This is a genomic window from Cutibacterium nasicola (genome assembly GCF_051303185.1).
GTDB lineage: Bacteria > Actinomycetota > Actinomycetes > Propionibacteriales > Propionibacteriaceae > Cutibacterium.
This window is the reverse complement of the sequence record NZ_JBPPGE010000003.1, coordinates 115,344-171,717: the sequence shown is the minus strand read 5'-3', so window position 1 is coordinate 171,717 and position 56,374 is coordinate 115,344. Positions and strand designations below refer to the sequence as shown.

Below are 56,374 nucleotides of genomic sequence, written 5' to 3'. Positions count from 1 at the left end.
CCCGAGACCATGGGCGACGGCGACATGCTTGCCGACGCTGGTCTGGGCGAGTTCGACATGGAGGCCTTCGCCGAGACTGATGAGGACTCCGACGAGATCGTGGCCGACATCGCTGCCCGGGTTCACTTCGGACCGCAGTTTGAGCGGGCCGCCAACACGTCGGTGCGCTGACCCGTGGTCGGCCCGATGCCGGGTTGGCGCGGGGCCATGGCCCGGGCCCTTGACGTGGCGCGCTGCGCGGCACAGTGGGGTGACGTCCCCATCGGCGCGATGATTCTCGGTCCTGATGGCAAGGTCCTCTCCGAGGCCGGTAACGAGCGCGAACTCACCGGTGACCCGACCGCCCATGCTGAGGTGCTCGCCATCCGACGTGCGGCCGAGGCCCGAGGCGGTTGGCGTCTTGACGACTGCACCCTCGTCGTCACCTTGGAACCGTGCACCATGTGCGCCGGAACGATCCTCGCGGCGAGGATCCCGAGGGTGGTCTTCGGGGCCTTCGATCCCAAGGCCGGGGCCGTCAGTTCCCTCTTCGACGTGATGCGCGATCCGCGGCTACCGCACCGGCCCGAAGTGGTCTCCGACGTCATGGCCGGGGAGTCGTCCGCCTTGTTGCGCGAGTTCTTCGGCAGCCATCGGGCCTGTACCGTGGACGGGTGACCAACACGCCAACGGAATCGACGCCGTCGGAATCCGGGGAGCGGACGCCGCCCGGAAAAGCCACGGCAACCGAGGAGAAACGGGTGCGCTTTCCGCGCGCTCACGCCTACATCCAGCGCCATGAGTTTCTCGCCTCGGTGACGAAGGTCATGAGTGGTACCGGCCTGGCCCAGTTGATTGCTGCCCTGGCCACCCTTTACGTCACCCACCACATCGACCCGTCCGACTGGGGAATTTACGGCGCCATCATGGCCGTCTCCCAGTTCGTCATCCCCGCCGCAGCCCTGCGTTACGAAATGGCCATCGTGCTGCCGCGGGACAACTCGGAGGCCAAGCGGGTGCTTCGGTTGGCGACGCGGATCAACGCCATCGTCTCGACGTTGGCGATGCTGTCGATGATCCCCCTGGGCGGGTACCTCAGTGGGCTGCTCGGCAAGCCGCAGGCCCGGTGGTGGCTGTTGGCGGTCGGCCCGATCGTCTTCGCCTACACCCAGGTCAACGTCGTCAACTACTGGGCGAATCGACGCAAACAGTTCGGCATCATCGGTACCAACGCGCTGTGGTGCCAGTCGACGACGGCAGTCGGACGTATCACCTCGTGTGCCGTCAATGCGGCCGCTTTCGGCCAAGTCGTCGCGACCTTCTTGGGCAAGTGCTTGGCCCTCAACAATTTTCGACGCCGCTTGGGCCCAGACTTGCGCAGCATCAAGGAATCCGACATGCCGATGCGTGCAGTGATGCGCAAGTATCGACAGTTACCGCTGTTGACGGCTCCGAACGCCATCGTCGACGCCATCCGGCAGCAGGGCGTCAACATGATCATCATGGTGAAGTTCTCGACGGCTGGTTACGGACGATTCAACATAGCCTGGACGCTGATGCAGATGCCGGCCTCGGTCATCAACCAGGCGTTGTCCCAGGTGTTCTTCCAGAAGCTGTCAGTCTCCGACGCCGGGAAGTTCTACCAGACCGTCAAGAAATCGGTGGTGAGGTCGTTCCTCATCGGCATCGTGCCTTTCGGATTGCTCTATGTGCTCATCCCGCCGGTGCTGCCGTGGTTGTTGGGCGCGAAGTTCCAGCAGTCGGCCGACATTGCGGTGGCTCTGGTGCCGTGGCTGTACGTCAACTTCGTCACGTCGCCGATCTCGAACATGTTCATCGTGACCCGCAACAACGGGATCGCCCTGGCCTTCGCGATCATCTACGCGGTTGTGCCGCTGACCTTTCTGAACCTCAGCGACCTTTCGATGGTCGGGACAATTTACCGCATGTCCTTCATCATGGCTGGGTTGTTGGTGTTCTACATCGGGCTGGCGCTCGTGGTCGCCAGGAGATTCGACAAGAAGAACATGAAGGTGGACCCGGCGGTCGAGACGGCCGAGGAGGCTGAGGTCAACAGTGAGGACGAGGACAGCCGCCCCTGACGCGCTCTGACATCTGATCGTCGTATCACCGCCATTCGAGTTTTGGCCAGAGGTGATGGATTCGTTATCCTTGTCCACGGTGACGTGTCTGAGCGGCCGAAAGTGCCCGCCTCGAAAGCGGGTGTAGCGAGAGCTACCGAGGGTTCAAATCCCTCCGTCACCGCCGAGAAGGTCCCGGGAACTGAGGAGTTCCCGGGACCTTGTGTCTGGTGGTGGGTTGGGGCACAGCCCGAAACACAGAGTGGTGTCCAGATCCACGACGGACGTCGTCCAGCTGGGATAATTACCTCGTGCAACCCTCTGACCTCGCCCTGTTCATCGGCGCCGTCGTCGTGTTGCTGGCCGCCTTCGCGGCCCGGATCGGCTCCCGTCTGGGATTGCCTGCTCTGTTGCTGTTCCTCTTGGTCGGCATGCTGCTCGGCCCCATCGGGTTCGGCATTGACTTCAACGACTTAGGCGCCGCACACGCCATCGGTTTCGCCGCCCTCGTGCTCATCCTTGCCGACGGCGGATTATCGACCAACTGGAAAGACATTCGACCGGCCCTGGGCCCTGCGGCCTTGTTGGCGACCGTCGGAGTCGGCGTTTCCGTCGGCGCCATGACTGTGCTGGGCCACTACGCGCTCGGCCTGCACTGGAGCGCCGCAGCCCTCCTCGGTGCGGTCACCGCCCCGACTGACTCTGCTGCGGTGTTCTCCGTGCTCCGCGATGCCTCCTTGCCTGACCGACTCAGATCGGTGCTCGAGGCTGAGTCCGGCCTCAACGACGCCCCGACCGTCCTCGTCGTCATCGCGCTGACCGGGGTCGCGACTGGGGAGTCGACGGCTGGTGTACTCCCCCTTCTTGGATCCATTGCCCTTGAGCTCACCGGTGGCATCTGCGCCGGTCTGGTCGTCGGCTGGGTGGCCGTCAGGATTGGGCGACGCATCAACCTGCCATCCGGAAACCTTTACGCCATCGCCGCGATGGCATGGGCCGTGACCGCCTACGGTGTCGGCGTGTGGATTGGCGTATCCGGATTCGCCGCGGTCTACGTCGCCTCCGTCATGATCGGCAATGGCGACCTGCCCTATCAGCACACCACCCGATCCTTCTCCGAGGGTATCGGCTGGATCTGCCAGATCGGCTTGTTCGTCATGCTCGGTCTGCTGGCCAACCCCGACCGTCTCACCTGGGCCTCCGTTGGCTCCGGTGTTGCTGCCGGCCTGTTGTTGACCTTCGTTGCCCGCCCCCTGGCAGTCCTTGCCTGTACGACATGGTTCGGGTTCCGTCGCAACGAGCGGTTCTTCCTGTCCTGGGCTGGCCTGCGCGGAGCCGTGCCGATCATTTTGGCGACGGTCCCAATGGCGTCCCACATGGAGCGTGCGGACAAGTTCTTCGACGTCATCCTGGTGCTCGTCGTCGTGTTCACCTGTATCCAGGGCCCGACCCTGCCGGGCGCGGCGAAGCTCCTCGGCGTCGTCGATCCACAGATGGCCAAGGACGTGACGATCGAGGTTGCGCCCCTCGACGAGATCGCTGCCGACCTCCTGCAGGCTGACGTTCCCGAGGGATCGAGACTGTCCGGGGTGACGGTCCGCGAGCTGCGGCTGCCGCGTAACTGCGTCGTCTCGCTCATCATCCGCGGCGACCGGTCCTTTGCTCCGCGCGCGGAGACCAAGCTCGAGCACGGTGATGAGCTGCTCATCGTCGTCCCCCAGGGGCAGCGACGGTACGTCGTCGAGAGGCTGACCGAGATTGGCCGGGGAGGCCGGTTGGCGCGCTGGCACGGGTTACGCATTCAGGCCGAATAACCACGCGGACGGCGTCGCTGGACAAGCTGACCAGAACCCACTGAGAAGGCCACGGATGCACATGGATCCGTGGCCTTGACAGGGTTGATGGTCAGGACTACTTTTCCCCCGGCGTCGCCAGCATCGATGGGGTCGGTGACGGTGACGGCAGGCACACTGGTCCACCAACCTTCACGAACTTCGGTGCATTCGTCTTGAAGTTCGGGTTGCGATCGCCGAGCACCACTTCAACCTCATGGTCGACGCGTTTGGGATCCGATTTCAGTACTGCTCCTGGGAAGTAGCCGGCAACCAACTTCACCTCGGGATCTTGGGCGTCGTGGCCGATGACCGTCACCTTCTTGACCGTGGGCTCACGGTTGGCCACCGAGTCAATGACGAACCCGACGTTGGCAAGCTGCTTCGACACGCTGCTCGCCAGCCCGCGGGTGTGGCCGGAATTGTACACCGAGACCGTGACGTCCTTCGTCGTCAATGTGCCCTTGACGTCCTGATTGACGCAGGGGGTGATCGGTGGCGGAGGGACGGGCGCGCTGACGGCCTTCCATCCAGCGCGGATGGCCACCGCGATGAGGACGACGAGGGCCAGCAGGGTGATCGGGGTGCCTGCCATCCTCAGATAGTGGCGACGTTCATCAGGAGTCATGACGGGGCATCAGTCTAGTTCGAGGACACGGGCATGGAGGGTTTGACGCTGCTGAAGGGCAGCACGAAGCGCGCGGTGCAGGCCGTCCTCAAGGTAGAGATCGCCGTGCCAGGCCACGACGTGGGCGAAGAGGTCCCCGTAGAAGGTGGAGTCGTCTTCGAGAAGGTTGGCCAGGTCAAGGTTGCTCTTCGTCGTGACGAGCTGATCCAGGCGCACCTGCACGGGTGCCAGTTGGGACCACTGCTTCTGCGTGTACCCGTGGTGAGGGTATGGGCGGGAGTCACCGACACGTTTGAAGATCACATGACGATCCTACAAGCTTCTCGACGGCGATCCCGGCAGACGTGCCCGGGGCATGTGACAAGCTGAGATGAAAGGGCATGTGGCTGCATGTCTGTGACATCGCCCTGGCTGAAGACTATGGAAGGACGGCAATGACTGGTTTCGACTTCGACAGCCCCACTGTCGAGTGGTTGCGTTCACGCGGCACGGCCAGGTGGGAAGACGTCGCTGAGGGGGTCATCCCGCTGTGGGTGGCCGAGATGGACTTCCGGGTTGCCCCACCCATTCAGCAGGCCATTGAGGACATGGTTGCCAAGCACGCCTACGGATATCCGCGTGACAACGGACTGCGGCACTCCTGGGCGGCATGGACCAAGAAGGCTCAGGGCCTGACGATCGATCCGCTCAAGGTGCGCTACCTGCGCAATGTCCTCTGTGGAGTCCAGCTGGCCATCCGTACCTACAGCGCTCCCGGAAGCCCCGTGATCGTCCCCTCCCCGGCATACATGCCGTTCTGGAAGCTGCCGGGGCTGGAAGGACGCGAGATCATCTCGGTGCCGATGGTCGACTCCGACCTGGGCTGGACCCTCGACCTTGACGGCATTGACGCGGCCTTCGCCAAGGGTGCCGGGTCGATCATCCTCTGCCAGCCCTACAACCCGCTGGGTCGCGTCTTCACCGCGGAGGAACTGCGCGGCCTGGCCGAGGTCGTCGAGCGTCGCCACGGGTTCGTCATCTCCGACGAGATTCATGGCCCCCTCGTCCCGGCCTGCGAGAAGCGTAAGGCCTCGGTGCCCTACGCCAGCGTCAGCGAGGGGGCGGCCGCTCACTCGGTGCTGGTGTCCTCGGCGTCGAAGTCGTTCAACATCCCCGGCCTCATGACGGCTTTCATCTCGTTCTTCACCGATGAGCAGGCCACGCTGTGGGATCAGAGGGTCGATCCGCTCGACGCCGAAGGGGCCACCACGGTCGGCATGGCTGCCAACAAGGCTGCCTTTGACTCCGGTCAGGAATGGTTGGACGCTGCCAACTGCTACATCCATGACAACGCGGTGTGGCTGTCGGAAACCTTGGCCGATCAGCTGCCGGGAGTGTCCTACCGGGTTCCTGAAGGCACCTACCTGGGCTGGCTCGACTTCTCCGCCTACGAGCTGCCGGCCTCGCCAGGGGAGTGGTTGTTGCGTCACGCCCGTGTCCGTCTCAATGACGGTCCGACCTTCGGACCCGGGGGCGAGGGGCACGCACGTATCAATGTCGCCACCCCGCGTTATCTGCTCGCAGAGGCCGTCGACCGGATGGTGACCGCGATCAACGATCGTTGACGTTCGACTGATGATCGTCAGATCATTGGCCTGGTGAGTCCTGATCCGCAAGTGAAGGGATGCCAACCCGATCCGGGCACGTACTCACTTCGAGACGCGCCCGGACGCATTGCACCAGTTGGCGCCTGCACTGTGAAAGGGTGACATGAAGAGTGCGTGTATGCGCGTACGTTCCAGCCCCTAGCGAGAGGTCGATACATGGACATCAGCGCCATGGATCCCAAGGACATCCCCGGACTGTTCGACGCCGAGGTCGTCGGGCCCGATGGTGAGAATGTCGGGACGATCCAGCAGATCTTTGCCGACGAGGTCACCGGTGCCGTGACCTTCGTGACCGTGCTTTCGGAGGGCCACGAGCACTTCATTCCGGTACGCGGCGCCGATTACTCCACGAGCCACGTCAGCGTGCCGTTCACCCGTGACATCATCGAGACCGCTCCTGAGGCGTCCGAGGAGGACGACCTCTCGCGTGACCGGGAGGCCGAGGTCTACGGCCACTACGGCATGGAGCCCGCTCGTCGCTCCGGTCTGGAGGTCGATGACAACGACATCGTCATTGCCCAGCCAGAACGTGGTGCCATCAGCGAGCCTGACATCGTTGATGCCGACGAGGAGGAGACCGTCGAGACCCAGCCCGTCGACGATGACGAGGTCAGCCAGGACACCACCGTCACTCCGGGCATCGTTCCGGCGGCTCCCCGTGACGAGGACTCCCCGGTTGCTGAGGGTGGCGAGGAGGACGACGAGAACCGTCCCGAGGTGCTCAGCGACGATCACTCCGATGACGAGATTCTCCCAGCCTCCGAGCCCGGCCCCGCTATGGGTCTGCCGGCTGGTGCCAAGCTGCGCCGCTACGTCGTCACTGATCTGGTGACGGTGCAGATCCCGGTGCGCCGCGAGGTGGTGTGTTGGGAGGATGCCGAGGGCAATGTCCATGAACTCGACAAGGTCGAGGCCCCGGAGGACGCCAAGAAGGCCGGGGTTCCCGGACAGGCCACCTGGTGGTTCAACGACGGTCCGGAGGCTCCAGTCGGCTGATTCCTGGGTCAGAGGTCCTTGGCCTGAGAAGTCGTGAACATGACGTCAGCCCCCGATCCGCAATGGATCGGGGGCTGACGCTGTACGAGGACGCCACATCCTCGACGTCTGGTGAACTCAGGAGACCTTCTCGTAGGTGACGTCGGCAACGCCAGCGCTGGGCGACGAGATCTGGTTGAAGGCAGCCGGAGTCAGGTCGAGGCAGCGACCGGAGACGTAGGGTCCACGGTCATTGATGCGCACGACGACGGAGCGTCCGTTCGTCTTGTTGGTCACCTTGAGGCGGGTGCCGAAGGAGTAGGTCTTGGAGGCGGCTGTCATGGCCGAGGAGCTGAAGGATTCGCCGGAGGCGGTCTGCGAATCGGTGTAGAAGGAGGCCCCGCAGCTTCCTGCGACGCCACTGGTGGAGACGTCGGCGGCGCTACGGCTCGAGTGCTCGGAGGAACGGGAGGTGCGCGCGGACTCCTCGGAGTGACGCTGCGTCGACTTCGGGGCGGTGGCGTCCTTCTGAGCTGCCTTCTCGGCTTCTGCGGCGCGCTTGTAGCTGGCCTTCGAGCGCAGCAGGCTCATGGTGACGGCGTCGGTGACTCCGGTCTGCTTGAGGGCGTTGGCCTTCTGGAACACCTTGACGGCGTTGGTGGTGGAGGGCCCGTACGGCAGTCCGACCCACGTGCTCGGGAAGTAGCTGAGGGTTGAAAGGTCGCGCTGAACAGCCTTGGTGCGGGCATTGTGGTCGCCGCGCTGGGCGAAGATGCCGACCGGGCGGGTGACCTTGGTGATGTAACGGGTGGCGACCCAGGAGGTCTTGCCGCGGTAATTGACGGGGGTCCAGCCCTGGACGTCCTTGCCAACGATGAGGAGACGGTCACCGGGGTGGACGAGACCGTGCCGCTTGTACTCGGTGCCGCGTCCGGAACGAACGTTGAGGTGGACGCGGGACTGCGCGAACTGGGTGGTGTACGGGGTGGCGCGCTTGGCCTGCTTGGCCGGCGCTTTCTTGGTCTGCTGGGTGGGAGCCTTCTCGGCATGGGCTCCAGGGGTGCCGGTGGGGGCGGCGTGAGCCTCCTCGGCGATGGTGCCCATGACGGCGAGTCCCGCCGCAGCGGTCAGAGCGACGGTGCGCTTGAGAGTCGTCCCGGCGGTGGTCGAGGTGTTGGTCATGTGATGTTCCTTCCGAGCGTTGCCGCAGGTTCAGAGGCTCGTTGAACTGTACGTGTTCCTGAGAGATTCTCAAAATCCGCTCAGTATAGGTGGACGGGTGTCACCTCGGGACGTGCCGTATGTGTACCCCAAACCTGCGGGACAAGCTGCGACGATAGTTGTGGTGGATGGGGGATAGTGTGGAAAGGCTGAGAAAATACTGAGGGTTCTGGATCTGGCAAGCCTCGCGCCGCTGAGGAAGCGACACAGGAGAGCTCGTGGACGTGACGAATCCATCGTCACACATACAACTTGGTGTCGAGAGTGTGGGGCTGGACGAGGAGCGGCGGAGTCGACTCGGTCGGTGTCGGGGCCTCGTAGGCTTAATGCCATGACGTGGAACCGCAACATTCCTGGCCTGCTGACCGACGACATTCGCCTCAGGGTTCCGTTGGACCACAACAACCCCGAGGACCTGCGCACCATCGAGATCTATGCGCGTCTGGTCGCCGCTGTTGACGGCACCGACAAGCCGTACCTGGTCTTTCTGCAAGGTGGCCCGGGGTGTGAGTCGCCGCGTCCCACCCTGCGCGACCCTGGATTTCCTGGTTGGCTGGCCCGTGCGTTGCAGGACTACCAGCTCGTGCTGCTCGACCAGCGCGGTACCGGGCTGTCCTCCCCGGTGAGTGAGCCGGTGGGGGATGCTGCCAGTCAGGCCGAGTACCTCACCCATCTGCGCGCAGACGAGATCGTCGAGGACTGCGAGGACGTTCGCCGCCACCTCGGCATCCAACAGTGGGCGGCCCTGGGGCAGTCCTTCGGCGGGTTCACCCTGCTGAGGTACCTGTCCACCTACCCGGATTCCTTGTCGGCGGGATATTTCACGGGTGGCCTGTCGGCGGTCGGACGTTCTGCCGACGAGGTCTACACAGCCTGTTACGACCAGCTGCGCACCAAGTCGCTGGAGTATTACAAGCGGTTCCCGGAGGACCGGGAGCGGTTCGCGGAGCTCATGGCGCTGGCCGAGAAGGCCGAGATCACCACCCCGAACGGTGACGTCGTGACGCCGTCGCGGTTGCGGTCGCTGGGGCATCTGTTGGGTGCCTCGGGTGGGGCCGAGAAGCTGCACTATCTGTTGGAATACCCGTACACCTCGCGGTCCTTCCGCCATGATCTGGCCGGGCTGCTGCCCTTTGACGGACGCAATCCGTTGTATGCTGTCATCCACGAGTCGTCCTATGCCGACGGTGTGGTCACCGGATGGTCGGCGGCGCGGATGCTGCCCGACGAGTTCACGGAGGATCCGACGCTGCTGACGGGAGAGCACGTCATGCCGGAGTGGTTTGACACCGACCAGGAGCTGCGGCCGTGGAACGAGGTTGCCAATCTCATTGCGAACCATCCGTGGCCGAAGCTGTATGACGCTGACGCCCTCCGGGCTGCCGGGGTGCCCTGTGCGGCGGCGGTGTACCACGATGATGCCTATGTGCCGCGCGAGTTCTCCTTGGAGACGGCGGCCCTGCTTCCACAGATGCATGCCTGGGTGACGACCGAGTACGAGCACAATGGGTCGAATGCCTCTGGTGGTGCGGTGCTTGACCGTCTCATCAAGCTTGCCAGGGGAGAGCTCGTCAGGTGAGGTTGCGGGGCGTGCGAGGTCCACGGGACGTCCTCACCTTCCCGATACCGTTGACTTCATGACTGGCCACTTCGCAGGGGACTCCCGCACGAACCGGGAGCGGATGCTCGCCGGGGATCTCTACATCGCCGACGATCCGGATAACTCCCGCATCGCCGACCGCGGAGCCAGGCTGGCCGACGCCTACCACCGGGCCTTCCTCAACGATCCGGGCAGTGCCAGCCCCCTGTTGGCCGAACTCCTCGGCGAACTCGGTGAGGATGCCGTCATCAAGCCGCCGCTGTACGTCGACTACGGTGAGAACATCCATGTCGGCGCGCGCAGCTTCGCCAACTACAACCTGACAGCCCTCGACGTCGCCGAGATTCGCATCGGCACCGACTGCCAGATCGGTCCGAACGTCCAGTTGCTGACCCCTACCCACCCGATCGACCCGGATCTGCGTCGGGACCGCCTGGAGGCGGCCAGGCCCATCACGATCGGCAACAATGTCTGGCTTGGCGGAGGCACGATCGTCTGCCCCGGTGTCACCATCGGTGAGGACAGCGTCATCGGAGCCGGAGCGGTCGTCACCAAGGACATCCCGGCCGGATCCATCGCCGTCGGCAATCCGGCGCGCGTCATCGGATCGGTCTATGACAGGAAAGGCGAATGACCATGAACGACATCCCGGATCTCCCGGTCAACTGGTGCGATCCTGACTCCGTCGGTGCCGAGCTCCCGGAGACCGACGACGTCGAGGCCGACCCGCAATCCGTGCAGATCCCGCCAGCTGAGTCCTTTGAGGTGTTGCGCCGGGCCAGCGAAGAGGAGCTGCGAGCCCAGGAGCGCGGTGAACAGATCGACCCACTCGAATCCGGACGAGCCGCGATCGCCATCGCCCTCACCCCGCTCTGTCAGCTCGAGGGCGCGATCATGCTCGGCGTGAGCCTGCTGGACGCCGTGCTCAAGCGGGTCGAGCAGGTTGACGATGCCGCTGTCGAGGTGTACCTGCCCGACTGGCTCTTCGACCACGAGGGGCTCACCTCCGACGAGGTCCCCGGCCTGCTGGTTGAGCGGGTTCGTCGTGACATGGCCGACCCCGTCGTCGTCTCCACCATGGGGGAGGAGGCCGTTGAGCAGCTGCGCAGTGGCCTGTCGGCGATCCTGGCGGCTCAGCAGCAGGATGCCGCCGAGTTTTCCCGGTACGTCAACCCGGACGTCGACCCCGAGTGGATCATTGATGGTTGTCAGGAGATCTGCGTCGCCCTGGCCGCCCACGCCGCGACCATCGGCTGGCAGCGTCCCGAGGTTGACGTCTCCAACGTCTTCGCCACCCTCGACATGGCTGACGGTCCCGATCGCGTTCGTACCTTGCTGAGGCAAGCTCGCCAATGATCGGTGACTGATCGGGCCGTGAAGTTCTTGAGAGCTCTTGACGATCATCACCCAGAACATCGGCGATCGGCACCGGGAGGTTACCGGGTGCGACCAGGGTGCCGATCTCGTCGTTCACGACGGCCTGGCTGAGACGTTGATAATCCAGTGACTGTCAAGGTAGTCGTCCGATCCCGGGACTTGAAAAGGACAGTCGTTACTGCGAGAGGTTCCCTTCACTGCAATGGGTGTACACCTGTCGGAATGAAGGCTGCCCGATCGTTTCGGATCCGTGAGGTGTCGCCGTAGCTCGCCCAGAACGTGCTGGGGCTCGGGATCGCTGCAGCACTCGTCTGCGGCGAAGATGTGGTCGGTTTCGTCAGTGATGTGACAGCCGTCGCGGAAGAATGAACGGCACCACAACCACTCAGCGCTGACAGAGCGACAAGTGCTGCGGGAACAACGCGCAACGAGAGATCCGGATGATGCATGACCTTCTTCTCCTCGGATTCGTCACGTGGTGACACGTGGTGGCGTTGCGTCGAGAATCGTGTCGAGACCACGGAGCTCCACGTTCATCGGTGCATGTGGATACCCGGGATCTGCTCGTCGTCCTCGCCATTACCACTCTGTTCCTGTTCGGTATCGTTTGTGGCGGAGATGTCACAGACTTCGTACCACCCTCATCGCCGAATGGAGAACGATCATGGCTCCGAAGAATTTCCTGAATAATCTCCTGTGGCGGCTTGTCATGCTCAAGAAAGAGAATCGGGAGCGCATGGACACGTTGCGACGATACGTCGACCTCGCCGTCGAGAAGATGACGTTCGAGGAGAACGGTGACCACGAGTATGACGTGGTCATGGCGCAACAACTTCTTGTCTGTGCTGAATACTGTCATTTTGTCCTACCCAAGGACGATTTCGAGCTTTTCCAGATCCGTATGGGAATTCCCATGAACGGAGTTCTCATACACCTGGTACAGGACGATAAGGGGATTCATGTTTGCTGCCGTGACGACAGCAATTCTGAGGTAGTTTTGAACCTCTCGCCTCTCGATAGGGAGGGTGTGGCAATGGCGGCCATTCTCTTTGAGGTGGAGAGAATCTTGCGTGAGGAGGCTCAGGTGAGTAGGGATGATGTCCAGTGAGGGCCCCAAGACTCACCCCCGCGTAGGCGGGGAAGACGAGATAGGCCCCAATAGTCCCAAACTGGATCGCGCCTCACCCCCGCGTAGGCGGGGAAGACGAAGAGGTGCTGGCCGGGCGGGTAGTCATGGCCTGGAACGCCCCCCTTGATCGGGGACGTATCGAAGCCGAGTATGCGCACGCCCAGCTGGCCGCTCCGGCATTGCCGTGGTGCTGCCTGATACGTGTAGAGGCGTCTGTGCTGGGGTGCCGGTGGCGGCATGATGATAGGTGTGCGGCGAAGAGGAGACACGCCATGACTGATTTAATGCTGCTGCTGTTGCCTACAGATGGGCTGCCATCCCCCCACCCCGAGGCTCCCCCTGGCGTGGACCATGTTGCGACACTGCCTTATGTGGCCGCCTTCGCGGTGCTTGCCGTAGGTCTGGTGGTGGCTGTCGTGGGCGGTCTGGGAGCGGTTGCTGTGAGCTTGCTCAGGTGAGGTAGGCGAGGATGAAGCCGACGATGATGGTGACGACGGCGGGGAAAAGCCAGACAAGGGGATTCTTCTGTTCCATGCCGTAGTCGTCGTGGTTTTTGCGCCAGTAACAGAAGCAGATTGCGACTATCAGCACCCAGGCTATCCCGCCGCCGATGATGAGTTTTGAGATGGCAGAGATGAGGATGGTCACGGGGGTCCGGCCCCGGGGGTGTGTGCTGGGCCGGCCGACAGGTTCAGCACACGGGGCATGTTATGAGGCGAAGGTCTGGCGTTTTGGGCGGCCTGTTTTGGGATGGCGTGTTCGGGCCCACTGTTCGGCTGCGGCTTTGGGAAACAGGAGGCCCTGTGCGGTTTCGATGACAAGTGCGGGGAAGCCAGCGGTGCCGTCGCGCTGGGGGATACGCTGACGCGACAGTCCTGCGGCTTCAGCGATTTCGGTGTATCCGACGACGGGCGGGAACAGTGGCCGGTCGAGGTCTGTGAATAATTCGTCTTCCGGGCGGGTTTCAACGCCGGTGACGGTGACATTGCCGCACGCGTCGATGACGGCTGTGTGGGCAGTCTCGATGGCGTGGACCGACGAGTCAGCCTCGACGAACACCGACAGTGATCCGGTGTGTTCATCCTGCTGGCTCAGCGAGGCGACCGGGGATAAATGATCGAGGGCTTCCAGTGCGTCGAGCATCATGTCTTCGCTGACTGTGCGAAGTGATAACCGAACCTGCCACATCATGTTCTCCTTTCGTGTCGATATATCTCAGGGAGGGGGTCAAGGGGGGCTGGGGTTCCAGCCCCCTGTTGGACTGTTAGACGGTGAATCCCGAGCGCCTCAGTTCAGAAAGCATGTTGGCCCATGCTCTGCGATCTGATGGGGTCTTGTGGATCATGACCGCTGATCGTGACGTATCCGGCGGGTAGATCATCCATCCTTTGCGCCGGGTCTCAATGCAGGGGCACCTTGCTCAGATTCCAGTTGCTTGAACAGTTTCTTGAGCGACTTTTGGTACTCGTTTCCCACGTCCTCACCTCCTCTGTTGAGGTGTGTAACCACCACAACACAAAACCCTTCCCCGTGACAATGGTTTGGTAGTTGTGGGTCCCTTCGTCGCCGGTGTCATGATCGCCTTGCCTGGGGGCGCCTCGGGCTAGATGGTGAGGGCCTGCCGCGCACTTGTCCTCTGCTGTATCTGTCCTACGCCGGCTCCACGAGACCGGGGGACACGTGTGATTGACCACGCTCTGACCTGGAACCTGGCACAGTGATTGAGGTGGAAGAGCAAGAGGCCCCTTGCTCGTTGGGGGCTGTCGTGAAACGTCTTTTAGGGATGCGGTCTACTGCACGCACTGCGCTTGTGGCTATCTCTGTGCTGGGGACAATTCCCGTTGTAGCTGCACCGCCGGCTTCAGCCTCAGCCCCGGTGCCTTGGTGCAACGGCAAATCTCAAAACACTGTGGTGAAGAACTATTACAGAGGAAACTCGTCGCGAACGTTGCGCTGCGGTACGAGTAGGTGGGGGTTTCATCACATCACCCATTGGTGGAGTAGTTCGTTTGACGCGCGAGTCGCTCTGACTATTTCTCGGGGCGAAAGCGTGAAGGACCTGCGGCAGGACGGTGGAATTCAGATCTTCGCACTGTTCGACAGCCGGTGTAAAGAGAAGTTTCGCGTTATCTACAACGGCGGTCCGCTGCATGGGACGGGCGTTAGACCCCAGGGAGTTATTACGGCTTACGCGGTTTCTGGGAACGTTGCGACGATGTCTGCTCCAAGCCTTATGAAAGCTTCATATCGCACTAATTGCCCCGTGAACCAGAATATCTAACTTATGGATCTATCGGTAGTTTTAACGGATCTCAACACTTTGCTTGAAGCGCTGACCAGTTTCGATGGGCTTGTGATTGTGCGGACGCTGGAGTGGCCCAACACCGAGACGCTCAAGATTCAGTATGAGACGCTGCGGAGTAAACGTTTAGAGACACTCTGTCTAAGTCTCCCTGAAGCTCGCGGAAGTGTGGACGCGATGCGCAGCTATCTGCCGACAATTGCGGCAAGTGTGATCGAATATCGCGACTTGGGTAATTCGGCATTCCACGGTCAACTGCTGTACTTGGTGAAAGGAGGGTGACGCACGTCGAAGTGAACGCACGATTTCGAAAGTGAATTCGTGACTAATTAACAGTGTACTTATCCCCCGGTAACCCGAAACCTGCATACAGTTTCAACTAACAGGTAGAGCGATCGATCGGCGGGCGACATGGCGGCATTCGTTGAAAACTCCATTATCGTTGAGGCATCTCTTCCGTTCGTGTGGAGGGTGGCGAACGACGTCGAACGCTGGCCGCAACTGTTCACCGAGTACGAATCAGTCGAGGTACTTGAGCGGGATGCCGTCGGGGTTACCTTTCGACTGACGACCGTCCCGAACGAGTCTGGCGAGCGCTACTCATGGGTGTCGCGGCGAGAGAGTCCGACATAGCCTCGAACTCGGTCAGAGCCCGCCGAATCAGCGAGGATGGCCCCTTTGATCAGATGGTGTTGCTGTGGCGCTATGAATCCTTGGATTTTGACCGCACGATCATGACGTGGCGCCAAGACTTTGTTGTGAGTCCCGAGGCTCCGTTCAGCGAACTGGATGCAGTGGCCTTCCTGAATCAGGGGACTCGTGAGCAGATGCGAAGCGTGGCGCAAGGTATCGAACAGCTGCGTCGCGAGCCCATCAACTGGGACCAAGGACACAAGTCGCCTGTCTTTGGCGACTGCCTGACCATGCTCATTACCCCACCCAGCCGGGGCAGTTCCACCTCCGCGAGTGGTCTGCTGAGGCTGGATCCGGGACAGGGCATCCCGCGGCACAAGCACGACTTCTCCGAAGAGCACCTGCTGGTGACGTCGGGAACAGCGACCATCACGTTGGGTGAGGAGAGTTTCGAGGTGGGGGAGGGCGCGGGCGTGCTCGTGCCCAGGGGAGTTGCGCACGCAGTGATGGCGACTGATGAGACGTGCCACTTGGCCTTGTTCATGGCGCCGTTGGCGCCTCGCCCAGATCTCGGTCACGAGGTTCTTTGAGATGGTCAGGCTACTGGGTGTCGAGGTGGCCGTGATTGACCTCAGTCAGTCGGTGCCAGCTGCTGAGAACGACCCGGGGTTCCGCGGACGAGAGAACTGGCTCCCGGAGAAGGGGCCCGAGCAACTAGAGAAGAACTACTTCAACAGTCCGCTGGTTCCGGAAGAGGTGAGGCTCCGGGGACGCGAGTCCCCTTGGAGCATCTCGCGAGATGCCTTTCCCGATGGGCGTTTCCTGACTAATGAGTGGTTCACCATCAGCACCCACTTTGGGACCCACGTGGACGCTCCCTTTCACTACGGCTCGGCGAACGGCACTCAAGTCGCCGACCTTCCGCTGGAAGGCCTGATGGGACCAGCGGTTGTGTTGCGGCCCCGCGCGGACGATGATCGCATCACGGCGGGGGCTATGGCGGCTGCCGTGTGTTCTCATGGCGACGGCCTGCCACGGATCGCGCTCATCGAGACCGATCCGCGACATGCGCCAGATGAAGGCCCCGGGTACTTCACCGAGCATGCTGGCCTCACCCGAGGCGCGCTCCAGGTCCTACTCGACGCAGGTGTCGAAGTCATCGGGACAGATGGTGCCAGCCTCGACCGGCCCAGCGCCGTGATGATTCGTGAGTTTCTTGCCACCGGAGATCGCTCCGTCATGTGGCCCTGCCACTTGGCCGGACGTGAACATCCCTTCCAACAGGTTGAGCGCTTGGCCAATCTCGACCAGCTGCCCTCGGGGCAGCCCTTCACTTTTCTGGCGCTTCCGATCAAGTTGAACGCGTCGGGCGCCGTCTGGTGCAGGGCAGTCGCGCTCGTCTCTCAAGGCGTTTTGGGGACGGCGACACCATGACCACCGGCTTGCTGATCTCCCTGAACCGGGCGCGGCGGCCGAGTCCCGTTGTGCCAGTTGGCGTCGGTTACCTGCAGCAGGCATTGGAAGAAAACGGCCATCCCACTCAGCTGTTGGACTTGTGCTTCGTTGAAGACGGTTTGATCACGGATCGCGTCCTGGAAGCTGCCCGCTCGCGCCAGCCGCAGCTGATTGGAATATCGATACGAAACGTCGACAATGAGACCCTGCTTCGATATAACTCGATGCTTGACCTCGCTCGGCACGTGGCCGACACACTGCGGTGCGAGTGCCCCAACGCGGTAATCGTCCTAGGAGGCGCAGCCTTCTCCCTCCTTTCGCAAGAGTTCATGAACTCTGTAAGCAGCGCCGATCTTGGCATCACAGGCGAAGGAGAGCAGAGCATCGTCGACATAGCCGAGATGCTAGAGGCCGGGAAGACACGAGAACAGGTCATCGCCGGCACGATCGTGAGCCAGGGGCGAAGGCACTTCGAGGGGCGCGCCGCGGCAGCACACGTGCCAACCTGTTTCTCTCCTGACCCGCAGTATTTCGCTCGCCGCGAGATTCACCCAGGCTACGGCGTTCAAACCAAGCGCGGCTGCCCCCTGCACTGTGTGTACTGCGGCGTGCCTGATGTCGAGGGGAATCGCTTTCGGCTGCGGGATCCGCGAGCAGTGGTGGACGAGATCGCACTCATCCACGATCGCCTTGGCGTGGACAGGATCTTCTTTACCGACAGCGTGTTCAACATTCCCCGGACTCACGCGATGAGCATCTGTCGAGAGCTCATCGCTCGGGAAATGGCAATCGACTGGATGGCATATGGGTACCCCGTAGGTCTCGGTGATGTTGAGGCCAACCTGATGCGGAAGTCGGGTTGCAGCATCCTCAACTTCGGATCGGATGCTGGCACTGACGGAATGCTGAGAAATATGGGAAAGATCTTTTCGCCCGAGCAGATTGTTAGCAGTTCTCTTGCGGTTCGCAGAGCTGGGATCCATGTCATTCAATCACTGCTTTTGGGCGGGCCTGGAGAAACGGTGAATTCTGTGCGTGAGACTCTCGATGTAATGGCGAGAGCTGAGCCAAATGTGTTAACTATCGCGTTTGGGATCCGGCTCTACCCGAAGACACCTCTGTGGCGGAATCTGATTCTTGATTATCCAGAATTGAAGCCGAATGACGATGAGGTTCTGCGTCCGATATTTTCGCTATCGAAGGCCTTGGGCCGTCAAGAGTGCGCTGACATCGCCGATCTAATTGAGAAATTTATAAGACAGTATCCGGAGATTCAAGTAAAGCCGACGTTCGCTCTGGATAGCCTGCGTAATTCGGGTGCGTCAGTGCCTGACAATGCCGTCTTGGTGAGGAATTAATAATGATTGACCTGGTCCATCTTCCCTACCCCTCGCGCGACAAGCGCCCCGTCATCTGCTATCCAATGCCGACCGACAAGCTGGTCGATCAGGAGCAGAGTCTGACTGACATGGGGCTGGATTCCAGCGCCACGAACCTGAGGCCTCGCGCAATGTACATCCACATCCCCTTCTGTGAGCACCTGTGTGGCTTCTGCCCGTTTGTGAAGTACTCGGCAGACGAGGGCCGTATCGAGTCCTACGTCCAGGACCTTGTACGTGAGATCAAGTTCTACGGGGACACCGAGATGCTGCGCTCCGGCGGGGAAGTTGGGTCCATCTACTTCGGCGGCGGTACGGGAAGCATCCTCACTCCTCGCCAAGTAGACCTTGCGTTGGACGCCGTGCGCACTCACCATCGCACAGCCTCGGACATCGAGATCACGCTCGAGTCGAGCCCGATTACGGTGGACTCGGACAAGCTGAAAGCGGTGGCTCAATCCGGTGTCAATCGGATCAGTTTCGGCGTTCAGACGCTTGACGCCGACTTGAGCCGGGACATTGACGTGGCGCAGGACGCGACCAAGTCCATCGCTGCCATTCAAGATGCGCAGCGCGCTGGCATTGACAACGTCAGCATCGATCTGATGTACAACCTGCCTGGTCAGAGCGACGAAGTCCTGCGCGAGGACGTTCGCCGGAGTTCGGAACTCGGCGTCGGGCAGGTGACCTTATTCCCGTTGGCCGTTGTCCCGGGTACCAAGCTCTCTCGCGATATCAACGCGGGGTTGCTATCCACTGTGGGGTCCACACGGCGTGAAGTCGAGCTCGCACTAGTTGCCAAAGAAGCTCTTGAGAACGCCGGCTACTACCAGCGCTCGGTCCCAGACTTCGCCCGACCCGGCAATCGTTACCGGCATTCCGAGATCCATTTCCAAGAGCTCGGCGATCTAATCGGGCTGGGAGCGGGCGCTGTTGGCTCCATCAACGGGTACGTGTACGTAAATGTGGCTGAGCTGAAGCGTTACGCGTCGCTGGCTGGCCAAGGACCTGCTTGCAACACCGGAGTCCGTGCCAGCCAAGACGAGCGACTACGTGGCGCGTTGGTGATGGGACTGCGGCTGCTTCGTACGAAGAACGATCTGTTCCGGGCCGAGGACGAAGCCGGCCGCAACCCCCGCGAGGTGTTTCCCGAGATCCTGGAGGATCTGGAGGAGCGTGGACTCATCGAATCGGACGACGACGAAGTCAGACTCACTGAGACAGGAGCCATGTTCGGGTATGACGTCGCCAAGGAGTTCTATTCGGAAGAGATCCGAGAGCAAGGTCAGCGTCTCGCTGAGCGCCTGTCCCGCTTGAAGGACGTCGAATCTCCCCTGCGCCCCGAGCACCCCTGACGGGGCTTAAATCATCCCAGGAGACAACCATGACCATCACACCTCCCTTTGGCCACCGTGAACGCGTCTGCGTGTCGCACTACCCACTTCCCGAAACCCCGCCCGAGCCTGGGGAAGCCCCTGAGCTGATGCGGCTGAACGAGCGCAGCTCCGGTCTGGCGGCGATGTACATGCACATCCCTTTCTGTGACGTGATCTGCAACTTTTGCCCATTCAACAAACGGATCACGGACGACGCCAAGCTCACTGCCTACTTGGACACGCTCAAGAGGGAGATTGACCTGTACGCCGCCACTCCGCGAATCCAATCGCTGACATTCGGATCGCTCGCGGTCGGTGGCGGGACGCCCAGTGCTCTGAGCGCTGAGCAATTGGCCGACATCCTGCGCTATACGCAAGGCAAGTTGAACTTCACGGACAGTGCGGAGATCTCCATCGAAGGTAACCCGTCGAACTTCACCGAGGACAAGCTGCTAGCGGCGGTCGAGGCCGGTTGCAACCGCGTCAGCTTCGGAGTGCAGTCTTTCGACGACGGCTACACCGAGATGCTTGATGTGCCCCACACGGCCGCCGACTCGCTGCGCGCCTATGACGATGCCCGAGCCGCCGGTCTCGATAACGTCGGTCTCGACCTGATCTACAACCTGCCCGGTCAGAGCCTTGATCAATGGCTCGAAGACCTCGATACGGCCATCAAAGTTGGATACGACCACATCACGCTGTTCAGCTTGGTCATCCCTCCGTTCACTCGGCTACATTCCCTGATCACTGCTGAAAAGGTCGCAATGCCGGGCGATCATGCACTTGAGCTGCAGATGTATCTCGCTGCGACTGAGCGTCTGGTGAGCGCCGGTTACGAGCAGTACTCCGTTTACGACTTCTGCCTGCCGGGAAAGATCAACGATCACGCCGAGCTCTACTTTCACCGGCAAACCGAAATGCTTGGTGTGGGTGCCGCCGCCTTCGGCTACCTGGGCGGATACATGTACGTGAATCAGGGCAATCTCACTGACTACGACGCCAGCCTGGGGCGAGGCGACCAGCCTGTCCTCATCGGCTCCTCAGCGGACACCTACGAGGAGATGTGCGGCGTGATGGCCAAGGGTCTACGACTGTTCAGCGTCGACAGAGCTTACTTCCGCCAGAGGTTTGACCAGGACCCGGTAGATGTGTTCGGCGAGACAATTCGTGACCTCGTAGGCTGCGGTCTCATGGAGGTGTCTGACACCGAGATTTGCCTCACACGAGAGGGCCAGTTCTGGGGCAACAACATCTGCCGTGAGTTCTTCTCGCCGCACTTCAAGGAAATCGAGGAAATCCCCCGCGAGGTGCTTGCCCGAGGGCGACTGTCCAAGTCCGGCAAGGCCTTCGTCAGCCTTGAGAAAGGACGTCACGTATGACCGAGCGCACCAAACGGGTACTCGGGATCAGCGGGTCGCCGAAGACATCTGGAATCAGCGCTTCAGGATTCCTCTGCCAAGAGGCGCTCGATGGCGCTGCCGAGTTGGGTTGCGAAACCAAGATGGTTCGGCTTGTCGACTTCAACATCTTTGAATGCGACGGCTGCGGGGATTGCATGAACAGGACTCCGTGCCACCTGTTTCGCGAGCCCGACGACCAGTACATTCAGATCTTCAAGTGGGTCAAGTGGGCCGACGCGTTTGTCTTTGCCAGCCCTGTCTACGCGTTCGGGCTGCCCTCCACGTGGAAGCGCTGGCTGGACCGTTGTGAGCCGGTCAACTCCTCTAAGATGGATTACGAGCACTACAACGCCGAGGTTGCTGCCGACGTCAAGGGCCGAGAGTTCATGGGAAAGGTGGCCGCCCAGATCGTTACGTCAGGCGGCATTGGCCAGGAATACGCCTTGGCCCAGCTCATGCCGCTGTGGACTGATGTGAAGCTGTCTGTCGTCGCTAGCGTGGGCCTCAGCCTCATCGAGTTCGACGAGCAACCCGGGATCAAGGAGTCGCCCTGGGGCCGAGGCGTGGAGGAGGCAGAGTTCGCTCGAACCATTGCTCGCTCCGTCGGCCGTCGTCTCGCGAGCACTATTGGCTTCTCGACCTTCAACCTGCGTGGCGTGTCACCAAAGATCGACCGAGATGACCGCGAGCGAATCGCGCAACAGCTCGCCTTCTTAGAAGCGACACCGCAGCTCGCTGCCCAAGGCTGGGATCCAGCTTCCTCCCAGGTACTGGTCTACTCCGGGTCCAACAACCGGGACCGGGCCATTGCCAGAGTGCGGGACCTTCAGCGGCTAGGCAGCTCGCTGCCGGTAGTTCTCTGCGCGGGGGTGGAGCGGCTTCCTCCCTTCGTGGATCGGGGCAACGTGGCCAACAACATCGCCGCTGCCGCACCCGAAGGGAGGGCAGTTATCGATTGGAATGAAGCCCTTGGTGAGGCTCTGGGTCTGTCAGCAAATATCGAGCCCGTTTGTCTGCTGCTTGACGTCGATGGAGTTCTGGCCGTGAGCTACTCCGGAACCCAAACGGTGGCAGAGATAAGCAGAGACCTCATAGAACGAGCTAACGAGATGGGAGTACCAGTCTCATGAACGATCGCGTCGCCATTACGCCCCTGCCAGACGGGGGCAGGCTGTTCAGCCGAGTGTCGGGCCCCGAAAATCGGGAGCCTGTCCTGTTTCTGCATGGCAATCGGGACAATCACAGTCACTGGTGCGAGGTGGTGGATGCTCTGCCTGGCACACAGGCGTGGTGTGTTGATTTTCGTGCACATGGGTTGTCATCCAAGGAGGACGTGCCATTCACCACGGAGTCCTGTGTGCAGGACATTGAGAGCCTGGTCGAGGATCAGGGCTGGAGTCGATACTCCATCGTTGGACACTCGCTCGGATCCGTGGTGGCCATGGTCCTCGCCTTGAGGAACCCGGCGAACGTGAGTCGACTGGTGCTGATGGGGTCGTCGGCCAAGTTCCACATGAAGTGGAAGCGTCCAGAGGTGGCCCGTGAAAACTACCGATCGGTCATTGAGGAGTCGAACAGGCGCGCCGGCGAGGCATTCTTGGCTGGGCTCAGCGACGATGTCAAAGAACGAGTGCTCCTCAGCTGGTCGTGGATCCCATTCGAGAATCACCTCCGCCTTATCCAGATCCAGCACCCAGATCTCAGATCCCGGCTGGAAGGAATCAGCTGCCCTACTTTGGTCATCGGGGGTGGCCTGGACCGCAGCACACCTCCCGAAGATGGCGAGGAGATTGCCAGGAAACTCCTGCTAGGCGAGTTTCGGTTGATGCCAGAGGTCGGCCACTTCCCGCATCTCGAGGCGCCCGCCGAGGTCGCTGACATCTTGCGTGGGTGGCTGGCATGAGATCGACGGGGAAGGCCAAGAGCGAAGCTTGTGTCGGCGGAACCCTGCCGATCCTGTTCGCGGCGGTGTTTGTCATGTGGGCGACCATGATGTCAGTCTTCCCAGCGCTGCCGATGATTGCCCGAGACTACGCCATGTCGGCGTCGCAATTGGGGTCACTGTTCGGGGTGTCGTCGCTACTGATGACGTTGATGGCTCCGGGCATCGGGGTCTTGGCCGACCGCGTCGGCCGCAAATGGCTGATCACGCTGGGCCTGCTGTTCGCCGCGATGAGCGTCGCGGTGGGGGCACTGTCGGCTGCCGCGCTGTTGGGTGGATGGATCGCGTTCGGCGTGGCGCGTGGCATGTTCTTGTCACCAACCTTCACCGTCCCGGCGGACATTTGCCCTCCCTCGGAACGGGGTAAGGCGATCGGCACGCTTTCCGCCGCGATCGGCTTGGGATCGGTGACGGGCTATGTGCTGGGTGGCTTTGGTGCCTCCGCATTCGGATGGCGGGCAGTTCTGGTGACTGATGCCGCGCTCCTGGTAATCGCTGGGTTGCTGTGCGCTGTCAGGCTACGCGAGACCCGGCCCGAGCAGGCTGCGTCAAGCTTGCACGAGGTCATGTCTGACACCAAGAGGTGGCTGTCGGGACGCACCCTGCTCGTCAGCGGGCTCGTGGCAATGCTGGCGTTCACGGTGGGAATCGCGAGCAGCTTCGCAGTGCCATTCGAACTGACCACGTTGGGAGCAAGCGCCCAGCTCGTTGCCATCGCGTTCATCCCGTATGAGGTCGTCTCCGCTGTATCCAGCATACTGCTTGGGAGGCTGGGAGACTTGCGAGGTCGTCGTCGTGCCCTGTTGCTGGCTGTCGCGCTGGTATTGGCGGCGCTCATCGCCCTTGCACTGCTGCCGGCCTCGCTTTGGAGCGTCCTCACGCTGTACTCGCTGGTGGGTATCGCTGAAGGGCCGATCATCGGTCTGTGCAGTGCCATGGTCACAGACGAAGTCATGAGGATCGACTTCCGTCGCATTGGCGCCGCGCTTGGAGCGCAGCGCCTGCTCAGCGGTCTCGGAGCATTCTTGGGGCCAGTGCTCGGTGGCATTCTGATCGCACGCACTACTTCCTCGCAGGCCCGGTTCGGGTGGCTCGCCGCGGGGACGGGCGCTGCCATGCTGCTGGCGCTGCTTCTCAAGGAGACCAACGTGGAAGCGGGAAGCTCGAAATGATCGATGCTGTCTCTGATCTTCGCGGCATCACAAGCCGCTCTGAGTCATTCCCACAGATGCGCCGCGAAGTAACAAGGTGGCGCGCCTCGAGATCCGCCGAAGATCTTATCGTCGTGTCACAGTTAGTTCTTGACACCTCGGTCGGCGGCGCTGAGAACGAGCGATTCACGATGGCCGGTGCGCTCCTGCTGTCCACGGCCCTGGGACATGATGATGCCCGCCAACTTCTCATTGATGGCTACGCCAAGATCGATAACTGGCGGGTGCAGGAGTGTGTGGCCAAGGCCATGGACGAGTACGCCTCATTCGAGGGGTGGGACAGTTCTCTCGCCTGGATTCAAGATTGCGTGAACCACCCAACGCCGAACGTGCGTCGGGCAGCGGTGGAGGGGCCACGAGTTTGGACATCGCGGCCACCGTTCAAAGGGCCTGGGGGTGCCGGCGCGGCGCTCGCCGTATTCGAAGATCGCCGCAATGACGACAGCACCTACGTTCGCAAGTCGGTCGGCAACGCGATGCGAGACATCGGGAAGAAGAGTCCAGCCGAGCTTGTTGATCGGTTTTCTGTCTGGTCTCGAGCCGGAGATGTGCATCCGGAGGTGACAAGGCTAGCGCTGCGCCAGCTGAAGGAGTCAGGAAACGAGACCGCGATCGAAATTCTCAACTCACTCAAGAACTCAACTCTCTCACGAAAGAGAAAGAACGATGAAGACGGATCTTTTTGAGCTGGCGACGGGGGATGGCCGGGCAGGGGGAGCGGCTCTGGACCTGTTCGAGCGGGCGCGGCGGATCGCCGTCCTGGCAGACCAGAGCGCGTTTCAATGCATGTGGCTGGCAGAGCACCACTTCCAGCCGCACGGCGGCGTGCAGTCCCGCCCCCAGCTGCTGATCGCTGACTTGGCGGCCAGAACCGAGAGGCTACAGTTCGGTGTCGGCATCTTCCAGGTGCCGTTCCATCCGGCCATCTCCACGGCGGAGGACATCTCCACGCTGTCGAATCTGGCGCCTGGGCGGTTCCGCCGAGGCTACGGCCGGGCGTTCTTCCGAAACGAGCACAGTGCCTTCGGGGCTCGCATGGACACCAGCATGGTCTGCTTCCGAGATCGGGTACTGCTGATCGAGCAGCTGCTTGAGGATGAGTCGGTCACCCACGACAGCGAGTGGGACCGATTCGATGACGTGACCCTTTTGCCCCGACCCGACAGCTTCGCCGCGCCAGCGCCGTGGATCGCTGCCGTGACAAGTCCGGAGTCGTTCCAATGGGCCGGAGAGCAGGGGTTCAACCTCATGGTGAATCCGCTGCTGTCGGCTGATCTCGACTCCCTCAAGGAGATGGTCGATATCTACCGGGCTGCGCGCGGCCCGGAGGGGGAGATCATGGTCAACACGCACGTGCATGTCGCCGACAGTCGGCAGGCTTCGCTGAATCAAGCGGGTCCCGCGCTTGAGGAATATGTGCGTGAGACGCGGACACAGGGTGCCAAAGCGAATGCCGAGCACTTGAAGGGAACACCGCCCAAGGACTTCGCGGGCTACCCCGCCTTGGCGTCTCGTTGGGACGACTTCACGGTCGAAGGGGCATTGGATCGGGGCGTCATCGCGTTCGGGTCGCCCGACGAGGTGACGAACAAACTTACAGCGCTGGGTGAGGCTCTGGGGGCGTCGTCGGTTGCCGCTATGTTCGATTTCGGTCAGGAGTTCAGCGCCGTCGAGCGATCGGTGACGCTCTACGCGCAGCACTGCCTGGCTGCGGTTGAAGCTCATGCCGCGTAGCTTTCCCCTGCCGTTCCGCGCAGCCCTGCGAGTGCTGACCGCATTGCGCGTTCTGGGGTTGCGTTCGGACGAACCGCTCGTCCCTCGGCTGGGCATGTTCAAAATCCCAGCCGGGGAGGCGATGTGGATCCTCGGCAGGATCCGAAGTCCCGAACAGTGGGTGCACGTTTGGGAGCAGGAGAGCCGGAAGCTGCTGGGTGAGGTGCGGGCCGCTACAGTGCCGGATGAGTTGCGCGCGTCCGGACTCCGTCAGGCTGCGAGCATGTTGCGCGTGGCAGAGTATATGGCCACAGACGACGATCAGAGGCGTGATCTGTGGCAGCAGATCCTGGAGATCAACGCTGCCGCCCGTCGCGTTGACCGCTTCCAGTGGGCGCGGCTCGAGGTGCCTGTGGGACAAGCGTCGTGCCCGATCGACGTGTGTCTTCCAAAGCCAGGCAGTGAGCCGGCGCCACTCGTTCTGACTCTGGGTGGGGTCGATGCGGCGAAAGAGGAGTTCATCGAACTGGCGCGGCTGTATGCATCGCTTGGTTGGGCATCAGCTGCTGTGGATCTTCCCGGACAAGGCGAGGCCCGACGCTGTAGGGGACTGACATGGCAGACAGATCCTGTCGCGGTGCTCCCTCGCGTGATTGATGCGTTAGAGACACTGCCGTCGGTCCGGAGCGGCAGCGTCGCCGTGGTTGGAGGAAGCTTGGGAGGATTCTTCGCCGCCGGATTGGCGATGTCCGATCCGCGGGTCACAGCATTGGCCACACTCTGCTCGCCAGCGAAACCACTGGCGGTCTTTACCAGCGCACCCCGACCGATTCCCGAAACCATGATGTACAACCTCGGTGTGCCAACTCGGCGTGCTGCGATCCAGGAACTGCGCGGCTGGAACTTGCCGCTGCGCTTAACTTTCACCGGGCCGCATTTCGCTCTCACATCAGGAGACGACTCGACTTCTCCGCTCCGGGCGCAGCAAGCGCTGGTCGATGCGGTGAAGTCACCCTTGCTCACTCGGGCGCATTACCCCCGCGGAGACCACATGTGTTTCCGCTTTCAGACGAGCTGGGAGCTGCGTTTGCGCAGATGGCTCAGCGATGTCACCTCAACAGCCCACATCACCTCTCAGCAAGGAGAGACACCATGACAGTCGATGCACACACCAATGCAATGAAGCTCTTCGGATTCGCGCAGGGCTTTCAGAAGACCCAAGCGCTGTACACTTTCACTCGACTTGGGCTGGCCGAGGCGCTCGATCAGCCCCGTTCACTTGAAGAAGTGGCTGACCACTGTCAGCTGGAGCCCAGCGCAACCCGCCGGCTGCTGTATCTCGCCGAGGCGATGGGCTTGGTCGCCAAGAACTCTGACCAGTTCACCACGACCTCCCTGGGCGCCATGCTACGCATGAACCACCCCCAATCCTTCGCCCGCAGGGCGCTGTTCTTCGGGGAACCCTTTACATGGGGGGCTTGGGGCAAGCTGTCCGACTGCCTGCGCACTGGGGCGACTGGCTACGAGCTTGCATTCGGGGCAAATGCCTGGGAAATCCGCGCCGAGCATCCTGACACGGCCGAAGTCTTCAATGCTGTGATGCAGGAGATCACGCAACAAGTCGCCCCCCTGATCGCGATGAACTTTCCCTTCCCCGCCGGCAGCGACGTTCTCGACATCGGCGGCGGCACGGGCGAACTGATCCGCGCAATCCTCCATCAACACAGCGACATGACGGGCACCCTCATGGACCTCCCCGAGGTGATCGAGGAAGCCAAGAGCCGCAAAAGCAGTGCCGACATCGAACAGCGACTCACCTACTTCGCAGGAGATATCTTCGAATCCATCCCGGCTGGGCATGGCCTACTCTTGCTGGCACGCGTGCTGCACGACTGGACGGATCAGCAGTGCATCACCCTGCTCCACAAGGTTGTCCAGGCCATGAGCCCCGACAGCCGCTTGCTCGTCTTGGAGCGCGTAATCCAACCTGACCGGCCAGCCGACCCCATCATTGCGATGTCGGACATGACCATGCTTGTAGGAACCGGCGGGCACGAACGCACGCTCCAAGAGTTTCAAGCGCTGGGCCATGCTGCAGGGCTCCACTTGCATCAAGTCTGGGACCTGCCATCAGCCCAAGCGATCATGGAGTACACGCTGCCCAATGAAGGACCGGACAAGCCGTGAGCTTCACAATGGACCCCACCGTGGACGTGGCGGTTACTGGCATCGGTATCACCGCCCCGGGCGGCGGTGACCGGGAGTCCTTCTGGACGGCGGTTCGTAACGGGGTGGTTTCGACCGGCCCACTCACCGCGTTCGATTGTTCACAGTTTGGCTCGCAGGTAGCTGCGCAGATCGCCGATGAGCACATTGACGCCGACATCGACCCCAGCCTCGACCGCATGATCCGCCTTGCGCTCACCGCCACGCGAGAAGCTCAGACCGATGCCAGCCGCGGAGGTGACAGCACCCCATCGGAAATGGTCGCGGTTTGTGTCGGGACGGCGGTGGGCAACTCAGAGTCCCTCGAGTCGGACTACGTTCGCCTCAGCCGCTCTGGACATACATGGGACATTTCCCCGCTCGGAGCTCCCACCCGGCTGCAGCGCATGCTGTTTCCCTCGGCGGTCGCCGCCGAGGTCGCGCGCGAAGTTTCTGCTCGTGGACCAGCACTCACGGTCTCTACTGGTTGCACATCCGGAATCGACGCTCTCATCAATGCCGCGGGACTCATCCGCTCGGGTCGCGCCAGGGTCGTCGTCGCGGGCGCCGCCGACGCTCCCGTTACCCCAATCTCCGCAGCCTGTTTCGACACTATTCGCGCAACGACGCGGCGTAATGACAGCCCCGAGACGGCTTCACGCCCCTTCGACAAGACCCGCGACGGGTTCGTCCTAGCTGAGGGGGCTGCGATGCTCGTTCTGGAAGACGGGCGTCACGCGCGCGACAGAGGTGCTCGAATCTACGGATACCTCAACGGCAGCGGACGCAAGGCCAACGCTTATCACATGACCGGTCTCAAACCTGACGGAATTGAAATGGCCGCCGCCTTCCGGCGCGCCATGGCCCAAGCTGGTGTTGGTCCGGCTGACATCGATTATGTCAATGCCCACGGATCCGGCACGGCGCAGAATGATCGCCACGAGACAGCCGCGATCAAGTTGGCTCTGGGCTCGCACGCCCAGCACGTGCCCGTGAGCTCCATTAAATCCATGATCGGCCATTCGTTGGGAGCAATCGGCTCGATCGAGGCGGCGACTTGTTTACTCGCCATTCGTGACTCGTTCGTGCCGCCCACAGCGAACTTGCTCAACCCCGACCCGCAGCTCGATCTTGACTACGTGCCAGTTCGCGGCCGAAGTCAGCGACTGCGCAACATCGTCACGCTGGCGAGCGGGTTCGGCGGCTTCCAAAGCGCATTGGTGATTGGCAATGGCCCGAAGGAGACGGCATGAACATCGCAGTGACAGGGAGAGGGCTGCTGACGTCGCTGGGGATCGGTCTGGCGGCAAGCATGGACTCCCTTCGATCGGGTCGATGTGGCATTGAGCTTGACGAGAACGCTCCAGCAGGGGCGATCGCTTGTACAGGCCGCATCCACGGATTCGACCCTGCGGAGTACGTGCCGCCCCGGATCCGTGTCCAAACCGACCGATGGACGCACCTGGGGCTGGCAGTCGCCGCCGAAGCCCTCCATGAGGCTCGCTTGGACCAACCCGATCCGATTGCCGCCGAACGTATTGGCGTCATGACGGCGGTGGGTTCCGGGGGCAATGAGTTCGGCCAACATGAGCTGCAGAAGTTGCATTCGCGAGGCCCTGCGAATGTTGGGCCATACCAATCCATCGCATGGTTTTCCGCGGCACTCACCGGCCAGATGTCCATTCAGTTCGGACTCAAGGGGCCCTGTGGTGTGGTCGCGGCGCAGGAGGCGGGCGGCATCGAAGCCATCGCCGCCGCCGCAGGAACCATCGCGTCGGGAGAAGCTGATCAGATTGTCATCTCAAGCGCTGAGGCGCAGCTCAACCCGTACGCTCTGGCATGTCTTCAATCTCAGCAAGGCTTCTCTGCGGAAAGAGACCCGAGCACCGCATTCCAACCCTTTACCACACGCGCTGCCGGATTGGTGCCCGCCGAGGGTGCGTCGGCGCTCGTGCTGGAGGATGAAGATAGCGCGCGTCGACGTGGAGTTCCCGTATTGGCCTTCGTTGCTGGCTTCGGCTCCTCTTTCAGCCTTCCGTCTGACCCGCGGCAGGATGCGATCCTTGCGAGTATTCACAGCGCGCTGAACGTGGCTGGCCTCAGTATTGACGATATCGACTTGGTTATTCCCAACGCCGTCGCGGACCCGGCACTGGACTTAGCTGAAGTTGCTGCTTTGCGCACCCTTTTCGGGGACCGGCAACCGCCGGTTCTGTTGGCCAAGACAGCTTGGGGCGGTCTTTGCTCAGCATCTGCCGTGGCCGACGCGAACGTGGCCATCCATGTCCAAGAATGCGGTTGCGACTTATGCGTCCCAATAGCGGCCGACAAGTGTCTGTCTGGCCTCGACATCATCACGAGCGCCAGGCCCTTACTGAAGCCGCGCCAGACACTCATCCTGGCCGCGGGATTCGATGGCGCCCGCGCCGCCCTCATCCTCCAGGCCACCCACAACAACGGAAGGTAACAACTATGAACATCATCACTCCCGGAGAGAAGGAAGACCTCTGCAACAGCATCGAGAGGCTCTCCGGAGTCAACCCAGCCGAGTTCGGCGATGACTGGATCAACACACGATTCAGCGAGATGGATGTCGACTCGCTCGCCGTCATGGGAGTAGCCAGCGAGCTGCTGACAGCCCGCGGGGCTGCCGAGCGGGAAGTGTTCCCCCAAGATATGCCCACCCCGCGCGCGCTGCTTGACTTGGTTCGGAATGCCCCTCAGCAGTGAAGCAGGTTCGTCGCAGCTTGTTCTCGTTGCTAGTCGGCTGCTTCTGACGCGCCGAGGTCGCGCTGCCCGGCTAGCCGAAAGCGCCTTGGGCCGGCGGCTCGCGACTGTGGCACTGAGCCGGCTCGGGTCGAGCGAACCGGTATCAGGCGATCGGGGAGAGCGGCCGACGTGGCCCTGCAGGACCCGCGGAAGCATCAGCCACAACCAAGCGGGGCTCTGCGTGGCTGTTGTTTCCGGTTCCAACGGGCCCGAATTGGTCGGTGTGGATGTGGAAGAGACGAGCCGGCTGGAGCACGTTGCCACTGAGATGTTTACGGACAGCATCGAAAGAGAGCAGCTGCGCTGTTTGGCGCGAGAAACAGGCGACGATCCGGTGCGATGTAAGGCGAGAATGTTTACGGCTAAAGAGGCGACGTGGAAAGCGTTGACTAGCGCTCAAAGCGCGGAACATGTTGCGGTCACGCTCAACCAAGGTGGTGGCTTCACCGGCCAAAGTGGAGGCCAGCATGTCGAGGGCGTTACCGTTGACCTCGACGGGGAGACCTTGGCCCTCGCGAGTGGCGGTGACCACGTTGAGCCAGCGACATCGCGGCGGTGGCAACGTGTACTGGCGTTGTGGCGATACGTTGCCCCCTACCCGTTTGTGGACGAGATCACTCTGCCGTACGACGGTCTGCCCCAAGCGACAGGTGATCACCACTCACATTGCTCACCTGATTCATAATTCGTTGCGGCCGGCCCCGCCGACGGTGCGCTTGCGGTGCACGCTGTCCTTGTGGTCCGCGGTCAAGGCCATGGTTCACTCGGTGTACGACCAGCCCGACGCTGTCTCGGTTCCCGCGCTGACCTACGTAGCTGAAAAACTCCCCGCTGCCGCAGACCACCTGGACGCCGCCCGCCGACCTGCTGGCCTTCACCGCCTTCCCCAAGGACGTGTGGGTCCAGATCTGGTCCAACAACCCCAACGAGCGTCTCAACAAGGAAATCCGCCGACGCACCGACTCTGTAGGAGTCTTCCCCAACCGCGACGCAATCCCCCCGTCTCGTGAGAGCCGTCCTAGCCGAACATACCGACGAGTGGGCCGAAGGACTCCGCTACCTCAGCCTCGACGAAGACCACGGCCCCAGAACGACTCCACGCGCCCCTGGCTCTTGGGTCCTCAGCTGGCTTTGAGGGTTTGTTGGGTGATTTCACGGGTGAGGGCTTGACCGAGGAGGCTGCTCGAGCAAGCGTACGATCCCAGCCTAAAAAGGTTCGGCTCTGCGGGCAAAGCACAGATCCAGATGCCAAGTATGAACTGACGCTACATGACCTCCAGCGTCTCTGGGGTATCCAGACGGCTGACTCGGCGCTCGTCGGCTACCTCGTTTTTGTTGAGCGAGGGGCGGCGAAGTTTGAGACTGTTACACCGAAAGGGGCCGCGGATCTTCTTTGTAATGAAGTGCTCCACCCTGAGCCCAAGGAAGGATTTCTTCTTGCAGATGGGATTTTGGAACGTTCGGCTGCGCCCCGGGAGGCACAGCATTTAGTGAATACTATTCCGGCGTACCGGCTGTCCTGGAGTCCTGGGGATCTCAGCTCGATTGAAAAGCTTCGACGAGCTATCGAGATGACTTCATAAGCGCCCGACAGAAAACGGTTTGGGTGGCCGGGAACACCGTCCAAACTCTTTACCCAAACAGAGATTCATGGTGGGCATATTATGTTGTATGGATGGTCCAGATGGAGTGTTTTGATCAACGCGCTCTCGCCTCATTGCCGCTAGCGAGGAACGTTTAGAACTCGTCTGCGAACGACTACGCGGAACAGATGTCGCCCGGGAGTCTGACCCGGCGCAAATTGAAGCCGTAAGATTGCGTGAGTGCCTCATCCGGACCATGAGGCTACGATCGAATCGATACTCGTGGAGATTGTCGGGTCCACAGTCCGACACATGGGGAGGGGCTGTGGCTCATTTGTTACGCCGCCTGGAGCAAAATTGTAGGCGAAGGACAGGAGGTTGTGCGCCTCAGACAGTTGCGAAAGCAGCTGTGCGGCTCAAGAGCGTTATTGAGGATGGCGAATTTCCAGAGCCTGAGTATTCGTGCCTTAGCCACGGTGACGTTCACCCCGCTAATGTGGGAACACGCCGAACGACAGGGGAGATGTAGCTTTTCGATTTCGATCAAGCCGGTTGGCGGGATCCGATATTTGATCTGGCGAAGATCTATCTCAACGATTGGCACATTAGCTTCGACAGGAATCATCAGCTTGCGATAGGGTTATCACGCGCATTGAATCTGACCGAGCAACAGTTCAAGAGGCGTCTTCTCTACTCAATGGCAATTGAATGCACGTGGAGATTAGCTTACCATGTGCAACACAGCACAGAAAATGTCGCCGATCGACTGGATTTCCTGGAGAAAGTAGAATGGGCATGAAGTCAAAGGGTATTCGAGTTCGGGCGGCTGGAATAATACGGACATCAGAGGGGATTCTAGTACAGCGCAAACTTGGTGACGAGGTATGGGCCGTCCCTGGGGCAGGGTTGAAATAGGCGAGAGGGCTGCAGAAGCGCTGGCGTGTGAGTTTGACGAGGAGTTTTCGCTACAGTTAGTGGTAAGGGAAAGATTGGAAGTGCTTGAGAACTTCTTCAGTCACGGCGGATTTGAGTTCCATTCCATAGAATTCTACTATCGCGTTACCCCCGCCGTTTCGCCGATCGAACATATCTTCGCACAAGAAAGCGACTTGGAAATCGCATTTTAGACACCGGGCGGCGGGCTTGAGGTTCGGCCTATCCAGTGCGTCGAGTTGCTCCACCGGGAATGGTGAGAGTGAGCGCAGAGAAGGAGAGCCAATTTTGTGACACCTCTCCGCTCGCCATTATTACAGCTGCTGGAAAGGGGCTACGGAGTCGAGGTATCGTTCCCGGGGTGGAACAGAAGGTTCTCTTCCCTCTGGACGGATCAAGGGGAGACCCCGCTAGGACGTGCAATTAGCCTTTTTGCCAGCGCCGGTGTGCAGGTTTGCGCCGTAAGCGGCGGGGGTGGCATCGAAGAGACGTGCGCGCAGCTTGGGATCAGACACGTGGTGGCGCCTCCTACTGGTGAAGCCGTTGCTGTATGGACGGCGGTAGCTCATTCAAATGCGTCACATTTTTGTTCTTTCCGGGGATAATGTCCTCAAAGGTGAAGAACTAGACTGCGCGATCAGGCTCAGTCTGGATTGCAGGTTCGCAGTCGGCGTGGCACCGTCGGACGACTCCCCTGAAAGAGCGTTTGTTTGGGTACAGGGAGCTGGCGAGACTGGTTTGCCTGCGGTAGCACGTCTTGTTGAGCGGCCGAGCCGTGCGGATGGAGGGTTGATCAAGTTGGGCTTCTACTCATTCAAGCGGCCAGTGTACCGCCGCGCCCTTGAAGCGGTGGGCGGAAATACTTGCGGCGAAATTACCATGACAGATGTGATGTTGATGGCCATGGCGCAGGGGATAGAGATTAGCGCTCTGCCGTTCAGTGGATTCTTCGACGTTGGAACCGAGTCCGGGTATAAGGCATGCCGGTCAGAACTTAGCGTGAGTGAATCATGGTGGTACTAATTCTGGAAGGGCTTCCCGGGGCGGGGAAGACTGTCAATCCTGTGTGCCCGTTTGCGCAGAATGTGGCTCACCCCCGCGTAGGCGGGGAAGACAGGTTGGCCTCGTGGAGGTCTGCCCCGGCCAGGGGATCACCCCCGCGTAGGCGGGGAAGACGTATTTTTTGCGCTTCTCCTCGTTTTTGGCTCGGGATCACCCCCGCGTAGGCGGGGAAGACTCAGGATCGACGGTGCAGACGTATCCCTGGCGGGGATCACCCCCGCGTAGGCGGGGAAGACATGATATATGGTCCGGTATGGTGATTGTTTTACGGATCACCCCCGCGTAGGCGGGGAAGACGCACCGCCTATGGTCTTGGTGATGCTGCCACGGGGCTCACCCCCGCGTAGGCGGGGAAGACTGCTGGTGTGCCAGGTGCGCGGGGCGCAGACGGGGCTCACCCCCGCGTAGGCGGGGAAGACCACTAACCGCCGCCCCTAAACCACTTTTTAACGGGCTCACCCCCGCGTAGGCGGGGAAGACTAAAACTTCTTCACGATTCATTGTCCATTGTCCGGCTCACCCCCGCGTAGGCGGGGAAGACCCCAGCCGGTCGGGCTCTACCACCTCAAGATAGGGATCACCCCCGCGTAGGCGGGGAAGACCTACTGTTCACGATTCTGGCAGGATTCGCCCAAGGATCACCCCCGCGTAGGCGGGGAAGACACTTTCGTGCCGTCTTCATCACAGTGTCAGCCGGGATCACCCCCGCGTAGGCGGGGAAGACCCCTGTCCAGCAGCCGACAGCGGCCCTCCAACCGGATCACCCCCGCGTAGGCGGGGAAGACTCGGATGTCGGATGAGGGCGGCTGCCCTCGCACGGATCACCCCCGCGTAGGCGGGGAAGACCTGGTGATGTCGGCGATCAGGCGGGTTGGGTCGGGATCACCCCCGCGTAGGCGGGGAAGACCTGGCCGGATGCTGTACACTGGAACTTGTTTAGGGATCACCCCCGCGTAGGCGGGGAAGACACCAGCTGACTACGGCTGATGCAGGAGCCTCGAGCAGATACGAGTATACTCGGTCTAACGCTTCGCTGTTCGACGACGCCGCGCAGCAGAACTCCATCCCGGCCGCAGTGTCGAGGTGTGTGCCTTATTGTTCGGTCTCTGTATGAGCTTCAGTCCATCAAAATCGACGACATCCCAGTCATGACGATGCACTCGAAATTCGAAGTGCTGTTCCCCGCGTATTGTGTACACCAATATTGCGCGCCCGTCTCGGCACATCTCGACGGTACGGTCCCAGAGAGCATCTCTGACGCGAGCCGGAACGTGCCCTACGAAGACCCCTGGGCTGATCTCCAGCAGCCATCGGGTGAGGTGGCCTCGTAGACCTGCTGGACATGCGGTGAGGACGAGCACGATCATGACTGCCCCCAGGACCGTCCTCCGGGCACAGCGCCTTCCCGGTCATCCCACAGCTCGACGATGTCCCAGCCATACCCTTCATCGGGTTCGCCAGGGGCGCCAAGGAGGATGTGGATGTCCTGTACGCATCTGGTCAGCAGCTTCGACTCGTGAAAAACATCACGCATGGCGCGGCGTGTGATACCAGCAAGATCGTCGGTGTCTCCGGTCGCTGCACACTCGAACGCGATTGGTACTGCCAGCGACGTCTTGTAGAGATCGGCCACGTCGTAGACGAAGGACCGATCGTGTCCTGTGTGGACAAAGCCGAGCCCGGCAGACAGCCCTAGCGCTGCGATCACCGAGTGAACAACCCCATAAAGGCACGTCGTGGCGGCTGTAAGTGCCAAGTTTGCTGGGTCCGATGAGGAGAAGTCCTCGACCTTATAGCTGCGTTTGTCCCAGTCGACGCCGAACTTGACCGCCGCGTCCCGATACGCCTGACGGACTCGAGCTCCCTCATGGCCTCGGAGTTCCTGCAGCGTTAGTCCCGTGGCAACATCGTCGGGAAACCTCATCTCGTACATGCGCCGCGCAACCGCCAACCGCTTCTTGCGGTCGGTGACGGCCTCGGCCTGGAGCTGGAGTAGCCGGGTGGTTCGGGCGAGAGGACGCCCGTGGGCATAGTAACGGACGCCTTGTTCGCCGACCCACAGCGTCGTCGCGCCGGACTCGGCCAGGAGCACCATCGCCTGGTGCGTGACGTTCGTCCCCGGGCCAAGCAGCAACGCGCCGATCATCGACGCCGGAACATGCACCGTTCCCTGTTGATTCGATGCCGTAATGGCGTTGGAATCCCGGTTGACGATGCAATGCTCCATGTAGACGAAGCTCAGCCGGTCTTGGACGCGCGCCAGTTCATGAACCTCGGCTGGCCGTGCGCCCGGGATCGGCTGAGTCATCGGTCACTTCGTCATCGGTGCCAGGGTCATCAGCCCGCAGCCGTACCCCTTCGCTGGCCCAATTCCGTGCACAAGTGCTTCTCGGGCGGCGTCGGCGTCCTGGATCTGGATGACGCCGTCGACCTGGGCTACCGCGAGCGTCACCGTGGATCCCTGACGACGGAACCGCAGGACCTCGCGTCGGGTCACCCTGGCTTGGTCCTTGACTGGCACAGCGAAACCGTGGCGCTCTGCGCGGCCGATGAACCAGGCCAACTGTTGCTCTGCGGTGACCTCGGCGACCCGTTTACCTCGCGATCCGGAAGCTGTACGAATGGCGGTGGTGGGATTGACGGTACACCGGAATTGCCACGTTGATCCGGGCTGCAGCCCCCTCAGAAAGGGATCGTAGTCGGCGGACCGGCCGGGAACACCCGTAGACCATCCTGCCTGCTCATTGAGAGTCGTCAGATCTGGTTGTAACGGGCTGACGATCATAAGGCGCGCATCATGCTTAGCTGGCCCCCGATCCAACCGCCACAGGGTACGTGCGTTCTCGGCAACGGATTGACCAGGGGGAAAGGTGCTGAGCACTGCGGCGTGGAGCCGTTCCGGTGACGCCAACAGGCGCATGGCGTCGCGCCGAGCCACGTTGATGTCGAACTGGGTGAGAAACATCAAGCTCCTTCCAGACCTGCGAACCAGTCGGGCTCGTCGTTTCCGTTGGGATTGTCGACGACAATCGTTGTCGTCGCGACGTCACGCCAGCCGTATTCGCGTCGCTCCGGGTTGAAGCTCAGCGGGATGTCGCGGACGGTGTCGCCGGGTTGTCCTGGCGCGGCGTCATATGCGATAGGAAGCCGGACAGATCGTCCTAACCGGCGCTGGTGCCATGGCTTGCCATGCCACGGCTCAGCTTCCAAAACCGTCATCAGCTCACCCTCCCGGATACCTAGGGACACCTGCCCTTCTGTGGGGCAGGACCTTCGGCCGAGGTAGAGCGGGAACTGTGGGTCGTTGATCGCTTCGTCTAGCGCCTCGAGCAAGGATGGATCGCCCTCAACAGCTGCGATGAAAACAGCATCAGCGAGGTAGTAGCGGTTCGAGAGGGGCATGGCATTGACGCTGCCGTCTTTTTTAGGGTGAGCCCAATCCATAGCCGTCTGAAAGTCCCGGACAACTGACCCCGGCTGGTCGGTGCGCACGCCAAATCGCAGCGTGAGGAGATCCTCAATACTGTCGGTGCGACGTCGCCCCTGCGCGGCCGCTAAAAGACCGATAACACCAGATTTCGTCGGTTCTCTTCGCGTCGCCCGGGTGGTGAACCGACTGGAGTCTCCCCAGGACTGTAAGGGTCCGGCTAAGCGTAGGAGTAGGACACTCACGACTCGTCCCGCAACAGTGACGCGACCTGCTCACGAACAGACGAGACAAGGTCATCGACGCGCATCTCAGTGCCCATTGATGCTACGGCCTCGGTGCGTGCCCCGATGCGGGTGACAAAGGATGCCACGGGTTCACCGAGGAATGCTTGCTCGCACTCATGCGCATAGTCGGAGAGAGCGCGACACGACGGCTCAACATAGCCCCCATCTGCGGGCTTGACGGCGTTCTCGAATGCCCCGATGAAGCTTGCGGACCGCCCCTTACGGATCTGCACGACGATGGCATCCGGGATCGTATTGTTGGCGAAAGTATTTTGCTTGCCAGTGGGCATAGACATGAGGAACCCACGGACGAAGGCTGAGGCGGCCTGAGCTGTCAGGTCGACATCACCAAGGTTGTTCTCAAGCGTGGACACTGCAACAGTCGCGAACCGGTACAGTGTCTCGGAAGTGAACTCGACGGTGCCGATCATGCCGGCTCCGGCGTCGTCCTCGTCGAGTTTGTAGTCGTCGACTGCGGTGAAGTAGTCAGACTCGATCTCGACAGCGTGCGTGCTCAGCGCGTGAGCAACTTGCACGGCGGAGTCGACGTTGAGATCCTTCGAGTCGGCTACCATGCGCCCGAACAGCGCCACCTCGATCCCGTGGTCAGAATCGGCCGCCTTCTTGGCGTCAGCTGCGCCTATCTTGCCGTCAGTCGTCGCGGCGAGTTCCGCGAGCCGATCGAGCTGCTGGTTCGAGTAGAACACGAGGTACTGCGTGCGCTCGACTCCTTCAGCCCCCGATTCGTCCTTCTTGCGGGGCTTCTCGGCTTTGAGTCCGAGCGCCTTGACGACCGCGAGAGCCCGTTGCTGAGCGTTTTCCGTGGAGAGTTCATATGGGGCCGCCATCAATCGATTCATGAGCAGCTCGACGACCCGCAGGGTCCGCGAACCAGTCTGGTCCGCAGGCAGGAACTCTTTGAAGGAGGTCCGCACGGCTTTCTTCCACGCCTGGGAACTCACTCGCGCTCGCCGCACACCGCCGTATAAGGCCGATTTCGGCGAGCCGGTGTCGTCGCGGTTGACGTTAGACGGCGGGACGCTCTGGATGACGTGGATGTCGACGTAGTACGAGCTCATTGGGCTTCTCCTTGCTTTGTCGTAGTGGAGGGATTCTGATCGTCGGATGGAATGCGGTGAAGCTGGCGTCCCCAGTCCAAGAGGACCCTGCTAGCTGCCGAAGTCTGGATGCGCCACAGATCGGCAGCCAACCGTCCGTGGTCGAGGGGTACGCCCTCAGATCGCATGAGGGTAATGAGGCCGCGAAGGTTCTCGATGCGAATGCCCCATTGCTGGGCGCGACACAGGTGTTGGAACCGTGAGATCGTGCCAGGGTCCCACTCTGGGCCCCCGGAACGACGGGCAGATAGGGTGCGGACGGCCTGACCTAAGCCGATGCCCGGCACGTGCATGGGCTCAGATCGGGATTGTTGATGGATGGCATACAGGACGACTGCGGCATGGACCGCTCGTTCAGCGGCGGTCGCCGGAGCAGCGCCGCGACCCAACAGATCGTCAGGGAGATGTCTTAAGGTGACCTCCCACACCTCGGGGTCGGCTCCTGACGTCGCGGCGTCGGCATGGCGCAGCGCCGCCATGGTGCGCACTGACCATGCATCACGGGGAGCCGCTAAGTACCCCCGTTGTAGATGATTGACGACGTCCAGCGTCGCCTTGGTGACGTCGTTCCAAGGTTCTGGCATCACTGCTCCTTCCGGGATGTCTTGGTCTCACGTTGCGGGTCTTCTGGCAGCGGGGCCGAGGTGCGTAAGCGAGCCGCGAAGCGCTGCCAGGCGCGGGCGAGATCCATGAGGTCTTCTCGTTCGGTGTTGGGAACCGGAACCATGCGACCCGTAAGGGCTGCAGGGCCGGCATCCCGGCATAGCTGCTCACCGACTGTGTGCATTACCTGTCGCGCCCGTCGCCGCCATGACAGCGTTGCGGCGCCGATATCGGTAGCTGTCGACAAGAGGCTGAACCACTCGCGATAGGCGGGGTCGAGCGCTGCGTAGCCCATCTCCGAGGCGCGTGGTCGTATGCCTTCCGATTCACTTCCGGTGGCTGCTGCTAGGTCGGTGGCGAGGTTCTGGAGCGCGAAGACCAGGGAGTCCGCCGTTCGTGCGGAGTCGACGGCCAGTCGACCGAGCTGTTCATCGGTGATGACGGCTACCGAGGCGGGCATGGCGTCGTCGATCGTTGTCGTTACCATCGAACTCTGCGATCCATACTCCATACCGATCGTTCGAATTCGAGTCACGTGATCGCCAGGTAAGGCTCCATCGCTGGAAAGGGTTGCGAGTTGCTCGAAAATCTCAGGTCGTAACCATAGGTCGTCCGGTTCCCCCGCTTTTCTCCGGCGGCGGTCGTCTGGGGCTGGTTCACGTACCAGCAGCGGCTCAAGCCCCCGCCACATGGCCTTCGTGGAATCGTGGCTTCGAGGCATGTACACGGTTTCACCCGCCGCCTTCGTCTGGGGGGCACTGAAGCGCCAGGCGGTCATTGAGTCGTTGTGGAGGAGGTATTTCCATTCGACCTTGTCGCCATTGCACAGCAAGACATCGACGACCCGATTACCATCGGTGATGAGGCGCGCTCGCCGGCTTTGCCAGGTGAATAGGTCAGCACATCCGGTAGGCACTGGGTGCTCCCGATCGGGCGCGGCAACTTGCGGAGGACGCTCCCAGACGGGCAAGTCATCTTGAGGGTCGTTTTCGAGGAAAAGGTTGAGCAATAAGGTCTCGGCTAACGACGCGCCCTCGACGATGACGATTCCCATCGGACCGCTAATGCCGGTGCCAATCGGGTAGCCCCTGCCTCCCTTGACTCGGGGATCTCCGATAGCGCCTGACTTGATGCCAGAGACGTCGAAGGCGTGAGCATGGATGAGCCAGCGCGCTGCTTCAGCGAAATCCAGCGAAGAGGTACCGGCCCCATCCCGCGTCGTGAAGAATCTGTCGTTTGCAGGCACCTCGCTGATGATCTTCGTGAGACCGGAATATCCGCCTTTGGCGGTGCGGAGATCAGCGACCTGCATGAACGGGGTTTTGTTGTCGACGAGGTTGAACTTATCATGCCAGCGGTCCAGATAAGTGTCGATCTCGTCGAGCGGTAACCCAGACTGCCACCACTCGCCCCAGTCGTCGACCTTCTCGTCGTCACTGCGGAATCGAGCCGTCGCTCGAATGGCAATAGCTAGGAGGAGACGCAGGATCGCAGCTTCCTGGGTGGGAATCTCGCCGGCGAGCCCGCGGAACTCGGTCCCTCGGTGAAAGGCGTCTCGGATCGAGACCTCGGTGACGTCGTTGTCCGGCGTTCTTACGGATATCCATGGCTCATCCACAAGGTTGAATGCGCTCGTCATGCCGGTACTCCATTCTGGGGACGGGGTTCGACCGTGAGTCCTCGATGAGGATCGTAGTGGATCGGACGGTCAAGAAGGGTCGTATTGCCATCGGAGTCAAGGACAAGGACGAGTTGTCCACGCAGCCATGGTGACGACTGCCATGAACTCAGATCGATTGGTGCGTTCTCGAGTTCGGCAATTGTCTGGTCGATGTCCCACGGACTCGACAGCGACCGGGGCAGAGTGACTGTGCACGATGCGACTGCCCGAGCGAGGTCGCCGTCAGGGGCGCCGAAGAGCGGCAGCTCGGCCCCTGAGAACTCTCCGATTCCGTCTAGGAGGTGATATCCGCCGGACTCGGTCTGTTGCACAACAATGACCTCGATGGAGTCTTCGGAGTCGCGTACCGAGGCCTGACCGCGCGTATTCTCCGGATCGACGGTTTTCATATCGGTGAGCCCCTTCATGAGGCTTGAGGCAGAGAAGGGGTCGGAAAGGCGGTATGTCATCGCTCGGGAAATGGCCGCTTTGTGGAGCGATCGAGATTCGAGGGTCGCCTCTTCTCCGCGGCTTAGCCATGGTTCAGGCCAGGTGAAGCTCTCATCGTAGGCGGTTCGAACCAGCCGAGGAATGTCGTGAGGCAAGGTGACATTGCCGTCGTCGAGGGCCTGGAGAATAGCCGCCGTACAGAGCAGAGCGCTGGGTTCATAAACCAGGTCGACGCCCTGACTGAACTGAGGGCCATCCTCCTGCCAGGCATCGACCCCGGTAACCAGGCAGGTTGCCTCGCGCATGGGTAGCGGGCGTTGCCGGTCGTGCCGGTGAAGGCGACCGATACGCTGGAGTAGCAGGTCCATCGGTGCGATGTCGCTGATGAGCAGGTCAAAGTCGACGTCGAGCGACTGTTCTAGTACCTGCGTCCCGACGACCACGATCCGGTTGGGTCGGTCGCCCCCTGAGCGTCCGAGACGCCGGACCAAATCGGCTTCGCGTCGGGCCCGTTGCGGGGCCAAGAAGCGGGAATGGACGAGCACGACCTCGCAGTTGAGGTGGCTGTTGAGGATATCGAAGGTCTCCTGGGCCCGAGCGACGGTGTCGCGAATGATGCCGACGCATCCGCCGTCGGACATCCGGTCCTTGATGAGCTCGATGAGCTCATCAAGGGAGTCGCCCATGAACTGGAGCGCAACCTGGCGTGCCGTGGCCGACGCTGAGGTGCCTCGCTGAGCGACACCGTCGGACACCGAGGTCATGAGCGGGTACTTGTCGGTTGTTGTTAGGGCTACGTTTGCATCTCTTCCGTGTCGGCCCTTGGCATACGCCAGCGCAAGTTCATGGCGTTGAGCTGGCGGCAGCGTCGCGGACATGAGGATGACGGGGGTGCGGTAAACGCAGAGCCATTCGAGGACGACCTTGAGGTACTCGCGCATGTAGACGTCAGCTGCGTGAACCTCATCGATGATGACGACCTTGCCTGCCAAACCGAGGTGGCGCAGCACGACGTGTTTGGATTTGAGGCCGGTGAACAATGCTTGGTCGATGGTTCCGACGACATGGTCGGCGAGGATCGCGCGCTTACGGCCGAGGAACCACTCATGCACGATCGCCGAAGCCTCACGCTGTGTGTCGACGCTGTCGTCGTAGACCGCCATGGAGTCGCTCCAGGGCATGAGCTGCTGGTATTGCTCGTTGAGCGCTGCCTTCGAGTGGGCCAAAGTGATGCTGGATTGGTCCTCAGCTGGTACGGCGTCCAGCCATTCCCGAACTCGACTGAACATGGGATTGGATGTGGCCATCGTCGGCAGACCGAAGAAGATGCCGCCGAGTCCGAATTTGTAGGCGAGTACATGGGCGCACATGAGGGCCGCTTCAGTCTTGCCCTGCCCCATGGGGGCTTCGATGATGAGCAGGCCGGGCTCCGCCATCGAGGATGCGGCTTCGACTGCTGCACGCTGCATGGCGTTGGGTTCTCCGTGGACGAGGGAAGGGAAGCTGGTGTGGAACAGCTCGTTCACGGAGTTGGGGCAGGGGTAGGGCTGCCAGGGGCGAGGGAGCTGCAGCCTGGCGATAGCTCGTCGGACTCGATCCGGTGTCGGTGTCGTGAGATCGTAGGGAAACAGTGATTCCGAACTGGCGATCCAGTCAGCGACGATGACGAGCGCCTCGGAGATCACCTGCGTCTGGATGGAGATCGGGGTGCTCATCCAGCTGGGTAAGAATTTCTCGGCACCGGTATGCGCGGCTATAGCGTCGAGGATCTCGTCGCGGGTGGTCTTCCAGAGGCGGTCCTCGCGATCCAGGGACAGCTTGAATTTCTCCATGTCCGCGGCCGTGGGATTTGACCCGTGGTGTCCTCCGATGATGGAGGCGATGTTGCGAGCGTGACGGCGTGCCTTGGGTGCATCAGGGTAGCGATTCACCAACCAGCTAGTGACGTGAGCCTGTCCCAGGGCGCCGTGGGGGATGGAAGCGTCCGGCTTCTCAATGACAAACCCCTGCCGTTCCATCTGATCGCACAGGTAGCTCGTTGATGTTCCGTTGGTGCGGGGGAACCGCGCTTTGTGTGCGAAGTCGGCGCTGACCTTTCCGACGTCATGGATCCCCGCTAGAAAGCATTCGAACGTTTGGGCGGCGCGTTCTCCGCCAAGGCTGTCGGCTAGGAGTGATCGGATGGATCGCGGTTGGAGGCTCCATATCTCGGCCATGACACCGGCGGCGTCCTCGAGGTGTTGGACGACCGGGAGCCAGTCTCCTGCCTCGTTTGTCTTGCCCCAGCAGGACTGTGCCGGTGGGGACCAGGTGTTGAGCATTGTCGCTTCCTTGCGGTTGATGTTGACAAGAACCTTAACATAAGAATTTAACTCAACTGAACAAGTTGGAAAATAACTGCAGGACGCCCACAGTTGATCACCGACCCCCGCAACGGCGGGGAGGATCGGGCCAGAAGCACGTCCTGCCCTACGCCCGCGCACCCCCGCAACGGCGGGGAAGGACATCCGAGATGCGGACGACACGCAACTCAACAATGGCTCACCTCTGCATGGGCAGAGCACACCCCACGCTACAGGAGCCATGTACACGAATCGTGCGTGGTCAACTCACCTCCACCTGCTGACGCACCACCTCGAGGAGCTCACCAGAAGCCACCAAGCGGTGCGCTTCGTCGATTTCGGGGGCAAGGAAGCGGTCCGGTCCGGGACCGGGAATGGTCTGGCGCATCCGGGCGATGACGTCGGCTACCGGTTTCGACGGCTCCAGACCTCGCATCTGAATAGCCCTCGCGGCGGTCAGGATCTCGATGCCAATGACGGCTCCCATGCCGTCAATCCCGCGGCGCAGCTTGCGGGCAGCCGACCAACCCATCGAGACGTGGTCCTCCTGCATGGCTGAGGTTGGAATGGAGTCCACCGACGCCGGTACCGCCAGTCGCTTCATCTCAGAGACGATGCCAGCCTGGGTGTATTGGGCAATCATGTGGCCGGAGTCGACGCCGGGATTGTCGGCGAGGAAGGGGTGAAGGTCGCGGTTGCGGGCCGGGTCGAGCATGCGGTCGGTGCGACGTTCACTCATGGACGCGAGGTCGGCCGCAGCAATCGCCAAGAAATCAAGCACATATGCCACCGGGGCGCCGTGGAAGTTGCCGTTGGACTCCACCCTCATGTCGTCGGTAATCACCGGGTTGTCGACTGCCGAATCCAACTCAACCTTCGCCACCTGCAAGGCATGGGCCATCGTGTCACGGACGGCACCATGCACCTGTGGCGCACACCGCAGTGAATAAGCGTCCTGCACCCGCTTGGCCGCACCTTCACGACCAGCCTGGATGAGGTCCGACCCTTCCAACAGAGCGAGGATGTTGGCAGCCGAGACGCCCTGACCTGGGTGGGGCCGAAGGGCCTGCAGGTCGGGGGCGAAAACTCGGTCGATACCGCACAGGGCCTGAACGGTCATCGCTGCCGCCAGGTCAGCCGTCGGGACGAGGACGTCGAGGTCAGCCAGGGCCATGATGAGCTGGCCGAGCATGCCGTCAGTGCCATTGATGAGGGCCAGGCCCTCCTTTTCGCGCAAGGAAATGGGCTTCAGCCCGACCTGGGCCAAGCCCGTGGCAGCGTCGACCTCGCCGCCATCGGGGGTCAGCACCGTCCCCTCACCGGTGAGGACCAGGGCACAGTGGGCCAGCGGTGCAAGATCTCCCGAGCACCCCAGCGACCCGTACTCCCCGACGACCGGGACGAGTCCTGAGTTCAGCAGGTCGGCATAAGCAGTGATGACCTCCGGACGCACCCCGGTGCTACCAGAGGCCATCGTCTTGAGCCGCAGGGTCATCATTGCGCGGATGGCCTCGGTCTCCACCCGCGACCCGGTGGACGCGGCGTGGGAACGGATGAGGGAGTGCTGCAAGGTGACGCGATGGTCGCGTGACACGCGGCTGGAGGCCAACGCGCCGAATCCGGTGGAGATGCCGTAGTGGGGGCTGGGGTCGTCGGCCAGACTCTCGATGAGGTCGGAGGCCCGTCTGACCCGCCCCATGGCTTCCTCACCGACCGTCACCTGGGCGCCCAGCCGGGCAACGGCGATGATGTCGTGGGGAGTGAGTGGGGCACCGACGTTGACTGGATCCATGGTCGTCCTTCCTTGGTGCCACGTCACCGTGGCGATTGTGGTGTCGATCTCGGCGTCGCCGAGTCGTTACGGGCACGAACAGGGGTGGGTTGCGAACGGGTTGTCAGGCGTCGAGTCGTAGCCGAGGCTGGTTCAGCTTGAGGAGCCGGCCTGCTAGGCACACCTGGTCGACAAGAGGCACGCCCGGGCGGTACATGAGGTGCAGCCACGACGGCGCGGCCAAGCTCACCAGGTCAGCACGGGCCCCAGGCCTCACCACACCCACGTCGTCGCGGCGCAGGGCTGCCGCACCGCCAGCGGTCGCCGACCATAGGGCCTGTTCCGGCGTCATGCCCATCTCCCGCACCGCCATGGCAAGGCAGAAAGGCATGGATGAGGTGAAAGCGGTTCCCGGATTGCAGTCGGTGGCCAGCGCCACCGTCATCCCAGCGTCGAGAAGACGTCTGGCGTCAGGGTAGGGCTGGTTGGTGCTGAACTCGGCAGCCGGTAGCAGGGTCGCCACGGTGTCGGTGGCCTTCATGGCATCAATGTCTTCGTCGGACAGGAAGGTGCAGTGGTCGATCGACGTCACCCCCAGTTCACAGGCGCGCGGAATGACCTCGGATGGACCCAACTGTGCGGCGTGGAGACGAAGTCCCAGCCCAGCAGCCTTACCTGCGCGCAGGATTTCCATGGTCTGGTCGGGGTCGAAGGCACCGGTCTCGCAGAAGGCGTCAATCCAGCGCACATAGGGACGTACGGCTTGCAGCATCTGCCCGCACACCAGACGGACGTACCCGTCAGGTTCGTATTCGGGCCCGACGACGTGGGCGCCCAGGAAGGTCACCTCGTCGGTGTGGGAACTGGCGATGCGGGCCAGCTTGACCTCGGTCTCGACGTCGAGCCCGTACCCCGTCTTGGCCTCCACCGTCGTCGTTCCGCTGCGTGCCATTTCGTCGAGGATCCCGGTCATGACGGCGTCGAGCAGCCCGACGGGCGCCTCCCGGGTGTGTCGAACGGTGCGCAGGATTCCGCCAGCCTCGTACTTCTGCCCGTTCATCCGGGCATCGAACTCGTCACTGCGATCTCCGGCAAAGACGGGGTGGCTGTGGGAATCAACGAATCCGGGGATGACGCAGGCCCCCGCCATGTCGGCCTGGTGATCGGCTGCGGGAGCCTCGGCACAGCGCCCCACCCAGACGATCCGGTCTCCATCGATGACGACGGCTGCGTCACGGATCTGCCCCAGGTCATCACTACCGACGGATGGATCATTGGTGACCAGTAGACCGATGTTGTTGATGACGACGCTCACGAGTCACGACCTCTCAGCTCGTTCAGTACATGGCGCAGATCCTCGGCGGTGGCGTCGTCGCGTCGGATCCACTCGCCCGCGATGATGGTGGCGGTGACGTCCTCGGCGGTTGCCGCCAGCGGCCAGCGTGTCGGGTCCACCCCGGCCAAGCGAGCCGACGACGGATCGACGACGACGACGTCAGCAGGATCACCCACGCTCAGCCCGGCGAGGTCGGAAGCGGGTGTGGAGGCTCGGCGCGGGCGCGGACCTACCGCCGGACGCAGGCTCGCCACCCCGTTTCGGGAACCGATCTTCCACAGGGAGTCGCAGCCGATGACTCCTCGGGTCCCGGTGGCCAGCCGAGCGGTGGATTCGAGCAGGCGCAACTCGGCGAAGGGGTCGGTGACGACGTCCTCGTCGGTGCCGATCGTCAGACGCACCCCGGCGTCGAGCAGATCCTTGACCCGCGCGATGCCGTCCCCCAGATCGGCCTCGGTGGTCGGGCACAGCGAGACGATGGTGTCCGTGCGAGCAATCATGGCGATGTCGTCGTCGCTCAGGTGCGTGGCATGGACGACGGTGGTGCGATTGGAGAGCGCTCCAGCACGTTCCAGGACGGCGGTGGGCGTCAGCCCGTGGGCGGCCAGACTCTCCTCGTTCTCACGGGGCTGCTCGGAGACATGGACGTGGATCGGGGCGCGGTCCGGCAAGCCCGAGACAGCTGTGGCCATCTCGTCAGGACTGACGGCTCGCACCGAGTGCAGGGCCGCTCCCGGCGTCACCAAGGGGGAATCCGGCAGGGCATCAGTGAGAGCGTGCCAGCGCTCCAACCATCCCTTGACACTGCCGTCACCAAACCTCGTCTGGTCCTCGCCGAGTGGAGCTCCCGGTCCGGCGTGCAGGTAGCAGGTGTCGAGCAGGGTGATCCGGATACCCGCGTCGACGGCAGCGTTGACAACGGCCAACTCCATGTCGTGGTGCGGGTAGGGGGTGCCGTCGGGCCGGTGGTGGACATAGTGGAACTCGCCCACGCTGGTGTACCCGGCAGCCACCATCTCGGCGAAGGCCGCTCGTGCCAGGCGGTGATAGGAGTCCGGGTCGAGGCGGTTGGCCAGCCGGTACATCTCGGTCCGCCAGGACCAGAAGTCCTCCCCCTCCCCGGCTCCTCGCAGTCCGCGGTGGAAGACGTGGGAGTGCGTGTTGGCGAATCCGGGAACAGCGACGCCGCTGAAGCTGTGGCGATCGTGCTGGGCGTCAACCGTGACCTTGGTGATGACGCCAGCATCACTCGAAACGCGCACATTGTGCGCAACCCGTCCCTCGACGAGGGCCTTCGGGAAGAACCACTCACTCACTTGACCAGCTCCTCCAACACGGCTCGCAGAGCCTCCGCTCCCGCCTCGCAGTCCTCGTCGCTGGCTGATTCGGCCGGGCAGTGGGACGCTCCGGTGGGATTGCGGACGAAGAGCATCCCGGTGGGTAGCGTCGCGGCCAAGGTGGCAGCGTCGTGACCCGCTCCCGTCGACAGCTGCGGGGTCTCCTCACCGAGGACCTGCAGCATCCGATGACGCAGGTCGTCGTCGAAGGCGGTGCGGTCGGTCCATGACTCACGGGTCCAGACGACCTGGCACCCCTGCTTGTCAGCAGCCGCTGCTGAAGTCTTCTGGATCTCCTCGACGACCTTGGTGACGGTGTCGGGGTCCTCGGCTCGGCAATCCAGCCACATCGTCGTGGCCGAGGCGATGACATTCGTCCCGCCTGGCTCGACGTTGATCCGCCCAACCGTCGTGACGCAGCCCTCCCGCTCAGCGGCCTCGCGGGACGCCAGGATGGTTTCGGCCACTGGGATGACGGGGTCGTGGCGATCGGGGATGAGGGTGGTCCCGGCATGGTTCCCCTGCCCGGTGAACTCGGCACGCCAGCGGCCGTGCGGCCGCACCGCTGTGGCAATCGCGACCGGGTGGTCGAGGTCGGCCAGCCCGCGCCCTTGCTCGACGTGCAACTCGATGAAGCAGGAGGCATCGAGCAGGACATCGTCAGGCTCGATGAGATCAGGGTCCAGGCCGGCCTCCCGCCAGGCGTCCGGCAGACTCTGTCCGTCCCGGGCGACGAGCCTGCGGGCGTCGTCCTTGCTGAGCTTGCCCGAGGCCAAGCGTGACCCCAGACAGGGCATGCCGAATCGTGCGCCCTCCTCATCAGCCATGGCGACGACGGCAAAGGGTTTCGACGGCTCGACCCCGGCTTCTTTCATCTTCGCCACGGCCACGAGGGAGGAGACGACGCCGAGCGGCCCGTCGTAGGCACCGCCGCCAGGGACTGAGTCCAGGTGGGACCCCGTCAGGACGGCCTCCGGGCCCGGCATTCCCCACCACGCCCAGATGTTGGCATTCATGTCCGTGACGATCGTCAGAGCCAACTCGGTGGCCTTCGTGACGAACCATTCCCGCAAGGCCACCTCGTCAGGGCGGAAGCAGAACCGCGAGTAGGAGCCGTCCTCGTTGCGTCCGATCCCGGCGATCTCGTCGAGCAGGGCTGCCGCTGTCCAGGTCGTCATCACTTCACCAATCCGTCGATGAGGGCGTCATCGACCAGGTAGGGCAGGGTGATCTGGGCGTCGTCGTGTTCCTGGTTGAACTCGGTGGCCGTCTCGATGGAGTGGTCGTTGCGGGCCCAGCCGCGTCGGGCCACACCGCACATGACGTCCCACAGCAAGGAGCTGCGGATGACGGCGTCGACCCGCTCGGAACCATCCAGGACCAGCCCGAACCCGCCGTTGATGGCATTGCCGATGCCGGTTCCTCCGCCGTTGTGCAAGGTCACCAGGCTCATGCCGCGAGCTGCATTGCCAGCGAAGCACTGGGTGGCCATGTCCGCCATGACGTTGGACCCGTCCTTGACGTTCGCGGTCTCGCGGAAGGGGGAGTCGGTGCCCGAGACGTCATGGTGATCCCGCCCGAGCATGACCGGTCCGATCTCGCCGTTGCGCACCATCTCGTTGAACCGCAACGCGATGTCCCTACGGCCCTTGGCGTCCTGGTAGAGGATGCGCGCCTGGGTGCCGACGACCAAGTTGTTGGCCTCGGCGTCCCGAATCCAGATGTAGTTGTCGCGATCCTGGCCGCGGCGATTCGGGTCGATGCAGTCCATGGCGGCATGGTCGGTGGCGATGAGGTCCTCGTGCTTGCCGGAAAGACAGACCCAGCGGAAGGGGCCGTAACCGTAGTCGAAGAGCTCGGGTCCCATGATGTCCTCGACGTAGGAGGGCCAGATGAACCCGTTGCGTGCGTCTCCACCCTTGGCGATCTCGGTCACCCCGGACTCGAAGACGGTCGCCATGAAGGCATTGCCGTAGTCGAAGAAGTAGGTGCCACGCTCGGTGAGGGTGCGGATGAGTTCGAAATGCTTGCGCAGGGTCTTGTCGACGCGGCGGGCGTACTCGTCACGGTCACGGGCCAGAAGCTCGGTGCGCTCCTCGAAGGTCAGGCCCTGCGGGCAGTAGCCGCCGTCGTAGGCGGCATGGCAGGAGGTCTGGTCGGACAGCAGCGGGATGTCGATGTCGTTGTCAACGGCGTACTGAAGCAGATCGACAATGTTGCCGTGGTAGGCGATCGAGATCGGGGTGCGCTCGTCGATGTGCTTTTTGGCCAGGGCGAACACCTCGTCGAGAACCTCGGAGACGTGCCCCACCCAGCCCTGGTCCAGACGGGTCTGGATGCGCGACATGTCGACCTCGGCGGTGATTCCGACGGCGTGAGCGATCTCGGCGGCCTTGGGTTGGGCGCCGGACATGCCGCCCAGACCCGAAGAGACGAAGAGGACGCCTGACAGGTCACCGTCAGCCGGAATCCCGAGGCGGATGCGTCCGGCATTGAGGATGGTGTTGAAGGTGCCGTGGACGATGCCCTGAGGCCCGATGTACATCCAGCCGCCGGCAGTCATCTGGCCGTAGTTGGCGACCCCCATCTCCTCGCAGATCTCCCAGTCCTTCTGGTTGTCGAAGTGGCCGACCATGAGGGAGTTGGTGACGATGACGCGCGGAGACTCTGGGCGGGATGGGAACAGCCCCAGCGGGTGACCGCTCATGACCACCAGGGTGGTGTCCTCGGTGAGCTGGGCGAGGTACTTCTTGATGAGTCGGTACTGCAGCCAGTTCTGGCAGACACTGCCGGTCTCGCCATAGGTGACGAGCTCGTAGGGGTAGAGAGCGACGTCGAAGTCGAGGTTGTTGTCGATCTGCACCTGGAAAGCCTTGCCCTCGGCGCAACGACCCTCGTAGTCGTCGATCGGGCGTCCCTTGATGTGACCTGCCGGACGCCACCGGTAGGCGTAGATGCGGCCGTAGGTGTGCAGTTCCTTGAGGAACTCTGGTGCAGCCTTCTCGTGCAGCTCCGGAGGAAGGTAACGCAGGGCATTGCGCAGCGCGACCTTGGTCTGGTCAGGGGTGAGGTGGAATCCACGTGAGGGGGCTCGTCGGATTCCGGGCTGGAAGACCGGGTCGGGTGGGAACTCGGCGTCGAGTTTGATCGTCATGGCTGCGGCAGTGCTGCTGTTGTCGTACATCGGTGGTGCCCCCAGATGCATATTCATGTGGGTGTGGTGTCGTCGTGACGAAACGGCACCGGGAGGGGCCACGCGCGATTGCCAGGGCTGGGGCGAATCGCACGTCGGTTTGATCGCCGTGGGTCGTCTCGCCAGTGAGACGTATCGACAGTATCACCATGGGTGGTGCGCAGGGTGAGGCGTCGTCAGTTGATCAGGACGACATCATCGGCACGGTTCCTCGTCGTGCGGATGAGCGCAGCATTGCGTTCGTCAGGGCCATTGGCCCAGGTCACCGCGCATTCCAGTGGCTTTCCGGCAGAGACGTGACGGCGGATGAGTCGGTCCATCCGCAGCTGGGGATCGACGTCGATGTACCAGGTCTCGGTGAACAGCGGTGCCAGCAGGGACCAGGGCTTCTCGTCGAGGAGGAGATAATTTCCCTCGACGATGACGAGCGGCACCTCGCGTGGTACCGGGATGGCGCCCGCGATGGGTTCGCCGAAGCCGTGTTGGTACATCGGGGCATAGACCACCGGCTCGTCGGCAGCGGCCAGGCGACCCACCAAGGACACGAATCCCCAGCCGTCGAAGGTGTCAGGGGCTCCCTTGCGGTCGGCGCGACCGAGTCGTTCGATCTCGGCCTGGGCGAGGTGGAACCCATCCATGGGGACGATCGCGCATGTCTCTCCCAATTCGTCGCCCAGCAGGCGGGAGAGGGTCGTCTTGCCAGCGCCCGGTTCGCCACACAGCCCGAGCATGCAACGACGCCCGGACCTCACGAGGGACCGGGCGCGAGCGACTGCGTGATCTGGGGTCACGTCGGATGCCGCTGTTGAGTGGTCAGATGACGTTGACGAGGTCGCAGACGAAGATCAGCGTCTCACCGCCAGCGATCACACCGGGAATACCCTGTGGACCGTAGGCGAGGTGGTGGGGGATGACGAGCTTGCGTCGTCCACCAACCTTCATGCCCTGCACACCTTCATCCCATCCGGGGATCACCTGGCCGGCTCCCAACTGGAAGGTCAGCGGTTCTCCGCGGTTCCACGAGGAGTCGAACTCGCGGCCATTACTCAGAGCCACTCCGACGTAATGCACCTCGACGAGGTTGCCGACGGAGGCCTCGGGGCCGTCGCCGACCGTGATGTCCTCAATGACGAGGTCTTCGGGGGCGGAATCGGGCAGGGTCACTTCGGGCTTGCTCATGACGACAACCCTACGGGATCAACACCCCTCGAGTGATTACCTGACCTGAGCGGCCACGCAGGTCCGCTCACGCGGTGACGACTCAGTCGTCGGCGTCGATCAGCCCAGAGTGATAGGCCTTGACCAGATTTCGGGGAACTCGCAGAACCTTGCCCTCAACGCGGATCTCAACCAACTGTGTTGGCGTGGTCTTCCACTGGGCCCGCCTATGACGCGTGGTCGAACGGGACTTCTTACGCTTCGGTACTGCCATGGTCTCACCAGCTTGACTTCGTGATTCCGGGGAGTTTGCCGCGGTGGGCCATCTCACGGAAACGGATACGGGACACACCGGCCTTGCCGACATAGCCACGAGGACGTCCGTCGACTCGGTCACGGTTACGCAGCCGCACGGGGGTTGAATCGTGCGGCAGGGTAGACAGTTTACGCGATGCCTCCATGCGTTCGTCCAATGAGACAGTCGGAGAGGACATGATGACCTTGAGCTCGGCACGTCGCGGCGTGTCGATCCAGGACCAGTCGAGTTTGCGGAAGACGGGGATGTCCGATGAGGACACCTCGTCGCAGTCCAGCCGTCGTGGAAGTCAGTGAGTGCCTTGACCGTGCGCACACGAGTGTGGATCATCCATCCGGCCATGAGGCCGCGAGCCGTCTTGGCGGTGAAGGAAATGACCTTCCAACGTCCCTGGCGATCCCGTGACTCGAAGCGCGGGGAAAGGATCCTCACGTCGATGCCCTCGATGGTCTGGAAGTATTCAGCCGAGGCCAGGTTGACGAAGACCCTTGGGCCTGGCGACTCCTCGAGGTCGCTTGCGACCAGGTTGACGATGCGATCACCCCACCAACCCGCCACAGTGGAACCACGGTCGGTGCGCAAGGCGGTTCTCATCTCCAACCGATACGGCTGAATGAGATCGAGGGGCCGCAGAACCCCGTACAAGCCAGACAAAATGCGCAACGTCCTCTGCGCCTCGGTCCGGTCACGGGTGTCGATACCCGGAGGTATCAGCGAAATCTGCCAAGAATTCGGCGTGGTGACGTTGCCATCGGGATCTGGGGTCAGTTTTTGGCAGATTTCGCTGATGTTGTCTTGACAGCTCCGTGTGGTAACTCCGGGTAGCCGACCCGGCCAGGCCTAGTCGGTGAGATCACTGGGCTTGATGTCGTCCGAGGCCTTCTCGAAGACTTCCGCGAAATGGCATCGGCAGGCGTGCTCTCCCTGGCCGTCGGGGTGCATGTCCAAGGAGGTCTCCTTCTCCGAGCACAACGGCTGTGCGCGCCAGCACCGGGTGTGGAACCTGCAGCCGCTCGGCGGGTCGGCCGGAGACGGCACGTCTCCGTGCAAGAGGATTTGGTGCCTCTCGCCACGTAGGGAAGGATCAGGCACCGGCACTGCCGACAACAGAGCCTGGGTGTATGGGTGGGTGGAGCGCTCGTAGATCTGCTCCTCGTCACCCATTTCCATGATCCGCCCCAGGTACATCACGGCCACCCGGTCAGAGATGTGGCGCACCACCGACAGGTCGTGGGCGATGAAGATGTAGGCCATCCCCAACTCTCGCTGCAGCTTCTGCAACAGGTTGACGACCTGGGCCTGCACCGAGACGTCCAGTGCCGACACCGGCTCGTCACACACCAGCACCTTCGGCTGCAGGGCGATTCCGCGGGCGATACCGATACGCTGACGCTGACCACCGGAGAACTCGTGGGGGTACCGGTTGATGTGCTCGGGGTTGAGACCCACCAGGTCCAGCAGTTCCTTGACCCTCTCAGTACGCCTGCCGCGCGGAACGGCGTCAGGGTGGATCTGGAAGGGCTCACTGACGATGTCGCCGACTGTCATCCGCGGATCCAGCGAGGTGTACGGGTCCTGGAAGACGATCTGGATGTCGCGTCGCAGCTTGCGCATCTGCGAGCCCCTGAGGTGGGTGACGTCACGTCCCTCGAAGGTGATCGTCCCGGAGGTCGGCGGCTCGAGGGCCACCAGCAGGCGCCCCAGGGTGGATTTTCCACACCCGGACTCGCCGACCACACCGAGCGTCTCGCCGGGATACAGATCAAAACTGACCCCGTCAACGGCCTTGACATGCCCGACGGTGTGACGCACTACCCCGGACTTGAGCGGGTAATGCTTCGTGAGGTCGCGCACCGACAGGATGGGTTCGCCTTTCCTGGCGATGTTCTCAGCGGTCACGATGGAGGACCTCCTCGGTGTGGTGGCAGGCGGCCCAGCGTCCGGGCTCGACCTCGACGAACGTGGGAGCACCGCCGACGCGACACTCTTCCGTGGCCCAACGGCAGCGCGGGTGGAACGAGCATCCTGACGGCAGGTTCGTCAGGGAAGGCGGCAAACCGCCGATCGCGTACAGCTCGGTGCCCCTTTGATCCAGCCGCGGAATGGAATCCAGCAGACCGACCGTGTAAGGGTGGGCGGGGTTGTCATAGAGACGGTGGACGTCAGCGTGCTCGACGAACCGTCCGCAGTACATCACCGCGATGTCGTCGGCCACGTCCGCCACAACGCCCAAGTCGTGGGTGATGAGGATCAGACCCATCCCGGACTCCTCCTGGAGCTCCTTGAGCAGGGTCATGATCTGGGCCTGGACGGTGACGTCAAGGGCAGTGGTCGGCTCGTCGGCAATGAGCACCCACGGGTTGAGGGCGATCGCCATCGCTATCATGATGCGCTGACGCATACCGCCGGAGAACTGGTGCGGATAGTTGTCGGCGCGCTCCTTGGCGGCCGGGATGTGTACCCTCTCCATGAGACGGATGGCCTCGGACATCGAGTCGGAGCGGTTCATACCGCGATGGATGCGGAACATCTCGGCGATCTGCCATCCGACCGGGAAGACCGGGTTCAGCGACGACAACGCGTCCTGGAAGATCATCGAGATGTGCTCGCCGCGGATCTGGCGACGCTTCTTCTCGGGCATCGTCAGCAGGTCAACCCCGCAGTACTCGATTTTTCCGCCGGTAATCTTGGCCGGGGGCGAGTCGAGGATGCCCATGATCGCCTGGGCGGTCACGGACTTGCCTGACCCGGACTCGCCCAGGATCGCGAGGGTCTCGCGTTCGGACAGGGTGAAGCTCGTGCCGTTGATGGCCTTCGCGACGCCGTCGCGGGTGTGGAACTCCACGTGCAGGTCGTCAACGTTGAGAAGCAGCCCGTCGACCGGCTCCATGCGAAGGCGGGCGCTGGTGAGTGTCTTTCGTGCCATGTCGAAACCTCAGTGCTGT

55 protein-coding genes, 1 tRNA gene, 2 pseudogenes and 1 CRISPR repeat array (2 of these 59 only partly in view) are annotated in these 56,374 nt (G+C 62.2%); of the genes and pseudogenes, 32 read left to right on the top strand and 26 right to left on the bottom strand.

Going from position 1 to position 56,374, the window contains the following annotated elements; all coding sequences use genetic code 11:
* From ACSJJT_RS06485 to ACSJJT_RS06465, 5 genes are all read left to right on the top strand, one after another.
* Positions 1–171: the 3' portion of a tRNA adenosine deaminase-associated protein gene (locus ACSJJT_RS06485; RefSeq protein ID WP_435917514.1), read on the top strand. 468 nt of this gene lie to the left of the window's left edge; the window shows 171 of its 639 coding nt (coding positions 469–639); the start codon falls outside the window, past its left edge; it ends in the stop codon at positions 169–171.
* A 36-nt stretch (positions 172–207) separates the two neighbouring features.
* A complete protein-coding gene (locus ACSJJT_RS06480; RefSeq protein WP_435917693.1) occupies positions 208–657 on the top strand; it encodes a nucleoside deaminase in 450 nt (149 codons plus the stop codon).
* Positions 654–2,081, top strand: coding sequence for a lipopolysaccharide biosynthesis protein (locus tag ACSJJT_RS06475; RefSeq protein WP_435917513.1), 1,428 nt, complete (start codon positions 654–656; stop codon positions 2,079–2,081). The genes ACSJJT_RS06480 and ACSJJT_RS06475 overlap by 4 nt, the downstream gene beginning before the upstream one ends.
* Positions 2,082–2,159: 78 nt before the next feature.
* A tRNA-Ser gene (locus ACSJJT_RS06470) sits at positions 2,160–2,244 on the top strand.
* Positions 2,245–2,371: 127 nt separating this feature from the next.
* Positions 2,372–3,874: a potassium/proton antiporter gene (locus ACSJJT_RS06465; protein ID WP_435917512.1), complete on the top strand. Its 1,503-nt coding sequence runs from the start codon at positions 2,372–2,374 to the stop codon at positions 3,872–3,874.
* 97 nt (positions 3,875–3,971) lie between these two features.
* On the opposite strand, the gene ACSJJT_RS06460 is transcribed toward ACSJJT_RS06465, so the two are convergent.
* Both ACSJJT_RS06460 and ACSJJT_RS06455 read right to left on the bottom strand, forming a co-directional pair.
* Positions 3,972–4,520 (bottom strand): LytR C-terminal domain-containing protein, encoded by a 549-nt coding sequence (locus ACSJJT_RS06460; protein WP_435917511.1) that lies wholly within the window; start codon positions 4,518–4,520, stop codon positions 3,972–3,974.
* Between the two features lie 9 nt (positions 4,521–4,529).
* Positions 4,530–4,823: a type II toxin-antitoxin system VapB family antitoxin gene (locus ACSJJT_RS06455; protein WP_435917510.1), complete on the bottom strand. Its 294-nt coding sequence runs from the start codon at positions 4,821–4,823 to the stop codon at positions 4,530–4,532.
* Between the two features lie 131 nt (positions 4,824–4,954).
* Here ACSJJT_RS06455 and ACSJJT_RS06450 point away from each other — a divergent pair, with 131 nt between their 5' ends.
* Complete coding sequence (locus ACSJJT_RS06450; protein WP_435917509.1) at positions 4,955–6,124, top strand: MalY/PatB family protein; 1,170 nt, start codon at positions 4,955–4,957, stop codon at positions 6,122–6,124.
* A gap of 198 nt (positions 6,125–6,322) precedes the next feature.
* Entirely contained in the window at positions 6,323–7,162 is an 840-nt protein-coding gene (locus ACSJJT_RS06445; protein WP_435917508.1) for a prolipoprotein diacylglyceryl transferase, read from the top strand.
* Between the two features lie 117 nt (positions 7,163–7,279).
* On the opposite strand, the gene ACSJJT_RS06440 is transcribed toward ACSJJT_RS06445, so the two are convergent.
* The gene (locus tag ACSJJT_RS06440) at positions 7,280–8,323 is read right to left on the bottom strand and encodes a septal ring lytic transglycosylase RlpA family protein (protein ID WP_435917507.1); all 1,044 of its coding nucleotides are present in this window, start codon (positions 8,321–8,323) and stop codon (positions 7,280–7,282) included.
* A 370-nt stretch (positions 8,324–8,693) separates the two neighbouring features.
* Here ACSJJT_RS06440 and ACSJJT_RS06435 point away from each other — a divergent pair, with 370 nt between their 5' ends.
* The 5 genes from ACSJJT_RS06435 (at position 8,694) to ACSJJT_RS06415 (ending at position 12,926) form a co-directional block, all read left to right on the top strand.
* A complete protein-coding gene (locus ACSJJT_RS06435) occupies positions 8,694–9,941 on the top strand; it encodes an alpha/beta fold hydrolase (RefSeq protein ID WP_435917506.1) in 1,248 nt (415 codons plus the stop codon).
* A 58-nt stretch (positions 9,942–9,999) separates the two neighbouring features.
* The gene (locus tag ACSJJT_RS06430; RefSeq protein WP_435917505.1) at positions 10,000–10,596 is read left to right on the top strand and encodes a sugar O-acetyltransferase; all 597 of its coding nucleotides are present in this window, start codon (positions 10,000–10,002) and stop codon (positions 10,594–10,596) included.
* Complete coding sequence (locus ACSJJT_RS06425) at positions 10,593–11,318, top strand: hypothetical protein (protein WP_435917504.1); 726 nt, start codon at positions 10,593–10,595, stop codon at positions 11,316–11,318. Before ACSJJT_RS06430 ends, ACSJJT_RS06425 begins: the two co-directional genes overlap by 4 nt.
* A gap of 685 nt (positions 11,319–12,003) precedes the next feature.
* Complete coding sequence (locus ACSJJT_RS06420; RefSeq protein ID WP_435917503.1) at positions 12,004–12,447, top strand: hypothetical protein; 444 nt, start codon at positions 12,004–12,006, stop codon at positions 12,445–12,447.
* A 293-nt stretch (positions 12,448–12,740) separates the two neighbouring features.
* Positions 12,741–12,926, top strand: a complete 186-nt coding sequence (locus ACSJJT_RS06415; protein WP_435917502.1) for a hypothetical protein — start codon at positions 12,741–12,743, stop codon at positions 12,924–12,926.
* Here the strand turns inward: ACSJJT_RS06415 and ACSJJT_RS06410 are convergent.
* The gene (locus ACSJJT_RS06410; RefSeq protein ID WP_435917501.1) at positions 12,919–13,116 is read right to left on the bottom strand and encodes a hypothetical protein; all 198 of its coding nucleotides are present in this window, start codon (positions 13,114–13,116) and stop codon (positions 12,919–12,921) included. The genes ACSJJT_RS06415 and ACSJJT_RS06410 overlap by 8 nt on opposite strands.
* 60 nt (positions 13,117–13,176) lie before the next feature.
* Positions 13,177–13,659, bottom strand: a complete 483-nt coding sequence (locus tag ACSJJT_RS06405; RefSeq protein WP_435917500.1) for a hypothetical protein — start codon at positions 13,657–13,659, stop codon at positions 13,177–13,179.
* Positions 13,660–14,752: 1,093 nt separating this feature from the next.
* Between ACSJJT_RS06405 and ACSJJT_RS06400 the strand changes: the two genes are divergently transcribed.
* The 20 genes and pseudogenes from ACSJJT_RS06400 (at position 14,753) to ACSJJT_RS06305 (ending at position 34,392) form a co-directional block, all read left to right on the top strand.
* Positions 14,753–15,052, top strand: coding sequence for a hypothetical protein (locus ACSJJT_RS06400; RefSeq protein WP_435917499.1), 300 nt, complete (start codon positions 14,753–14,755; stop codon positions 15,050–15,052).
* A 129-nt stretch (positions 15,053–15,181) separates the two neighbouring features.
* Entirely contained in the window at positions 15,182–15,403 is a 222-nt protein-coding gene (locus ACSJJT_RS06395; RefSeq protein WP_435917498.1) for an SRPBCC family protein, read from the top strand.
* A gap of 53 nt (positions 15,404–15,456) precedes the next feature.
* The gene (locus tag ACSJJT_RS06390) at positions 15,457–15,993 is read left to right on the top strand and encodes a cupin domain-containing protein (protein ID WP_435917497.1); all 537 of its coding nucleotides are present in this window, start codon (positions 15,457–15,459) and stop codon (positions 15,991–15,993) included.
* A gap of 1 nt (position 15,994) precedes the next feature.
* The gene (locus ACSJJT_RS06385; protein WP_435917496.1) at positions 15,995–16,837 is read left to right on the top strand and encodes a cyclase family protein; all 843 of its coding nucleotides are present in this window, start codon (positions 15,995–15,997) and stop codon (positions 16,835–16,837) included.
* Positions 16,834–18,216, top strand: coding sequence for a B12-binding domain-containing radical SAM protein (locus ACSJJT_RS06380; protein WP_435917495.1), 1,383 nt, complete (start codon positions 16,834–16,836; stop codon positions 18,214–18,216). The genes ACSJJT_RS06385 and ACSJJT_RS06380 overlap by 4 nt, the downstream gene beginning before the upstream one ends.
* 2 nt (positions 18,217–18,218) lie before the next feature.
* Positions 18,219–19,592: a radical SAM family heme chaperone HemW gene (hemW, locus tag ACSJJT_RS06375; RefSeq protein ID WP_316087843.1), complete on the top strand. Its 1,374-nt coding sequence runs from the start codon at positions 18,219–18,221 to the stop codon at positions 19,590–19,592.
* Positions 19,593–19,621: 29 nt separating this feature from the next.
* A complete protein-coding gene (gene hemW / locus ACSJJT_RS06370; protein ID WP_435917494.1) occupies positions 19,622–20,992 on the top strand; it encodes a radical SAM family heme chaperone HemW in 1,371 nt (456 codons plus the stop codon).
* A complete protein-coding gene (locus ACSJJT_RS06365) occupies positions 20,989–22,143 on the top strand; it encodes a flavodoxin family protein (RefSeq protein ID WP_435917492.1) in 1,155 nt (384 codons plus the stop codon). The genes hemW (ACSJJT_RS06370) and ACSJJT_RS06365 overlap by 4 nt, the downstream gene beginning before the upstream one ends.
* On the top strand, positions 22,140–22,916 hold the full coding sequence (locus tag ACSJJT_RS06360; RefSeq protein ID WP_435917490.1) for an alpha/beta fold hydrolase: 777 nt from the start codon (positions 22,140–22,142) through the stop codon (positions 22,914–22,916). The genes ACSJJT_RS06365 and ACSJJT_RS06360 overlap by 4 nt, the downstream gene beginning before the upstream one ends.
* Positions 22,913–24,127 carry an MFS transporter gene (locus ACSJJT_RS06355; protein WP_316087839.1) on the top strand — a complete coding sequence of 405 codons (1,215 nt, stop codon included), beginning with the start codon at positions 22,913–22,915 and terminating at the stop codon, positions 24,125–24,127. Before ACSJJT_RS06360 ends, ACSJJT_RS06355 begins: the two co-directional genes overlap by 4 nt.
* A complete protein-coding gene (locus ACSJJT_RS06350) occupies positions 24,124–24,852 on the top strand; it encodes a hypothetical protein (protein ID WP_316087837.1) in 729 nt (242 codons plus the stop codon). The genes ACSJJT_RS06355 and ACSJJT_RS06350 overlap by 4 nt, the downstream gene beginning before the upstream one ends.
* Positions 24,833–25,900, top strand: a complete 1,068-nt coding sequence (locus ACSJJT_RS06345; RefSeq protein ID WP_316087836.1) for an LLM class flavin-dependent oxidoreductase — start codon at positions 24,833–24,835, stop codon at positions 25,898–25,900. Before ACSJJT_RS06350 ends, ACSJJT_RS06345 begins: the two co-directional genes overlap by 20 nt.
* Entirely contained in the window at positions 25,890–27,035 is a 1,146-nt protein-coding gene (locus ACSJJT_RS06340; RefSeq protein WP_435917488.1) for an alpha/beta hydrolase family protein, read from the top strand. Before ACSJJT_RS06345 ends, ACSJJT_RS06340 begins: the two co-directional genes overlap by 11 nt.
* A complete protein-coding gene (locus ACSJJT_RS06335) occupies positions 27,032–28,066 on the top strand; it encodes a methyltransferase (protein WP_435917487.1) in 1,035 nt (344 codons plus the stop codon). Before ACSJJT_RS06340 ends, ACSJJT_RS06335 begins: the two co-directional genes overlap by 4 nt.
* Positions 28,063–29,337: a beta-ketoacyl-[acyl-carrier-protein] synthase family protein gene (locus ACSJJT_RS06330; protein WP_435917486.1), complete on the top strand. Its 1,275-nt coding sequence runs from the start codon at positions 28,063–28,065 to the stop codon at positions 29,335–29,337. Before ACSJJT_RS06335 ends, ACSJJT_RS06330 begins: the two co-directional genes overlap by 4 nt.
* Positions 29,334–30,551, top strand: a complete 1,218-nt coding sequence (locus ACSJJT_RS06325; protein ID WP_435917485.1) for a beta-ketoacyl synthase N-terminal-like domain-containing protein — start codon at positions 29,334–29,336, stop codon at positions 30,549–30,551. Before ACSJJT_RS06330 ends, ACSJJT_RS06325 begins: the two co-directional genes overlap by 4 nt.
* 5 nt (positions 30,552–30,556) lie before the next feature.
* Entirely contained in the window at positions 30,557–30,814 is a 258-nt protein-coding gene (locus ACSJJT_RS06320; RefSeq protein WP_435917483.1) for a hypothetical protein, read from the top strand.
* Positions 30,798–31,538 carry a 4'-phosphopantetheinyl transferase superfamily protein gene (locus ACSJJT_RS06315; RefSeq protein WP_435917482.1) on the top strand — a complete coding sequence of 247 codons (741 nt, stop codon included), beginning with the start codon at positions 30,798–30,800 and terminating at the stop codon, positions 31,536–31,538. Before ACSJJT_RS06320 ends, ACSJJT_RS06315 begins: the two co-directional genes overlap by 17 nt.
* A 46-nt stretch (positions 31,539–31,584) precedes the next feature.
* Positions 31,585–31,988, top strand: a pseudogene (locus ACSJJT_RS06310) (transposase); the annotation flags it as partial.
* Between the two features lie 1,954 nt (positions 31,989–33,942).
* On the top strand, positions 33,943–34,392 hold the full coding sequence (locus tag ACSJJT_RS06305) for a sugar phosphate nucleotidyltransferase (protein ID WP_435917481.1): 450 nt from the start codon (positions 33,943–33,945) through the stop codon (positions 34,390–34,392).
* 64 nt (positions 34,393–34,456) lie between these two features.
* Positions 34,457–35,399: direct repeats of the CRISPR family, unit length 28 nt; unit sequence GGATCACCCCCGCGTAGGCGGGGAAGAC.
* A 54-nt stretch (positions 35,400–35,453) separates the two neighbouring features.
* Here the strand turns inward: ACSJJT_RS06305 and cas2e are convergent.
* From cas2e to ACSJJT_RS06200, 21 genes and pseudogenes are all read right to left on the bottom strand, one after another.
* Positions 35,454–35,798 carry a type I-E CRISPR-associated endoribonuclease Cas2e gene (cas2e, locus tag ACSJJT_RS06300; protein ID WP_252908493.1) on the bottom strand — a complete coding sequence of 115 codons (345 nt, stop codon included), beginning with the start codon at positions 35,796–35,798 and terminating at the stop codon, positions 35,454–35,456.
* On the bottom strand, positions 35,795–36,739 hold the full coding sequence (gene cas1e, locus ACSJJT_RS06295; protein WP_021103153.1) for a type I-E CRISPR-associated endonuclease Cas1e: 945 nt from the start codon (positions 36,737–36,739) through the stop codon (positions 35,795–35,797). Before cas1e ends, cas2e begins: the two co-directional genes overlap by 4 nt.
* Before the next feature lie 3 nt (positions 36,740–36,742).
* Complete coding sequence (gene cas6e, locus ACSJJT_RS06290) at positions 36,743–37,396, bottom strand: type I-E CRISPR-associated protein Cas6/Cse3/CasE (protein ID WP_435917480.1); 654 nt, start codon at positions 37,394–37,396, stop codon at positions 36,743–36,745.
* Positions 37,396–38,103, bottom strand: coding sequence for a type I-E CRISPR-associated protein Cas5/CasD (gene cas5e, locus ACSJJT_RS06285; protein WP_063279636.1), 708 nt, complete (start codon positions 38,101–38,103; stop codon positions 37,396–37,398). The genes cas6e and cas5e overlap by 1 nt, the downstream gene beginning before the upstream one ends.
* Complete coding sequence (cas7e, locus tag ACSJJT_RS06280) at positions 38,100–39,224, bottom strand: type I-E CRISPR-associated protein Cas7/Cse4/CasC (RefSeq protein WP_063279635.1); 1,125 nt, start codon at positions 39,222–39,224, stop codon at positions 38,100–38,102. Before cas7e ends, cas5e begins: the two co-directional genes overlap by 4 nt.
* The gene (gene casB / locus ACSJJT_RS06275; protein ID WP_435917478.1) at positions 39,221–39,847 is read right to left on the bottom strand and encodes a type I-E CRISPR-associated protein Cse2/CasB; all 627 of its coding nucleotides are present in this window, start codon (positions 39,845–39,847) and stop codon (positions 39,221–39,223) included. The genes cas7e and casB overlap by 4 nt, the downstream gene beginning before the upstream one ends.
* Positions 39,847–41,505 (bottom strand): type I-E CRISPR-associated protein Cse1/CasA, encoded by a 1,659-nt coding sequence (gene casA, locus ACSJJT_RS06270; RefSeq protein WP_021105462.1) that lies wholly within the window; start codon positions 41,503–41,505, stop codon positions 39,847–39,849. Before casA ends, casB begins: the two co-directional genes overlap by 1 nt.
* Positions 41,502–44,297 carry a CRISPR-associated helicase Cas3' gene (cas3, locus tag ACSJJT_RS06265; protein ID WP_435917476.1) on the bottom strand — a complete coding sequence of 932 codons (2,796 nt, stop codon included), beginning with the start codon at positions 44,295–44,297 and terminating at the stop codon, positions 41,502–41,504. The genes casA and cas3 overlap by 4 nt, the downstream gene beginning before the upstream one ends.
* 283 nt (positions 44,298–44,580) lie before the next feature.
* Positions 44,581–46,110 (bottom strand): histidine ammonia-lyase, encoded by a 1,530-nt coding sequence (hutH, locus tag ACSJJT_RS06260; protein WP_435917475.1) that lies wholly within the window; start codon positions 46,108–46,110, stop codon positions 44,581–44,583.
* A gap of 103 nt (positions 46,111–46,213) precedes the next feature.
* Positions 46,214–47,404, bottom strand: coding sequence for an imidazolonepropionase (gene hutI, locus ACSJJT_RS06255; RefSeq protein WP_435917474.1), 1,191 nt, complete (start codon positions 47,402–47,404; stop codon positions 46,214–46,216).
* Positions 47,401–48,741 (bottom strand): formimidoylglutamate deiminase, encoded by a 1,341-nt coding sequence (locus tag ACSJJT_RS06250; protein WP_435917473.1) that lies wholly within the window; start codon positions 48,739–48,741, stop codon positions 47,401–47,403. Before ACSJJT_RS06250 ends, hutI begins: the two co-directional genes overlap by 4 nt.
* Entirely contained in the window at positions 48,738–49,940 is a 1,203-nt protein-coding gene (locus ACSJJT_RS06245) for an allantoate amidohydrolase (protein ID WP_435917472.1), read from the bottom strand. The genes ACSJJT_RS06250 and ACSJJT_RS06245 overlap by 4 nt, the downstream gene beginning before the upstream one ends.
* Complete coding sequence (gene hutU / locus ACSJJT_RS06240) at positions 49,940–51,946, bottom strand: urocanate hydratase (protein WP_435917692.1); 2,007 nt, start codon at positions 51,944–51,946, stop codon at positions 49,940–49,942. The genes ACSJJT_RS06245 and hutU overlap by 1 nt, the downstream gene beginning before the upstream one ends.
* A 185-nt stretch (positions 51,947–52,131) precedes the next feature.
* The gene (locus ACSJJT_RS06235) at positions 52,132–52,746 is read right to left on the bottom strand and encodes a nucleoside/nucleotide kinase family protein (RefSeq protein ID WP_435917471.1); all 615 of its coding nucleotides are present in this window, start codon (positions 52,744–52,746) and stop codon (positions 52,132–52,134) included.
* A 22-nt stretch (positions 52,747–52,768) separates the two neighbouring features.
* Entirely contained in the window at positions 52,769–53,134 is a 366-nt protein-coding gene (locus tag ACSJJT_RS06230) for an FKBP-type peptidyl-prolyl cis-trans isomerase (RefSeq protein ID WP_435917470.1), read from the bottom strand.
* A gap of 82 nt (positions 53,135–53,216) precedes the next feature.
* Complete coding sequence (rpmF, locus tag ACSJJT_RS06225; protein WP_435917691.1) at positions 53,217–53,387, bottom strand: 50S ribosomal protein L32; 171 nt, start codon at positions 53,385–53,387, stop codon at positions 53,217–53,219.
* A gap of 4 nt (positions 53,388–53,391) precedes the next feature.
* Entirely contained in the window at positions 53,392–53,574 is a 183-nt protein-coding gene (rpsN, locus tag ACSJJT_RS06220) for a 30S ribosomal protein S14 (RefSeq protein ID WP_435917690.1), read from the bottom strand.
* A gap of 197 nt (positions 53,575–53,771) precedes the next feature.
* A pseudogene (gene yaaA, locus ACSJJT_RS06215) lies at positions 53,772–54,074 on the bottom strand (peroxide stress protein YaaA); the annotation flags it as partial.
* Positions 54,075–54,269: 195 nt separating this feature from the next.
* On the bottom strand, positions 54,270–55,328 hold the full coding sequence (locus ACSJJT_RS06210) for an ABC transporter ATP-binding protein (RefSeq protein WP_435917469.1): 1,059 nt from the start codon (positions 55,326–55,328) through the stop codon (positions 54,270–54,272).
* Entirely contained in the window at positions 55,318–56,319 is a 1,002-nt protein-coding gene (locus tag ACSJJT_RS06205; RefSeq protein ID WP_435917689.1) for an ABC transporter ATP-binding protein, read from the bottom strand. Before ACSJJT_RS06205 ends, ACSJJT_RS06210 begins: the two co-directional genes overlap by 11 nt.
* A gap of 45 nt (positions 56,320–56,364) precedes the next feature.
* On the bottom strand, positions 56,365–56,374 hold the 3' portion of the coding sequence (locus ACSJJT_RS06200; protein WP_435917468.1) for an ABC transporter permease. The gene runs 968 nt beyond the window's last position; only the last 10 of its 978 coding nucleotides appear in the window; its start codon lies beyond the right edge, outside the window; it ends in the stop codon at positions 56,365–56,367.

Bases quoted from the DNA above. Each gene is read 5' to 3' on its own strand.
- ACSJJT_RS06420 (WP_435917503.1), top strand. From the start codon at position 12,004: ATGGCTCCGAAGAATTTCCTGAATAATCTCCTGTGGCGGCTTGTCATG.
- cas6e (WP_435917480.1), bottom strand. From the start codon at position 37,396: ATGTTTCTCACCCAGTTCGACATCAACGTGGCTCGGCGCGACGCCATG.
- ACSJJT_RS06325 (WP_435917485.1), top strand. From the start codon at position 29,334: ATGAACATCGCAGTGACAGGGAGAGGGCTGCTGACGTCGCTGGGGATC.
- ACSJJT_RS06380 (WP_435917495.1), top strand. From the start codon at position 16,834: ATGACCACCGGCTTGCTGATCTCCCTGAACCGGGCGCGGCGGCCGAGT.
- rpsN (WP_435917690.1), bottom strand. From the start codon at position 53,574: ATGGAGGCATCGCGTAAACTGTCTACCCTGCCGCACGATTCAACCCCC.
- ACSJJT_RS06315 (WP_435917482.1), top strand. From the start codon at position 30,798: ATGCCCCTCAGCAGTGAAGCAGGTTCGTCGCAGCTTGTTCTCGTTGCT.
- ACSJJT_RS06395 (WP_435917498.1), top strand. From the start codon at position 15,182: ATGGCGGCATTCGTTGAAAACTCCATTATCGTTGAGGCATCTCTTCCG.
- ACSJJT_RS06445 (WP_435917508.1), top strand. From the start codon at position 6,323: ATGGACATCAGCGCCATGGATCCCAAGGACATCCCCGGACTGTTCGAC.
- casA (WP_021105462.1), bottom strand. From the start codon at position 41,505: ATGACGAGCGCATTCAACCTTGTGGATGAGCCATGGATATCCGTAAGA.
- cas3 (WP_435917476.1), bottom strand. From the start codon at position 44,297: ATGCTCAACACCTGGTCCCCACCGGCACAGTCCTGCTGGGGCAAGACA.
- hutH (WP_435917475.1), bottom strand. From the start codon at position 46,110: ATGGATCCAGTCAACGTCGGTGCCCCACTCACTCCCCACGACATCATC.
- ACSJJT_RS06355 (WP_316087839.1), top strand. From the start codon at position 22,913: ATGAGATCGACGGGGAAGGCCAAGAGCGAAGCTTGTGTCGGCGGAACC.
- ACSJJT_RS06245 (WP_435917472.1), bottom strand. From the start codon at position 49,940: ATGACGACCTGGACAGCGGCAGCCCTGCTCGACGAGATCGCCGGGATC.
- hutU (WP_435917692.1), bottom strand. From the start codon at position 51,946: ATGTACGACAACAGCAGCACTGCCGCAGCCATGACGATCAAACTCGAC.
- casB (WP_435917478.1), bottom strand. From the start codon at position 39,847: ATGCCAGAACCTTGGAACGACGTCACCAAGGCGACGCTGGACGTCGTC.
- ACSJJT_RS06425 (WP_435917504.1), top strand. From the start codon at position 10,593: ATGACCATGAACGACATCCCGGATCTCCCGGTCAACTGGTGCGATCCT.
- ACSJJT_RS06390 (WP_435917497.1), top strand. From the start codon at position 15,457: ATGGTGTTGCTGTGGCGCTATGAATCCTTGGATTTTGACCGCACGATC.
- ACSJJT_RS06365 (WP_435917492.1), top strand. From the start codon at position 20,989: ATGACCGAGCGCACCAAACGGGTACTCGGGATCAGCGGGTCGCCGAAG.
- cas1e (WP_021103153.1), bottom strand. From the start codon at position 36,739: ATGACTCAGCCGATCCCGGGCGCACGGCCAGCCGAGGTTCATGAACTG.
- ACSJJT_RS06340 (WP_435917488.1), top strand. From the start codon at position 25,890: ATGCCGCGTAGCTTTCCCCTGCCGTTCCGCGCAGCCCTGCGAGTGCTG.
- ACSJJT_RS06450 (WP_435917509.1), top strand. From the start codon at position 4,955: ATGACTGGTTTCGACTTCGACAGCCCCACTGTCGAGTGGTTGCGTTCA.
- ACSJJT_RS06205 (WP_435917689.1), bottom strand. From the start codon at position 56,319: ATGGAGCCGGTCGACGGGCTGCTTCTCAACGTTGACGACCTGCACGTG.
- cas2e (WP_252908493.1), bottom strand. From the start codon at position 35,798: ATGATCGTGCTCGTCCTCACCGCATGTCCAGCAGGTCTACGAGGCCAC.
- cas7e (WP_063279635.1), bottom strand. From the start codon at position 39,224: ATGAGCTCGTACTACGTCGACATCCACGTCATCCAGAGCGTCCCGCCG.
- ACSJJT_RS06230 (WP_435917470.1), bottom strand. From the start codon at position 53,134: ATGAGCAAGCCCGAAGTGACCCTGCCCGATTCCGCCCCCGAAGACCTC.
- ACSJJT_RS06480 (WP_435917693.1), top strand. From the start codon at position 208: ATGGCCCGGGCCCTTGACGTGGCGCGCTGCGCGGCACAGTGGGGTGAC.
- ACSJJT_RS06400 (WP_435917499.1), top strand. From the start codon at position 14,753: ATGGATCTATCGGTAGTTTTAACGGATCTCAACACTTTGCTTGAAGCG.
- ACSJJT_RS06405 (WP_435917500.1), bottom strand. From the start codon at position 13,659: ATGATGTGGCAGGTTCGGTTATCACTTCGCACAGTCAGCGAAGACATG.
- ACSJJT_RS06440 (WP_435917507.1), bottom strand. From the start codon at position 8,323: ATGACCAACACCTCGACCACCGCCGGGACGACTCTCAAGCGCACCGTC.
- ACSJJT_RS06305 (WP_435917481.1), top strand. From the start codon at position 33,943: ATGCGTCACATTTTTGTTCTTTCCGGGGATAATGTCCTCAAAGGTGAA.
- ACSJJT_RS06350 (WP_316087837.1), top strand. From the start codon at position 24,124: ATGATCGATGCTGTCTCTGATCTTCGCGGCATCACAAGCCGCTCTGAG.
- ACSJJT_RS06335 (WP_435917487.1), top strand. From the start codon at position 27,032: ATGACAGTCGATGCACACACCAATGCAATGAAGCTCTTCGGATTCGCG.
- ACSJJT_RS06460 (WP_435917511.1), bottom strand. From the start codon at position 4,520: ATGACTCCTGATGAACGTCGCCACTATCTGAGGATGGCAGGCACCCCG.
- ACSJJT_RS06345 (WP_316087836.1), top strand. From the start codon at position 24,833: ATGAAGACGGATCTTTTTGAGCTGGCGACGGGGGATGGCCGGGCAGGG.
- ACSJJT_RS06385 (WP_435917496.1), top strand. From the start codon at position 15,995: ATGGTCAGGCTACTGGGTGTCGAGGTGGCCGTGATTGACCTCAGTCAG.
- ACSJJT_RS06360 (WP_435917490.1), top strand. From the start codon at position 22,140: ATGAACGATCGCGTCGCCATTACGCCCCTGCCAGACGGGGGCAGGCTG.
- hemW (WP_316087843.1), top strand. From the start codon at position 18,219: ATGATTGACCTGGTCCATCTTCCCTACCCCTCGCGCGACAAGCGCCCC.
- ACSJJT_RS06320 (WP_435917483.1), top strand. From the start codon at position 30,557: ATGAACATCATCACTCCCGGAGAGAAGGAAGACCTCTGCAACAGCATC.
- rpmF (WP_435917691.1), bottom strand. From the start codon at position 53,387: ATGGCAGTACCGAAGCGTAAGAAGTCCCGTTCGACCACGCGTCATAGG.
- ACSJJT_RS06430 (WP_435917505.1), top strand. From the start codon at position 10,000: ATGACTGGCCACTTCGCAGGGGACTCCCGCACGAACCGGGAGCGGATG.
- hemW (WP_435917494.1), top strand. From the start codon at position 19,622: ATGACCATCACACCTCCCTTTGGCCACCGTGAACGCGTCTGCGTGTCG.
- ACSJJT_RS06435 (WP_435917506.1), top strand. From the start codon at position 8,694: ATGACGTGGAACCGCAACATTCCTGGCCTGCTGACCGACGACATTCGC.
- ACSJJT_RS06415 (WP_435917502.1), top strand. From the start codon at position 12,741: ATGACTGATTTAATGCTGCTGCTGTTGCCTACAGATGGGCTGCCATCC.